Below are 55664 nucleotides of genomic sequence, written 5' to 3' on the forward strand. Positions count from 1 at the left end.
CCACCGGTCACCATCTCCGGACCACCCGCCGCCGACCGCCGCGCGGTTCCGGCATCGGGGGTTGCTAGTTTCGGGACATGGAACTCGCCACCGTCCTCGCCGAGGTGGGCCCCCGGCTGCGCCGCCTGCGCGCCGAGCGCGACCTGTCCCTGGGCGCGCTCGCCGAGGCGACCGGCATCTCCAAGAGCACCCTGTCCCGCCTGGAGTCCGGCCACCGCCGCCCCAGCCTCGACCTGCTCCTGCCCATCGCCCAGGCCTACCGGGTGCCGCTGGACGAGCTGGTCGGCCACCCCGAGACCGGCGACCCCCGCGTGCACCTGGCCCCTCGGAGCATGAACGGCCAGACGGTCGTCCCGCTCACCCGCGCCCCCGGCCCGCTGCAGGCGTTCAAGATGATCGTCCCGCCCGCCACCGGCGAGCCCCCCGAGCCCAAGACCCACGAGGGCTACGAGTGGATCTACGTGCTCTCCGGCCGGCTCCGGCTCATCATCGGCGAGCACGACCTCGTCCTGGCCGCCGGCGAGGTCGCCGAGTTCGACACCCGCCTGCCCCACTGGTTCGGCAGCGCCGGCCCCGAACCCGCCGAACTGCTCAGCCTCTTCGGCCGCCAGGGCGAGCGCATGCACATCCGCGCCCGACCGAGGAAGCCGAAGGCCTCCTGACATGCGGACGGCTCCGCCGTACCGGAGAACCGGTACGGCGGAGCCGTCGCGCGACCAGCGTCAGGGGACGATGTTGACCAGCTTCGGAGCCCGCACGATGACCTTCTTCGGCGTGCCGTTCAGCAGCGGGACGACCTTGTCCGAGGCCAGGGCCAGGGCCTCCAGGTCGGCGTCGGAGATGTCGGGCGAGACCTCCAGCCGGTCACGGACCTTGCCGGCGACCTGGACGACGCAGGTGACCGACTCCTGGACCAGCAGGGCGGGGTCGGCCACGGGCCAGCCGGCCTGGGCGACGCTGCCGGTGCGGCCCAGCCGCTCCCAGCCCTCCTCGGTGGTGTAGGGCGCCACCAGGGACAGCATGATCGCCAGCGCCTCGGCGGCCTCGCGGACGGCGGGGTCGGCCGGGCCGGGACCGGCGTCGATGGCCTTGCGGGCCGCGGAGGTCAGCTCCATCAGCCGCGCGACGGCGACGTTGAAGCGCCGCGAGTCGATCAGGCGGGTGACCTCGTCGACCGTGCGGTGGGTGACGCGGCGCAGCTCCAGGTCACCGGTGTCGAACGAGACGCCGGGGGCGCTGGTCACGTCGTTGAAGACGCGGAAGGCGCGGGCCAGGAACTTCTGCGAGGCGGCCGGGGAGACGTCGGCCCAGTCGATGTCCTCCTCGGGCGGCCCGGCGAAGGCCATGGTCAGCCGGACCGCGTCGACGCCGTAGGCCTCCAGTTGCTGGCCCAGGTCCACACCGTTGCCCAGGGACTTCGACATGGCCTTGCCGCCGTTGATCACCTGCCCCTGGTTCAGCAGGCGCAGGAACGGCTCGGTGAAGTCCAGCATGCCCATGTCGTGCAGGACCTTGGTGAAGAAGCGCGAGTACAGCAGGTGCAGGACCGCGTGCTCGACGCCGCCGACGTACTGGTCGACGGGGCTCCACCGGCGGACCGCCTCGACGTCGAACGGGCCGTCCTCGTACCGCGGCGAGCAGTACCGCAGGAAGTACCAGGAGGAGTCGACGAAGGTGTCCATCGTGTCGGTGTCACGCCGGGCGGCCCCGCCGCACTTGGGGCACTCGACCTCGACCCAGTCGGTCGCGGCGGCCAGCGGGGAGACGCCCTTGGGCGCCAGGGCCTCGCCCCGCAGGTCGGGCAGCTCGACCGGCAGTTGCTCGTCGGGGACGGGCACCTCGCCGCAGTCGGCGCAGTGGATGATCGGGATCGGCGTGCCCCAGAAGCGCTGGCGCGACAGCAGCCAGTCGCGCAGCCGGAAGTTGACCGTGCCCCGGCCCAGACCGTCGGCGCTCAGCACCTCGATGATCTTGCGGATCGCCTCGGTCTTGGTCAGGCCGTCCAGCGGCCCGGAGTTGACCAGCTGGCCCTCGCCCGGAGTGGCGATGCCGGTCTCGCCGGGGTCGGCCAGGCCGGTGTGCACGACGACCTTGACCGGCAGCCCGAACCGGCGCGCGAAGTCGAGGTCGCGCTGGTCGTGGGCGGGCACGGCCATGATCGCGCCGTGGCCGTAGTCGGACAGCACGTAGTCGGCCGCCCAGACCGGCATGCGCTCGCCGTTGACCGGGTTGATCGCGTAGCGGCCCAGGAAGACGCCGGTCTTCTCCTTCTCGGTGGACAGCCGCTCGATGTCGCTCAGCTTGGCGACCTCGGCGCGGTAGTCCTCGAAGGCCTGGCGCTGCTCGGGCGAGACGATCTCGTCGGCCAGCGCGGCGTCGGGCGCGACGACGAAGAAGGTCGCGCCGAACAGGGTGTCGGGCCGGGTGGTGTAGACCGTCACCGGCTCCTCGCGGCCCTCGATGACGAAGCGCACGTCGGCGCCCTCGGAGCGGCCGATCCAGTTGCGCTGCATGGCCAGGACGCGGTCGGGCCAGCCGTCCTCCAGCTGGTCCATGTCGTCCAGCAGGCGCTGCGCGTAGTCAGTGATCTTGAAGTACCACTGGGTCAGCTCGCGGCGCACGACCTCGGCGCCGCAGCGCTCGCAGCGGCCCTGGACGACCTGCTCGTTGGCCAGCACGGTCTGGTCGTTGGGGCACCAGTTGACCAGGCCGCCCTTGCGGTAGGCCAGCCCGCGCTCGAAGAAGCGCAGGAACAGCCACTGGGTCCACTTGTAGTACTCGGGGTCGCTGGTGTGCAGCCGGCGCGACCAGTCGAAGGAGATGGCGTACCGCTTGAACGAGTTGACCTGCGTCTCGATGTTGGCGTAGGTCCATTCCGCCGGGTGCGCGTTGCGCTTGATCGCGGCGTTCTCGGCCGGCAGGCCGAAGGAGTCCCAGCCGGCCGGGTGCAGCACGTTGTAGCCGCGCTGCTGCCAGTAGCGGGCGATGATGTCGCCGAAGGCCCACGCCTCGGCGTGACCCATGTGGAGGTCGCCCGACGGGTAGGGGAACATGTCCAGCAGGTAGCGCCGCTCACGCGGATCGGCGGGGTCGTCGCTGGCCCGGAACGGGTCCATCTCCTCCCAGCGCGGCTGCCACTTGGCCTGCAGCGCCTGCGGGTCGTACTCACTCACGGCTGTTGTCCTTCGGCTTGTCGACTGACCCCACAAGAAAACCCCCCGTTCTGACAACGAGGGGCAGCCGCGACGGCGGAGGACTTCCTAAGGCCGTCGCGGCCCACTAAGAAGCAGGGTCGCGGTACGCATACACCAAGCCTACCGCACCTCTTCAAGAGATTTCCGGTCGTCGATCGAGGGGGACCGGCACAATGGGCGCTTCAGGTTCGCGACATCGGATGGTGATACATCCGTTGTGACCACTTATGTCCCTTTAGTTTACTCTCGTCGCTATGACTGAACCACGCACGCCCGAGGAGTCGGAGGCCGGCCTGCCCTGGCAGGATCCCCCCACCGACCCCACTGGGCTGCGGATTCACTCAAGCTTCCCCAGTTTTGCTGCGAACCCCCCAGCCCCGCGTGAGATCATGCGCAATGCGGCATTGCCGGACATAACATCGGGAGGTACGGCAGCCATGGCGACGGAGAAGTCCGAGGCATCACACCTGCCACCGGCGTGGCCGGAACTGCCGCCCCAGGACGTCCCCACGTCCTGGCCGGAAGTCTCCAGGCAGGAGCCGGTGCCCGCGTGGGCCGAGCCCCCGCGCCCCGCCGACCCGGGACCGCCTCCGGCGGCGCCCGCGCGAGACAGCGGCTGGGGGAACCTGTCGACGCCGGCGCCCTGGCCGCCCCGCGACAACGCCACCCAGCAACCGGCCACGTGGCCGCCGGCCCAGCAGGAGCCGGTCGGCTGGCCCCAGTCGCCGGACGCCTCCTCCGCGCCCCAGAGCGGCTGGCCGCAGCAGACCGGGCACGACCCGCTGAACCAGCAGAACGCGCTGAACCAGCAGAACCCATTGACCCAGCAGAGCCCGGCGGGCCAGCAAGGGCAGCAGGGGCAGTCCAGCCAGCAGGGTCAGGGTCAGCAGGGCCAGCAGGGTCAGTGGCAGGGGCACCCGCTGGACACCTCGCAGCCGCTGCAGGACACCCAGGTGCACCCGGCCTGGTCCCCCGACACCCGCCCGCCGGCGTGGAACCCCGAGCCGCAGGGCCGGGCCGCGCAGGAGCCCCCGGTCGCCCCCGCGTGGGCGCCGCAGGAGGGTCCGGCGACGGTGGCGCAGTGGCCGGACGAGGTCGGCCCGCCGGTGGTCCCGCCGAAGCCGCCGGGCGACCCGATGGAGCGCACGGTCAACTACGCGATGCTCACCCCCGACCAGCTCGCCGCCGCCCAGGACCAGCTCCCGCCGGGCCAGCCCGGGCAGCCGGGCCAGCCGGGGCACCCCGGTCAGCCGGGCCAGCCGGGTCAGCCGGGCCAGCCGGGTGGGGACCAGTTCGGCCAGCGGCCCGGCGGTGACCTGGGCCGTGACCCGTCCGACCCCGACCGTCCCTTCGTGACCGCGGGCCAGATCAGCGGCTCGCGCACCCCGCCCCCCGAGCGCCAGCAGGAGCTGTGGAACGCCGTCTTCTCCGAGGGCGACGACGACGGCCGCGACCCGCTGGACGACGAGGAGCGCGCCAAGCCGGTGTGGATGTACGCGCTGGGCGCCTCGGTCGCGGTCGCGCTGGTGATCGCGCTGGTGTGGGCGTTCGTCGCGGGCCCGCTGGCCGGCGAGAGCGACCCGGTGGCGGCCAAGCCGACGCCGAAGTCCTCCGCGAAGCCGTCGGCGAGCGCCAAGCCGGCCAACCGCTTCCCGCGCCTGCCGCGCTACCCCGGCCAGGCCTCGCCGGTGCTCGGCCCGCTGGCCGACACCGCGGCGGGGCTGAGCGTGTCGCGGCTGGGCGGGCGCTGGCTGCTCGACCAGCGCGCGGTGGTGCAGTCCACGTATGGCTACACCACCCGCCAGTACGTGCAGACCGGCACCGACGCGCTGGGCAAGCCGGTCTTCGCGCAGGTCCTGATCGGCCCGCTGCCCGCGAAGCTGGCCGCCGCCTACACCTCCCCGGACGATCTCCAGCCGGTGATCCGCCAGGTGGTGCTGAACGCCCGCAACCGCTTCTTCGCCAAGCCGAACACGGTCCGCACGACCGCGCGGCAGACGCTGAAGAACGGCGCGCAGATCAACGCCTACGAGCTGACCGCGGGCGAGTCGAAGGCGACCGTCGTGGTCGCCGCCGTCCCGACCGGCGGTGAGGTGCCGGCGATCGTGTACATGCAGGTGCCGGGTGACAGCAAGTCGCTGCTGCCGGACGTCAACACCATCATGCGCTCGATCAAGGTGACCGCCGGCCAGTAACCCGGCGCTAGAAGGCGCACTCCATGTGCTTGATCCCATTGATGAAGCTGGAGTGCAGCCGGTCGGGCCGGCCGCTCTCGATGCCGGGCAGGCGGGTGAGCAGTTCGCGGAACATCACCGTGATCTCCCGCCTGGCCAGGTGGGCGCCCAGGCAGAAGTGCGGTCCCGGTCCCCCGAACCCGACGTGCGGGTTCGGGCTGCGGGTGATGTCGAAGCGGTGGGGGTCGGCGAAGACCGCCTCGTCGCGGTTGGCCGCCCAGTAGAAGAGCACGACCTTCTCGCCGGCGCGGTAGGGGTTGCCGTTCATCTCGCAGTCGCGGGTGACCTTGCGGCGCATGAAGTTGACCGGGGCGGCCAGCCGGACGATCTCCTCCACCGCGCCGGGCAGCCGGCCCCCGAGGTCGTCGAGCAGCAGGGCGCGCTGGCCGGGGTTGCGGGTGAGCAGCAGCAGGCCGTGGGAGATGGCGTTGCGGGTGGTCTCGTTGCCCGCGACGACCAGGAGGATGAAGAAGGAGCCGAGCTCCTGCAGGGTGAGCTGCTCGCCGTCGAGGTTGGCGGTGGTCAGCGCGGTGATCAGGTCGTCGCCCGGGTGCTCGGCCCGGTGCGCGGCCAGGTCCTGGACGAGTTGCTGCAGTTCGAGGCCGGCGTTGAGCAGGTTGGCGGCGACGTTGTCCAGGTCGGTGTACTCGGGGTCGAAGCCGCCCAGGATGATGTTCGAGCGGTCGAAGACGTAGCGGTAGTGCTCCTCCGGGATGCCCATCATGTCGCAGATGATCTTCAGGGGCAGCCGGGCGGCGACCTCGGTGACGAAGTCGCAGCCGGGGCCCTTGGCGACCAGCTCGTCCACGATCCGGGCGGCCGCGGCGTCCACGTCGGCCTCGAAGCGTTTGATCATCCGCGGGGTGAAGGCGCGGGAGACGATGCGGCGCAGCCGGGCGTGCCGGGGGTCGTCCATGTTGATCATCGAGCCGAAGTACTCGGTGAACTCGGCGGGCATGTCGGGGATGTTGGTCGCGCCGCCGTCGCCCGAGCAGAACAGGTCGGGGCGGCGGCTGGCCTCCAGGATGTCCGCGTGCCGGACCAGGGCGTGGTAGCCCGGTCCGCGCGGGGCGAAGGAGATCTCCATCTCCTCGAAGAAGGCGGGGCGGTCGAGCGCGCGCAGCTTGCGGAAGGCCTCTTCGCGCTCGGCCATGGGCAGGGCCCAGAACTCCGCCGCGGAGAGGTCGAAGTCGATCACGTCCATAAGAACAGGATTCGGGAAGTAAGGACTTACGTCCAGACCCCGCCCGATATCCTGGCTCCATGACGTTCTTCTTCCGACGCTGACGACCCGCCGGTGGGACGAGGCCGACGGGCCCGCCATCGGCGATGCGGGACGGCCGGCCGCCGTCCCGGGTCGCGACGTGGAAGAGAACCCATGCTGTTGCTCGCCCGGACTGTCCGGGGACTGGAGAATTTCGCCTGCCAGGAGATCGCCGGACCGGTGCGCCGCGTGCGCCACCGCGAGGTCTGGTTCGAGGCCGGCGCGCCACCCGAGCTGCACACCGCCGACGACGTGCTGGTGGTGGGCGCGATCGTCACCGGGATCGGCGCCGCCCGGGCCGACCTCGGCCGGTTGCGCGGCCTCCGGCCCGATCTGCCGCCCGCCGGCCGCGGGCTCGACGTGAGCGCCTCCTTCGTGGGGCGCCGCGCCTACACCCGCCACGACCTGGAGGACGCGGCGGGCGCCGCGCTCTCCCGGGTGTACGGCCTGCCGTACCACAGCCGCCGCGGCGGGCAGGCGCCGCCGGAGGGCACGATGGCGTGGCGCGTGACGGTGGAGGGCGACGAGGCGGTGCTCGCCTGGCGGCCGGGCGGCCGGCCGGCGCACCGCCGGCCGTACAAGCTGGCCTCGGTGCCCGGGACGCTGCACCCGCCGGTCGCGGCGGCGATGGCCCGGCTGGTGCGCCCGGAGGGCACCGTGCTCGACCCGTGCTGCGGGGCGGGCACGACGTTGATCGAGGCCGCCCGGCAGGGCCCGGCCGCCTACGTCGGGTTCGACCTGGACCCCGCCGCCGCGCGGGTCAACGACCCGGCGGGCCGGTGGGCGCGCGCCGACGCGGGCGCGTTGCCGCTGACGACGGGGAGCGTCGACGGGGTGCTGGTCAACCCGCCGTGGAACCGTCAGGTGCCGGCCCGTGGCCGGCTGGCCGAGCGGCCCGAGCTGCTCTGGCGCGAGCTGGCCCGGGTGGTACGGCCCGGCGGCCGGATCGTGGCGTTGCTGCACGAGCCGTTCGAGGAGCGCTTCGGGCTGCGCGTGCGGGCCCGGCACGGCCTGCGGCTGTCCGGCCGGCTGGTGACGATCTACGAGATCCAGTCGAGGACGAGCCGGTTGACCTCGGCGGGTCGTTCCAGGTGGAGGAAGTGACCGGCCTGCGCGACCAGCTCGATCCGTGAACCGGCCGGGAGCGCCTGGTCCAGGCCCTCGACCAGTTCGGCGCCCATGCAGCCGTCCTGGGCGCCGTGCAAGTAGAGGATCTCCCCGGCCGGTCCGGCCTGGACCGCGGCCTGCTCGGCGGCGTAGCGCCCGGAGGGCGGCGCGGTGCCGAGCAGCGCCCGGTAGTAGCCGAGCGCGGCGCTCAGGTTGGCCGGCTCGCCCAGGCTGCGCCGGACGAACTCCAGGTCGGCCCGGGCGTCGTAGCCGGGCGACCAGTCGGCCCACAGCGACTCCCAGAAGCCGGGCTGGGTGGCGGCGAGCTCGCCGAGGCCGGTGGCGAAGACGAAGCTGTAGAAGGAGCGCTTGAGCTGCTCGTAGCGGAGGAAGACCCGGGCCTGGTGCGCCATCGGCATGACGCTCATCGCCACCGCGCGCCGGAAGCGGCCGGCGGTGCCGTACACGCCGAAGGCGCCCCAGTCGTGGCCGATGACCACCGCGTCGGCGTCGCCGCCGAGCTCCTCGTGCAGCGCGGCGACGTCGGCGGCCAGCGCGCCGAGCTCGAAGCAGTCGGGCACCTCGGTGGGCGCGTAGCCGCGCATGAAGGGCGCGACCGCGCGGTAGCCGCGCCCGGCCAGTTCCGGCATGAGGTGGCGCCAGGTGTGCGCGGTGTCGGGGAAGCCGTGCAGGCACAACGCCAGAGGGCCGTCGCCCAGGGACAGGTAGGCGAACTCCACCCCGTTGGCGTGGACGGTCCTGATCTCCATAGCGGGGAAACCTAGCATTCGTCCCGGTTCGGGCGTACCAAAGAGGCCTATGCGACGGGGATGGGTCCTTGCGCTCGCGTGCCCCACCATCGTGCTGGTGGTCTTCACCCTGGCCCCGACGCCCTCGTGCTCACCCTCCTCCGCGGGGTGCAGGGCGTGGGCGCCTCGGCGTTGTACGGCACGGCCACACCTCGAGGGCCCCGAGCGCGGCCGGGCGCTGGGTGGGCGCCCTGTTGCCGCCGGGGTTGCTCAGGTCCCGATCAGGTCTGCGGCCTTCTCCCCGATCATGATCACCGGGGCGTGGGTGTGGCCGCGGTTGAGCGTCGGCATGATCGAGGCGTCGGCCACCCGCAGCCGGTCGACGCCGCGCACGCGCAGCTCCGGGTCGACGACCGAGGCCGCGTCGGCGCCCATCCGGCAGGTGCCGACCGGGTGGTAGAGGGTCTCCCCCTTCTCCCGCACCCACTGCGCGAGCTCCTCGTCGGTGCGCGGGTTGGTGTAGGGCGGGTACGGCCCGCCCGCGTAGGGCCGCATGGCGTCGGTGGCCAGGATCTTCTTGGCCGTCTTGAGCCCGGCGACCAGCCGTTCGACGTCGGCCGGGGCGGTCAGGTAGCCGGGGTCGACCACCGCCTTGCCGTCGCTCAGCGTCACCCGCCCCCGGCTCTCCGGCTGCAGGAGTACGGCGGCGACGGTCAGGCCGTGGCCGGTGGGCTTGTCCAGGCCGTGGTTGACGAACGGCCCGGGCGCGAAGATCAGCTCGATGTCGGGGGCGGGCTCGTCCGGCGTGGTCCTGATGAAGGCCACTGCCTCCCCCACGTTGGTGGTGAACGGCCCCGACCGGAGCACCACGAAGCGCAGCAGGTTGGGCAGCGAGTCGGCGGTGGCGATGGAGACCGGCTGCCGGGTGGTCAGCATGACGCCGCTGGCCAGGTGGTCCTGGAGGTTGCGGCCCACCTCGGGCAGGTCGTGCACCACCTCCACGCCTTCGGCGGCCAGGTCCTCGGCCGGTCCCACCCCGCTCTTCAGCAGCAGCAGGGGCGAGCCGATCGCGCCGGCGGCGAGGATGACCTCCCGCCGCGCGCCCAGCGTGGTCCCGCCGTGCCGGACGCCCACCGCGCGGCCGCCCTCGAAGAGCACGCGCTCCACCTCGGCGCCGGTGATCACCTTGAGGTTGGGGCGCTTGGCGACCGGCTTGAGGTAGGCGTCGGCGGCGCTCCAGCGGCGGCCCCGGTTCTGGGTGACCGGCGTCTGGCAGCAGCCCTCGTTGGAGCGGCCGTTCAGCTCGTCGAGCCGGCGCATGCCCAGTTCCTCGCAGGCACGCAGGAAGGCGCCGGTCATCACGTTGGGGCTGCGCTGCTCGGAGATGTAGAGCGGGCCGGCCTCGCCGTACACGCCGCCGTGGTTGCTGCCGACGCGGCGCTCGGCCTTCCGGAAGTACGGCAGGACGTCCTCGTAGGTCCAGCCGGGCAGGCCCCACTGGTCGTAGTCGAGCGCGCAGCCGCGCACCCACATCTGGGCGTTGAGGCTGGAGGACCCGCCGAGCATCCGCCCGCGCGGCCAGTAGAGTTCGCGGCCGAGCATCTCGGGCTGCTTGGCGGTGGTGTAGTCCCAGTCGTAGGCGGTCTTGAAGAGCTTGGGGAAGCCCGCGGGGATGCGGATCTCCAGCTTGTCGTCGGGCCCGCCGGCCTCGACGAGCGCGACGCTGACGGCGGGGTCGGCCGACAGCCGGTTGGCCAGGACGCAGCCCGCCGATCCCGCTCCGACGATCACGTAGTCGTACTCCATGGGGCCTCCCGGCGCAGGTAACTAGCTACTTGCATACGCCGGGATGCCGACCTCGTCCATACGGTTTCGTAACCATTGTTACCTACCGGTCAGTATGAGGGTCCTGCAAAGATGTGGCTCGTACCACGCACCGAGGAAAGGGCCGCGATGCTCAACCTGTCGATCATCCTGGAAGACAGCGCACGGAACGCTCCGGACCGCGCCGCGGTGGTCTTCGGGGACATGCGCCTGCCGTACTCCATGGTCAACTCCGTGGCGAACCAGGTGGCCAACCTCCTGGTCGCGCGCGGGATCGGCAAGGGTGACAAGGTCGCGCTGCTCTGCCCGAACCTGCCGTACTTCCCCTTCGTGTACTACGGCATCCTCAAGGCCGGCGCCACCGTCGTGCCGCTCAACGTGCTGCTGCAGCCGCGCGAGATCGCCTACCACCTGGCCGACAGCGACGCGAAGGCGCTGTTCTGCTTCGAGGGCTCCCCCGAGCTGCCGATGGGCGCGCGCGGGCGCGAGGGCTTCGACGCGGCCGAGGGCTGCGAGCAGTTCTTCGTGCTGCCCGCCACGCCGCTGGCCACCGAGTCGGTGCACGGCGAGTCGATCTGGGCGGCGCTGGGCGGCATGTCGGCGGAGTTCGAGACCGTGCAGACCGCGCCGGACGACACCGCGGTGATCCTGTACACCTCGGGCACCACCGGCCAGCCCAAGGGCGCCGAGCTGACCCACATGAACATGCTGACCAACGCCATCGTCAGCGACGAGATGTTCCCCGGCAACCCGGACGGCGACGTCACCCTGTGCGTGCTGCCGCTCTTCCACTCCTTCGGCCAGACCTGCGTGATGAACATGGGCCTGCGCCGCCGCGCCACCCTGGTGCTGCAGCCGCGCTTCGAGCCCGGCGAGGCGCTGGAGATCATGCGCAAGGAGGGCGTGACCATCTTCGCCGGCGTGCCGACGATGTACTGGGCGCTGCTGTCGAAGATCCACGCCGACGGCGTCGAGGTGCCCGACACGCTCCGGGTCGCGGTGGCCGGCGGCGCCTCCTCGCCGGTCGAGGTGCTCAAGGACTTCGAGAAGACCTTCGGCATCCCGATCCTGGAGGGCTACGGCCTGTCGGAGACCTCGCCGGTGGCCAGCTTCAACCAGCTCGGCCGGCCCACCAAGCCCGGCACCATCGGCTTCCCGATCTGGGGCGTGGAGATGCGCCTGATCGACGGCGACTGGAACACCATCGAGGGCGAGGGCCCCGGCGAGATCGCCATCCGCGGCCACAACATCATGAAGGGCTACTACGGGCGGCCCGAGGCCACCGCCGAGGTGATGAAGGACGGCTGGTTCCGCACCGGCGACATCGCCACCCGCGACGCCGACGGTTACTACGCCATCGTCGACCGCGCCAAGGACATGATCATCCGAGGCGGCTTCAACGTCTACCCGCGCGAGCTGGAGGAGGTGCTGATGACGCACCCGGCGGTGTCGCTGGTGGCGGTCGTCGGCGTCCCGCACGACTCGCACGGCGAGGAGGTCAAGGCGTACGTCATCCCGGCCCCCGGCGTGAGCGTGACCGAGGACGAGCTGATCGCCTGGTCGAAGGAGAACATGGCGGCCTACAAGTACCCGCGGATCATCGAGTTCCGCGAGGCGCTGCCGATGACCGCGACCGGCAAGATCCTCAAGCGCGAGCTGCGCTAGCCGCCCCCGGGCCCACGCCCGCCTCGTCCCGGGGGTAGAACGGGAGGAGGACTGGAGGGGCCCCGGATGAGCGAGCAGTTCCAGCACCCGCGCTTCGCCGAGATGTACGTGCAGGCCGCCGAGACCGCCGACCGGCGCGGCGGCCGCAAGCACCGCGCCCGGCTCCTGGCCGGGCTCGCCGGGCGGGTGGTCGAGGTGGGCGCCGGGGACGGGCGCAACTTCGCGCACTATCCCCCGGCGGTCACCGAGGTGGTCGCGGTCGAGCCCGAGGACACGCTCCGGCGCTTCGCCCAGCGGGCCGCGGCGCGCGCGCCCGTGCCGGTCACCGTGGTCGACGGGCACGCCGAGGCGCTGCCGGACGGCCCGTTCGACGCCGCCGTCGCCTCGCTGGTGCTGTGCAGCGTGCCGTCGGTGCCGCGGGCGCTGGCCGAACTCGCCCGGGTGCTGCGGCCGGGCGGCGAACTGCGCTTCTACGAGCACGTACGCTCGGCCAACCCGCTGCTCGGGCTCTTCGAGGACCTGATCACCCCGCTCTGGAGCAAGGCGGCGGCCGGCTGCCACCCCAACCGGGCCACCCAGGCCGAGATCGAGCGGGCCGGCTTCCGCGTCGAGACGGCCGAGCGGTTCGGCTTCGCGCCGCAGCCGATGATCCCGCGCACCGCGCACGTCCTGGGCAGCGCCCGGCTCAGCTCCTGAGCCCGGTGTCGAGGGCGCGCATGCGCGCGGCGGCGAGCTCCACCACCACGCGGGTGGCCGGGGAGATCTCGCCCAGCGGCCGGTGCGCGATGGCGAAGCGCTCGAACATCGGCGGGCTCAGCGGCACCCAGCGGAGGTTGGCCGGGAGCCGGCTGCCCAGCCGCTGCAGCACCAGCCGCCAGCAGACCGTGTCGGCCAGGCCGCGGGCGGCGATGTCGAGCGCCATCTCCACGCTGTCCACCTCGACCCGGGTGCGTAACACCCGGCCCGCCCCCTCGGCCAGCCGGGCGAGCTGGCGGCGGGTGGAGTCCTCCTCGCGCCAGCTCACGTCCGGCAGCACCAGCGTCGCCTCCGCCAGGGCCGCGGCGGTGACCGGCTCGCGCAGCCGGCCGGGGTCGGTGCCGACGTAGACCAGCTCGTCGCGCAGCACCTGGCTCACCGTCAGCGCCTCGTCGTCCAGCGGCAACGCGATCAACGCCGCCTCCAGCCGGCCCTTGCGCAGGTCGTCGATGGTCGCCGCGGAGTTCTGGCAGGTGATCTCGATCCGCACGCCCGGATGCCGCTCCAGCACGTCGGCCACCAGGTCGGCGCCCAGGTAGTAGTGCGCGATGTTGAACACCCCGAACCGCACGGTCCCGGTGAGCACCTCGCGGACCGAGGTCACCGCCCGCACGCCCGCCTCGACCGAGGCCAGGGCCGCCGCGGCGTGCGGGCGCAGGGCCGCCGCCGCCTCCGTCGGCACCACGCCCCGGCCGGCCCGCCGGAACAGCGCGGTGCCCAGGTGCTGCTCCAGCAGCCTGACCTGCTCCGAGACCGAGGGCTGGGCGTAGCCGAGCGCCGTCGCGGCGGCGGTGAACGAGCCGTGCTCCAGGGTGGCCAGGAAGCAGCGGAACTTGTGGAGGGAGACCAAGGCGACTCCTATGGCTGGTGAAGAAAAGCGAGGCTACCTCGATGGCTCGCCGCTCTCTAGCGTCGTCGCATGACCCGCACGTCGTCCGTCCAGCGCCGGTCCGTGGTGTCCGCCGGCGCGTTGTTGTGCCTGGTCTCGGCGACCGGGTTCGGGCTGTCGCCCCTGTTCGCCAAGGAGGCCTACGCGGCCGGGGTCGGCGTGCCGACCCTGCTGGCCGTGCGTTTCGCCGTCGCCGCGGCGCTGTTCTGGGTGATCGTCGCCTGGCGGCGGCCGACGGTGCCGCCTCGCCGTACGCTGGCGGTCGCGGCGGCTCTCGGCGCGGTGGGGTACGCCTGCCAGGCCGCCTTCTTCTTCGGCGCGCTCACCCTGGCCGACGCCTCGCTGGTCTCGCTGCTGCTGTACGCCTACCCGGCGCTGGTGACCGTCCTGGCGGTGCTGCTGCGCCGCGAGTCCCTCGACGTACGGCGGGCGGCGGCGCTGGCCTGCTCGGCGGCCGGGCTGGTGCTGCTGCTCGGCGCGGGCGGCTCGGCGCACTCGGCCGGGGTGCTGCTCGCCCTGGGCGCCGCGGTCGCCTACTCCCTCTACCTGACCGTCGCCGCCGGGCTGCCCGCCGGGCTCGACCTGTACCTGCTGTCGGCGATCGTCTGCACCGGCGCCGCGGCGAGCATCGGCCTCACCGCGTCGGCCACCGGGACGCTGGTGCTGCCGGTCCGGCTCGACGCCTGGGTGTGGACCGTCGTGCTCGCCGTCGTCTCGACGGTCGTCCCGGTGATCACCATGTTCGCCGGCGTCCGCGCGGTCGGCGCGCCCACCGCGGCGATCCTGTCCTGCGTGGAGCCGGCGATCACCGTGGCGTCCACCGCCCTGGTGTACGGCGAGCGGCTCAGCGCGCCGCAACTCGCCGGTGGCCTGGCCGTGCTGGCGTCTGTGGCTGTCCTTCAGATCCCGGGCCGGCGGGCTTTGCCGCGCGGCGGCTCTGGTGCAGAGCCAGGCCGGTGACGCCCAGCCCGACCAGGCCGAGGACGGCGGCGGTCCAGGCGGGCGCGGTGTAGCCGAAGCCGGCGTCGATGGTCAGGCCCGCGGCGAAGGAGCCGATGGCGTTGCCGACGTTGAACGCGCCGATGTTGGCCGCCGAGGCCAGAGTCGGCGCTCCGGCGGCGGCGTCCAGGACCCGGGTCTGCAGGGGCGGCACGGCCATGAAGCCGGCCAGCCCGAACAGGGTGATCGCGACGATGAAGGCGATCTGGCTGCTCGCGACGAAGCCCACCACGGCCGACAGGACGGTCAGCAGGCCGACCGAGGCCAGGATGCTGCGCAGGACCGCCCGGTCGGCCAGCTTGCCGCCGATCAGGTTGCCCACGACCAGGCCGACGCCGAACACCGCCATGACGATCGGCACCGCGCCCGGCGAGAAGCCGCCGACGTCGGTCATCATCGGCGCGATGAAGGTGATCACCGCGAAGACCGGCGCGAAGCCGAACACGGTCATCGCCAGCGCCAGCCAGACCGCCCCGGAGCGGAAGGTGGCCAGCTCCTGCCGGATGCTGACCTGCGGGCGCGGCTGGCGAGGGACGAGGGCGAGCACTCCGGCGAGCGCGACGACGCCGATGCCGACCACGACCCAGAAGGTGGCACGCCAGCCGTACGCCTGGCCGATCCAGGTGCCGAGCGGGACGCCGAGCACGTTGGCCAGGGTCAGCCCGGTGAACATCAGCGCGATGGCGCTGGCCCGGCGGCCGGGGGCGACCAGTTCGGCCGCGACGACCGAGCCGACGCCGAAGTACGCGCCGTGCGCGAAGGCGCCGAGGAAGCGACCGGTCATGAGCACGCCGTAGGAGGGCGCGAGGGCCGACAGCAGGTTGCCGGCGATGAACAGGACCATCAGCGCGACCAGCATGTGCTTGCGCGACAGCCGGCCTCCGAGCATGGTCAGCGGCGGCCCGCCGATCGCCACGCCCAGGGCGTAGCCGGAGACGAGCAGGCCCGCGACCGGGATCGAGACGCCGAAGTCCGCCGCCAGATCGGGCAGGAGCCCGTTGATGATGAACTCGGTGGTGCCGATGCCGAAGGCGCTGATCGCGAGGGCGAACAGGGCGAGAGGCATACACTATCCCCCAGACGACGTTAGTAAGCGTGTGCATTAGTTGCACGCGCCGACTACATAAGCACACAAGTAGCTGGAGGGGCAAACGTGGCCATCGCCGACGACGCCGTCGAGGCGCGCGCGCAGGGCTGGCGCACCCTCGCCGCCCTGCACGCCCGCATCGAGGACCGGCTGGAGAAGGAACTGCAGCGCGCCCACGAGCTGAGCGTCAGCGAGTACACCGTGCTCGACGTGCTCGGCCGCCAGGACGGCTGGCACATGCGCATGCAACAGCTCGCCCGGGCGGTGGTGCTCAGCCAGAGCGCGACCACGCGGCTGGTGACCCGGCTGGAGAACCGCGGGCTGCTGCGCCGTTACCTGTGCGAGGACGACCGCCGGGGGATCTACTCCGAGGTCACCCCGGCCGGGTGCGAGCTGCTCGCCGCCGCCCGCCCGGTGCACGACGCGGTGCTGAAGCAGGTGCTGGACGAGGCCGCTCAGGAACCCGAGCTGGGGCCGTTGGCCGGGGCGCTGTTGAGCGGAGGCTGATCCGGGCGGTCGAATGGGCAGCTCGCCGTCTCCTCGCGCCCGCCCAGCAGGACGACCCGGACGACGCCCCGGCCCCTCGGGCCCTTCGCCGCCGTGCAGGCGACCTGGCTGACCGCCAGCGGGGACAGCTGCTTCGCGCCGCCGAGGTAGACGGTCACGGCCGAGCCGAGGATGAGCGTCTCCAGGGTCAGCCCGCGAGGCAGGTCGGTGGTCAGGCCCAGCTCGCGCTCCAGCTCGCTGGGCCCGGCCAGCAGCAGGCGCAGCCGCGTCTCGGGCCGGTGGAAGCCCTCGGCCCGGCGGACGGTCGAGTGCAGCGCGCCCTTCTTGACGAAGAACAGCCGCGGGCCCGAGCCGAGACCGGAGGGCGCCGGGCCGGCGTCGATCGCGTCCGACGGCTGGATCCCGCAGCCGGTCGCCACCAGCAGCGCCAGCGCGGCCAGCCACCGCAGGCTGCTACGCATGCCGGCCGTCCAGCGGCAGGCGCAGGGTGAACTCGGCGCCGCCGTCCCGGGCGCGGCCGGCGATCAGCGTGCCACCGTGCAGGTGGGCGTTCTCCCAGGCCAGCGCCAGGCCGAGGCCGCTGCCGCCGTCGTTGCCCGAGTCGCGGGTGCGGGCGGCGTCACCCTTGACGAAGCGCTCGAAGATCCGCTCGCCGAGCCCGTCGGGCAGGCCCGGCCCGTGGTCGGTCACCGCGATCACCGCCTCCTCCGCCTCGCGCCGCAGCGCGAGCTCCACCGGGGGCGCCCCGTGCCGCAGGGCGTTGCCGACCAGGTTCGCCACGATCACCTCGAACCGGCGGGGGTCCACCGAGGCGACGACCCCCGCCGACAGGTCGGTGCGCACCGCGTCCGTCCAGCCCCGCGTCCGCAGGCACGCCTCGACCGCCGTGGCCAGGTCGAGCTCGCCGAGCGAGAGCGTGGCCGCCCCGGCGTCGAAGCGGGAGATCTCCATCAGGTCCTCCACCAGCCTGGCCAGGTTGCGGGTCTCCGCCCCGACCGTCCGGCTGGCCTCGGCCAGGTCGTCGTCGAGGCGGGCGCTCTCCTCCTCCAGCACCTCCGCGACCGCCATCATGGTGGCCAGCGGGGTGCGCAGCTCGTGCGAGACGTCCGCGGCGAAGCGCCGGGCCGAGCGCAGGGTGCGGTCGAGGGTGGCCGCGGTGGTGTTGAAGGTCGCGGCCAGCTCGGCCAGCTCGTCGTTGCCCCGGGGGCGGAGCCGTACCTGAAGGTCGCCGCCGGCCATCCGCCGTGCCGCGCGGCCGAGCTCGCGCACCGGCCGCAGCACCTGCCCGGCCGACAGGACGGCCAGCAGGACGGCCAGCAGCAGCGCGCCGCCGACGATCAGCACCACCATCCGGGCCATGGAGTCCAGCTCGGCCTGCTCCTCGCGCAGGGAGCTGACCACGTACACCTCGGGCTCCGGCCCGCCGCCGCCGGTCAGCACGGTGCCCACCGCGAGGTACGGCGTGCCGTCCAGGATGTAGCGCTGCCAGGCCAGGCGCCGGTCGCCGGCGACGGCACGGCGCAGCTCGGCCGGGATCGCGGTCGCCAGCCGCTCGTCGTTGTGCACGACCTTGCCGCCCAGGAACACCGCGACCGCGTCGGTGCTGGAGGGCGGGTCGAGCGCCTCCATGATCTCGGTCATCCCTTGCTCGTCGAGCGGGTGGTCGAGCATGGGCGCGAGCTGGGTGAGCGTCTCGCGCACCTGGAGGCCGAGGGTGACCTGCACCTTGTCGAGGATGAGGTTGCGGGCGTGGACGTAGGTGGCGGTGGCCGTGGCGGCGGCGGTGACCAGGGTCAGCGCGGTGAACGCGAGGATCAGCCGCGGCCGGAGCCCGCGCAGCCACCGCCCGCCGCTCACCGCGGGTCCGGCTGGAAGCGGTAGCCGAAGGTGCGCACGGTCTTGACGTGCACCGGGCGGGCCGGGTTCGGCTCGATCTTGGCGCGCAGCCGCTGCACGCAGGCGTCCACGATGCGGGAGTCGCCCAGGAAGTCGTGCTCCCACACCGCCTGGAGCAGGTGCTGCCTGGACATCACCACGCCCGGCGAGCGGGACAGCTCCAGCAGCATGCGCAGCTCGGTCGGGGTCAGCGCGACCTCCTGCCCGGCGCGGGTCACGGTCAGCGAGTCGCGGTCGATCTCCAGCTCGCCGTACCGTTCGGCGCCCGAGGGCACGCGCTCGCCCCGGCGCAGGATCGCCCGGATCCGGGCGTCCAGGACGCGGGGGCGGATGGGCTTGACCACGTAGTCGTCCGCGCCGGCCTCCAGGCCGCTGACGATGTCGAGGTCGTCGTCGCGCGCGGTCAGCATGATGATCGGGGTGGTGCCCGCGGACCTGATCCGCCGGGCGACCTCGAAACCGTCGATGCCGGGGAGCATCAGGTCGAGGACCACGATCTCGGGGACCGCCGCGCGGAGCAGTTCGAGCGCCTCCTCGCCGGTTCCGGCCTCGTGGAGCTGGTGGCCCTGACGGCGCAGGCCCATGCTGAGCCCTCGCCGGAGCGAGGGGTCGTCTTCGACCAGGAGTACGCGCGCCATGCCGTCAATTATCGGCGGCGGTGGCGTATGCCCAGGTTGATCGCCGGCTTCTGTAGCACGGCCATGACATTTCCCGGCGCGGCCCGGCTTGTGGCACGGCTTGTGGCACGGCCGTGACATTTCGGCGACGAACCCAGGTCACCCCGAAACGACGGTGACAGGCATGAACCTGCACCGGAACCCGCTCCCGGCCGTTCTCGCGCTCGGCCTCGTCCTGCTCCTGACCGCCTGCGAGGCCATCAGCCACGCCTCGGCCGACCCCACCACCGGGCTCACCGCCGGCACCCGCGCCGCCTACCTCAAGGCCGCGAAGGCCGCCAAGGCCGCCGGTTTCGAGCTGCGCATCACCTCCGGGTACCGCACCCCCGACCAGCAGCGGGCCGAGTTCCGCGAGGCGGTCGGCCGGTACGGCTCGGCGGAGGAGGCGGCCAAGTACGTGCTCCCTCCGGAGAAGTCGGCGCACGTCAAGGGCACCGCCCTCGACCTCGGCCCGGAACCGGCCGCCCGCTGGCTGGAGCAGACCGCCGGGCGCTACCGGCTCTGCCGGATCTACGCCAACGAGTGGTGGCACTTCGAGTACCGGCCCTCCAAGCGCTGTCCCCGCCTGCTCCCCGACGGCACCCATGCCCGCTGACCTGACGATCTTCGTAAGGAAACGGTCGAGCGCCGGTCCCGATGCGGTCGTCACCGCGCCCGCGCTCCACCCCCCACGGCCACGATGAACCACGATGAACCCCGGTCCCCAACCGGAAGGCGTCCTACCGTGGCCCCCACCACCCTCCGCCCGCCGCTCGCACCTCCGGCCGCCGGCACCCGCGTGGCCTCCCTCGACGCCCTGCGCGTGCTCGCCGTCTGCGGGGTGGTCGCCATCCACCTGTTCGGCCTCATCGTCGTCGCCCCCGATCTCCGCGGCACCCCCACCTGGTGGGCCGGAGCCGCCCTGGACCTCGGGTTCGTCTGGGTGGTCCCGGTCTTCGTGATGATCAGCGGCGTCCTGACGCTGGACCCGCGCGCGCACTCCCGCGGCGTCGCCGCCTTCTACGCCCGCCGCGCCAAGAAGATCATCCCGGCGCTGGTCGCCTGGCACCTGATCTACCTGTTCGTCGTCCGTGCCCTCCTGCGCGGCGAGGAGCTCACCGCCGCCGGCGTGACCCGGATGCTGCTCGACGCCAAGGTCTTCACCGCCCTGTACTTCCTCTGGCTCGTCCTCGGGCTCTACGCCGTCGCCCCCGTGCTGGCCGCCTTCCTGTCCGGCGGCGGCCCCCGCCGCGCCCGCGTCCTTGCCGCGACGCTCCTCGGGTGGACCGCGGTCGCCTTCCTGCTGCCCGGCCTGGCCGAGTCGCTCGGCCTCGCCCGCCCGCTCTCCCTCGGCGCCTGGACGATGTGGTGGCCCTACGTCGGCTACTTCGTGCTGGGCTGGGCCGTCCGCGACGTGCTGCTGACCCGCCGTGCCACCCTCTGGACCGGGCTCGCCGCCCTGGTCCTGGCCGCCGAGATCGTGTGGCAGTACGGCACCGCCGCCCCGGGCAGCCTGCTGGCCCTGGTCAGCCCGGTGAGCTACCTCGGTCCCGCCGTCATGGCCCTGTCCCTGGCCGTGTTCCTGGTCGGCCGCTCCGCCCTGCGCCACCTCCGCCCCAGCCCGTGGCTCACCCGGCTGTCCGACGCCTCCTTCGGCGTCTTCCTCATGCACCTGCTCGTCTTCGAGGCCATCAAGCGGCTGGCCCCCTGGCTGGCCGACGCCCACGCCCCGCTCCTGCTGGGCTGCACCTACCTGATGGTGCTCGCGCTCTCCTTCGGCGCCTCGATCGCGCTGTCCCGCGTCCCCTACCTGCGCGCGCTCGTCTGACCCGCGCCCACGGCCACGCTCACGGCCGTGGTGCGCCGCCGCCAGTAGGCCAGCACGGCCGCCCCGAGCAGCGGCCCCCAGACCGGACACGGGAACAGCAGCACGAACAGCACGCCGTCCAGCCACGAGCCCAGTTGCACGGCGGTGGCCAGCACGCCGGGCGCCGAGACGCACAACGCGAGGGCGGCGAAGGCGCCGGGCACCACGGCCAGCAGCACCGGCACCGGCCGCCCGCCCACCCGGGGCACCCAGCGCGGGAAGACCTCGCCCCACCGGCTGATCAGGCCCAGCGTCAGCACGACGGCCAGGACCGCGCTCATCCCGATCATGAACCCCTGCAGCCGGGTGGCCGGATCGCCGCCCGGCTGCGCGAGCAGCTCGACGTGCCCGGTCCGCGGGTCGAAGCCGCCGAGCGGCCACGGCGTCGCCCAGGACAGCCGGGCCACCGCGTACGGCACGCCGCCCAGGGCGGCCAGGATCGTCACGGTCCGGCCCCAGCGCGGGTTCGCCGCCTCCTCCGGCTGCGCGAGCCCGCGGTAGGCCAGCCACGCCCACGTCACCGCGGCGATCGCCATCGCCCACGACCACGCGATCCGCTCCGCGAAACTCCCGAAGCCGGTGGCCAGGCCGGCCACGTAGTGCGGCAGCGCGTCCGTCAGGGTCAGCGCCAGCACCACCCCGCCGACCAGGACGAGCGCCGCGCCGTACGCGACCGGGCGGCGCCGCAGGACCCCGATCGCCACCAGCGCCACGACCCCGGCCACGACGGCCGGGATCATCGCGTACCCGAGCGAGGCCAGCACCGACGCGTCGCACATCACCAGCAGGAAGAACGCCCCCTGGACCGCCGCCCCCACCGCCGCGAGCCGAGGCCGCGACCGCTGCGCCGGCGCCACCAGCAACCCCAGCACTCCCGAGGCGGCCAGCAGGGCCGTCCCGGCCTCGCGCTCCACCCAGTGGTTGAACCCCACCGACACCTCGCTCGCCGCCCCGTACGGGTAGCTCTCCGGGACGAACCACCACAGGACCGCCACGGCCAGCGTTGCCAGCGAGACGATCGACGACACCGACATCCGGCGCATGCCCACTCCTCTTCGATCTCCGCGGACGAGCCTGCCGGGCGGCCGGGCGGCGAACCTCCCCCGGCGAGGGGAGGCCCTTCCCTCCGCCGAGGGAACCCGGGCCGGGCCGGCGTTTCGGAGCCGATCGGGGCAGGAGGCCGAGGCGGCCCGTTTTCCGCCCTCGGCTACTCTCTGCCTCACTGATGTCGATCAGCGGTCCCAGCCGGGCCGCCCCCTCCGGGAGATGCCGAACCACATGACCACGCCCCCCACCAGTTCCCCCGTCCGGATCGGTGTGCTCGCCCCTTTGTCCCGGCCCGGGTGGGTCCAGGCCGGTGAACATCTGCTCGCCGGTCTGGAGCTGGCCGCCGCCGAGGTGAACGCCGCCGGCGGTGTTCAGCTCGACCTGGTGGTCCGTGACACCGCGGCCGACGCTCAGAAGGCCGAGGCGGCGGTCGACGAGCTGGCCGGGCTGGGTGTGACCGCCCTGGTGGGCGAATACCACAGCGTGGTGGCCCGAGCGGTCGCCGCCCGAGCCGATGCCCTGAGCGTGCCGTACCTCTGCTCGTCAGCCGTCCTGGACGCCCTCATCGACCAGCCGTCAGAGTGGGTGGCCCGCATCGCCCCGGCGCAGTCGCGCGGCTGGCGGCTGTACGCCGACTTCCTCCTCGGCGCCGGACACCGGCAGGTCGCCGTAGCCACGCAGCCGAGCGTCTACTGGGCTTCGGGAACCCGCATCCTGCGCGAGCACCTCGCCGCCGGCGGCGGCACCCTGGTCGAGCTCGACCTGAACACCCTGGACGCCGCAGCCGTCTGCGACACCCTCGCCGGGTCCCAGGCCACCGCGCTCCTCATGCTGTCCGGCATCCCGGACCCGGCGGTGCCGGTGGTGAAGGCCGTCCGCGCCGACCCCCGCCTCACCGGCCTCCTGATCGGCGCCCCGGCCGGGCAGCCGGAGTTCGCCGAATGGCTGGCCGCCCTGGGGGTCGACGGCGCCGGGATCCCGTTCCTGCGCTACCTTCCCGAGCAGCTCACCCCCCTCGGGACCCGCGTCGACCCCGCCCTGCGCTCCCGCCTGGGCGGCGCGCCGTCGTTCGTGGCCTTCGAGGGCTACGACACCATCACCGTCCTGGCCGACGTGCTCCGCACCCATGGCGCGGACCGAGCCCGCATAGCCGCCGCCTGGCCGCACGTCTCCGTCGAGGGCACCCGCGGGGTCATCAGCTTCACCCGCGTGCCGGGCATCAACGTCTGGCAGTGGGCCTGGCCGCCCATCCAGGTCGTGGAGCGCGATCCGCAGACCCTCGACCACTTCCGGGTCCTGCACTCGGGCTGAACCCGCCCCGGGCGGCTCTGGGCGGAGGTCCTCCCGCTGTGGGAGCCGGAGGTCTCCCGGTTGTTCCAGCCGATGGAGGGTGAGGCCCGGCGCTGCCGGGCCTCCCGCCGATCGATCCACCGCACCGGGCGAACCTCGAAGGGCTCGCCCGGTTCCGGAGGGCACCCTCACCGCTTTCCCGGCGCGGAATGCCTCCGCGCCGGGGGGGGTCAGAGGCGGTCGAGGGCCTGGCGGAGGGTGCCCAGGCCGATGGGGCCGAGGTCCAGGGCAGCCGTGTGCCACGCCTTGAGGTCGAAGCCGGGCTTGGCCTGAGCGGCAGCCCGGGCCTCCAGCCAGGCCCGCTCGCCGAGCTTGTAGCTGATCGCCTGGGCGGGCCAGCCGAAGTACCTGATGACCTCGGGCACCACGGTGTGCGGTTCGGCCCGGCCGCGGTCGCGCAGGAAGTCGACCGCCTTCTCGAAGGTCCAGGCCGTCCCGTCGGCCATCGGCAGTTCGAGGTGGACGCCGAGGTCGATGACGACGCGGGCGGCGCGGAGCGCCTGGGCGGTGAGCATGCCGAGCCGGGTGCCGGGCGCGGAGAACCAGCCGAGCTCGTCGGCCAGCCGCTCGGCGTACAGCGCCCAGCCCTCGCCGTGCCCGCTGACCCAGGAGAAGCGGGCGAAGCGGGAGAGCTTGTCCCCGGCGACGGCGACGGCGCCGAGCTGGAGGTGGTGGCCGGGCACGCCCTCATGGAAGACGGTGCTGAGGTCGCTCCAGGTGGCGAACTTGGTGCGCCCGCCGAGCGGCCACCAGGTGCGTCCGGGCCGGGAGAGGTCCTCGCTGGGCCCGGTGTAGTACGGCGCGCCGGAGGTGGAGCCCGGGTTGAGCACGACGTCCACGGTCTTGAGCGCCTCGGGGATGTCGAACAGCACCCCGTCGAGCTCGGCGATCGCGCTGGCGTGCTGCTCCTTGAGCCAGGCGAGGTAGGCCTCGGGCCCGTCGACGTACTGCGTGGCGTCGAGGTGGGCGATGGCTTCGGAGACGGTCGAGCCGGGCAGGATGGCGTGCGCCTCGCGGGCCATCTCCTCCTCGATGCGCTCGAGTTCGGCCCAGCCCCAGGCGTAGGCGTCGTGCAGGTCGATGTCGTCGCCGAGGGAGTCGCGGGCGGCGATGCGGTAGCGGTCGAGGCCGACGGCGTCGCGCTCGGTGGCATTGGGGGCGTACCGCTCGCGCAGGTAGCGGGCGAAGTCGGCGTAGCCTTCGTGCGCCTGCCGTACCGCGTCGGCGAGGTCGCGGGCGACGGGGCCGTCGCCGTAGTCGGCGAGCAGGCCGTCGTGGGTGCCTGCGTAGCGCTCGGCCTGCTCGGCGGCGCCGAGGGCCTGGCGGCGGGCGGCGGTGAGGCCGCGGGCGAGTCCTTCGTCGAGGGTGACGCGGTAGGTGGCGAGCATGCCGGGGATGGCGGCCAGGTGGGTGGCGATCTTGTGCCACTGCTCGTCGTCGCCCTGGGGCAGCATGTCGATGCTGTCGCGCACGCCGGCGACCAGGCCGAAGGGCGCGCTGAGGTCACGGTACGGCTCGCCGCTGTCGTGCCAGGCCAGGCGGCTCTCCAGGCGTTCGCGCAGTTGCGCGGCGGCCTGGACGTCGGCGTCGCCGGTGGGCTCGAGGGTGTCGAGCTTGGCGAGGGTGGCCCGGATGTGCTCCGCCCTGGCGGCGTGGCCGTCCGGGCTGTAGTCGGTGGCCGGGCCGAAGTCGCCGTTGATGCCCATGTAGACGGCGTCGAGCGGGTCGAGCTCGGCCGCGCGGAGGATGTGCTCATCGCACAGACGGAAAATCGGAGTCACTGTCGCACGATATCCGGACATCTTGCGGTGGCATGCACCGGCGGCCTGCGGAAAGCGTCCCGCAAGGAATCCCGGTTACGCTGCCTCCATGAGCCAGCAGACGGTGACCGACGCCCGATTCGGCGAGATCTTCCTGACCGCCGATCGCGAGCAGGGCCGGTTCGGCGTGTCCGGGGCGGAGATCCCCGAGACGTTCATCCGCCGCGATCTCGACCTGCTCGCCGCCAAGGCCGCGGCCCCCATCGGCACCCGCACCCCGGAGGTGCTCTCGGTGACGGTGGACGGCCTGCCTGCCGTACTGGAGCTGGGGCCGGGCGGGCTGACCCGCCGCTCCTACCGGGTCAGGGTGACGGCCGGCGAGACCGGGTACGAGCTGACGCCGAACACCCCCGAGACGAGCCTGCTGGTCCGCCACCCGGACCGGACGCCGATGGGCGAGATCACGGTGCTGGAGGAGGGCCCGCGCGCGGAGTGGACCGAGGAGGCCGACGCCACGGGCGCGGCGATCGGGTACACGCTGGCGCTGGCCTTCGGGGTGGGGGCCAACCACCCGCTGCACGTGATCATCGACAGCGCCATCCTGGGCGGGTACTAGCGGGAGACCACCGGAGCCGTCGCCGGGAAAATCGGGTGGACGGGGGCGTCGCCGAGCTGGGATAGTCCCCGCCGTGAGCAGCACCCTCGATTCCACCCTCGTCCTCCGTGAGGCGCGGCCCGGCGATCTCGACCAGATCAGCGCCCTGATCACCGCCCGGATGGAGCCGGCCGACGCGGTCGACCTCCGGCTGGTGGTCACCGATCCCGAGGCCGGCTGGGCCTCGTGCGCGGTGGTGGTCGACGGCGAGCGCGTCGTGTCCACCGCGACCCTCCTGGACGAGGAGGTGCGGGTGGGCGGGGTACGGTTGCCCGCCGGTCAGGTCGAGCTGGTGGCCACGGACAGCGAGTACGAGGGCCGCGGGCTGGTGCGGGCGCTCATGGCCTGGGCGCACGAACGGTCGGCGGCGCGCGGCCACGTGATCCAGACGATGATCGGGATCCCGTACTTCTACCGGCTGTTCGGCTACGAGTACGCCATCGACATCCCGCCCGTCCTGCCCGTGCACACCGTGCCGGGCGGCGAGGGGACGCCGGTGCTGCGCGAGGCCACGGCGGAGGACCTGCCGGCGATCACCAGGCTCCAGGAGGCGGCGCAGAGCGGGTTCGACGTGGCCATGCCGCACTCGGCGCCCTGCCGGCGCTGGCTGCTGGAGCACAAGGCGAGCACCACGTGGGTGCTCGACCGGGACGGCGTGGTCGTGGCCACCGGGCGCACGATGCCGCCCGGTGACGAGGTGCTCCTGGCCGAGGCCGCCGCGCTCGACGAGGCCGCGGCGCTCGATCTGCTGCGCGCGGTGCACGCGCGCTTCCCCGGCAGCCAGGTGCAGGTCGTGCACCGGGCCGGGACGGTCACCGACGCGGCCTGGCGGGAGTTCGCCGAGTACCGGCCGCGCACCGGCGCCGAGCAGTACTACGTGCGCATCCCGGAGGTCGCGACGCTTCTCGACCGGCTGCGGCCGGTGTTCCAGGAGCGGCTGGCGGCGGCCGGGATCGACCACACGGGCAAAAACCTGGTCATCTCCACCTACGGGGCGCACTACCGCATCCCGGTCACCGAGGACGGGCTGGGCGAGGTGGTCACCGGCGGGACGATGCAGGGACCGGGCTCGGTGGGCGGGGTGGGCGTGGCTCCCGACCAGTTGCCTGCGCTGCTCTTCGGGCCGCACGGGCTGGAGGGGCTCGGCCGGATCCGGCCCGACGTCTACGGTGGTGAGCTGTACCGGGCGTTGTTCCCGCCGCTCACCGCGGACGTGCTCAGCTTCTACCTCCCGTACTGAAATCCTCCGAACCGACAATGGGTCTATGAGTCTCACCGCGCGGCAGCTCAACCGGGCCACCCTCCAGCGCCAGCTCCTCCTGAGCCGTGCCGAGCTGTCCGTCCCCGACGCCGTCCGGCATCTGGTCGGTCTCCAGGCCCAGGAGGCAGCCTCGCCGTACCTGGCGTTGTGGAACAGGCTGGCCGGCTTCGAGGCGGCCGACCTGGACACGCTGTTCGCCGACCGCGGCGTGGTCAAGGCGTCGCTGATGCGGCTCACCCTGCACGCCGTGCACATCGAGGACTACCCGGCGCTGCACGCGGTGATGACGCCGAACCTGCGCGCCTCCCGGCTGCACGACGCCCGGTTCGCCGAGAGCGGGCTGACCGTCGCCGAGGCCGACGCGCTGCTGCCGGGGCTGGACGAGTTCGCGCTGACCCCGCGCACGGCCGGGGAGATCGAGAAGTACCTGGAGACGGCGCTCGGCGAGCCGCGCGAACGGGTCTGGTGGGCGCTGCGGACCTTCGCCCGGCTGCACCACGCGCCCACCGGCGGCCCGTGGTCGTTCAAGACGGGCCGGGCCTCGTTCGTGGCCGCGGGCGGTGAGCCGAGCTCGGCCGAGGAAGGGCTGCGGGAGCTCGTGCTGCGCTACCTCGGCGCGTTCGGGCCGGCGTCGGTGGCCGATGTCGCGCAGTTCACCCTGCTCGGGCGGCCGCTGATCCGGCAGGAACTGGCCCGGCTCGGCGAGCGGGTGCGCCGGGTCGAGGGGCCCGGCGGGACGGAGCTGTTCGACCTGGCCGGCGGCGAGGTGCCGGACGAGGCGACGCCCGCGCCGGCCCGGCTGCTGGGGATGTGGGACAACGTGCTGCTGGCCTACGCCGACCGGGCGCGGATCATTCCGGCCGAGTTCCGTCCCGCGGTCATCCAGCGCAACGGGGACGTGCTGCCGACCCTGCTGGTGGACGGGTACGTCGCCGGGGTGTGGCGGGTGGTCGAGGGCGGGATCGAGGCGACCGCCTTCCGGCCGCTCTCCGAGGCGGAGTGGGCCGGGCTGGCCGTGGAGGCGGCGGCGCTCACCGCCTTCTTCTCCGGCCGCGACCCGGCCCTGTACCGGCGGTTCGGGCACTGGTGGGTCAAGGGCCTGCCCGGCGTCGACGTGCGAGTCCTGCCCGGTTAGCGGCGGCCCACCCAGACGTGGCGCTCGGCCCGCAGGTGCAGGTCATCGCGGCGCAGCAGTCCGCCGGGCGAGTGCTCGTCGAGCAGGACGTCGAGCGTCTTCTGGTCGTCGGCCGCCACCTGGCCGCCCAGGCCCTCGCGGAAGCGCTGCAGGGTGACCTGCGCGTACCGGCGGGTGAGGCCGGGCACCGGCGAGCGCTGCTCCAGCGAGACGACACGCTCGGTGACCTCGGTGAACCCGGCCGCCGTCAGCCGGGGACCCCAGTCGTCGCCCAGGTGCGGCATCTCCTCGGCGTGCCGCTCGGCACGGGCGGCGTGCAGCCGCTCCTCCAGGCCGGGACGGCCGAAGCCGAGGTCGTGGGGCAGGAAGCGCGGGAAGCCGTCCATCTCGACCAGCGCGACCAGCCCGCCGGGCCGCAGCGCGGCGAGGATCTCGCGCAGCACCCGGTCGGGGTCGGCCAGGTGGTGCACCGAGCCGGCCGCCCAGACCAGGTCCAGTTCCCGGGCCTCCGCCGGCCAGCCCGCGTCGAGGTCGGCCTGGAGGGTCCGGACCCGCTCGGCCAGGCCGAGCTCGCCGGCCTTGTGCCGCAGGCCGTGCAGGTAGCGCGGGGACAGGTCCACCGCCAGCACCTCGGCGCCGGGGAAGCGGCGCAGCAGGGTGAGCGTGCCGGTGCCGGTGCCGGCCCCCAGGTCGAGCAGGCGGGCCGGGGCGGGCTCGCCCGCCAGCTCCGCCAGCCAGTCGGCAACCTCGGCCAGGGGCTCGCGGAGCACCTCGGCGTCGAGATCGAGCATTTCGGCCATGAGGGCTTCGCTGTCGTGATCATGGCCGTGCTGGTGGTGCGCGTGCTTCGTCATGCTTCGACAGTAGGCGGTACTTGCCCTAGAGACATACCATCTTGCGTATGAAGCAAGACAACGACGTGGACGCCCTCGTCCGGAAGCGGATCCGGGGGCTTCGCGTGGCGATGGGCTGGTCGCTCGACGACCTGGCGGGGCGGTGCTACCTCAGCCCGTCCACGCTGAGCCGCATCGAGACCGGCCACCGGCGCATCAGCCTCGACCAGCTCAGCGCGATCGCGCACGCCCTGGGCAGCACGATCGACCAGCTCGTCGAGCCCGCCGACGACACCGACGTGATCATCCGGCCGCACCACGACCCCGAGCGGGGCGTCACCACCTGGATGCTGACCCGCGAGCCGGGCGCCTCGGTGGCCAAGATCCGGCTGACCAGGCCCGCGCCCACCGACCCGGCCGCGCTCAAGGTGCACCCCGGCCGGGACTGGTTCACCGTGCTGTCCGGCACGCTGGAGCTCGCCCTGGGCGAGCGGCGCATCCTGGTCGAGGCCGGCCAGGCGGCGGAGTTCTCCACCATGATCCCGCACGCCTTCGGGGCGCACGGCGGGCCGGTGGAGATCCTCGGCATCCTCGACCACGAAGGCCAGCGCACCCACCTACGGACCTTGGAGTGAGCATGAGCGCGGACGCACGGATCGACCAGGCCTTGGAGCTCTACGAGCGCGCGGTGTACGCCGGTGACACCGGCGCCTTGGCCGCGGCCGAACGCGCCCTGTCGGCGGTCGAGGCCGATCTGCTGGTGGGGCGGGGGCGGGTGCTGCACGCCCGGTTTCTGGCCGATCGGCAGGCTGATCCGGGCGAGCTCGGGTTGTTCGAGCAGGCGCTGGGGATCTACCGGGCGCTCGGGGATCCGGTGGGTGAGGCCGAGGCACTGTTCTGGGTGGGGTGCTTCCACCAGGTGGTGCTCGGCGATCACGACACCGCAGTCCCGTTGCTGGAGCAGGCGGCCGGGCTGGCGGGCGAGCACGGGGCGCGGAGGACGCAGGCCGAGGCGCTGCGGCATCTGGGCATCGCGGCGCATGCCGCCGGGAAGCTCGATCGTGCTCGGGAGCGGCTCGAAGAGTCGGTACGGCTCCGCCGCGAGCTCGGGCTCTGGGCGGGTGTGGCGGCCAACCAGGTGGGGCTGATCCACCTCGCCGCGGCGCAGGGGCGGCACGCCGAGGCCCGGGAGCTGGCGGAGGAGGCGGCCGGGCTGGCCGCCGAGGCGGGGGCGGCGCGCATCCTGGGTCAGGTCGAGGAGGCGCGCGCCCACGCTAGGTCCGTGGAACGCCCGGAGCCCTGAGGCCCCGGGCGGCCCGAAAACGGCCCTGCGAAAGACTCAGGGCCAGTCGAGGGCGGGGCGCAGCGGGACGCCCGACCGGGCCTGGTCGTCGAGCTTGACGGCCAGCACCTGGTGCAGCTGCACCTTGTTGCGCTCGAAGCCGACGATGCAGCCGGCCATGTACAACCGCCAGACGCGGGCCGTGCCGAGGCCGACCTCCTGGACCGCGTCCTCCCAGTTCTCGTCGAGGTTGTCGCACCAGAACTTGAGCGTCTTGGCGTAGTGCTCGCGCAGGTTCTCCTCGTGGCGGATCTCGAAGCCGAGGTCCTCCATCTGCCGGATCAGGTAGCCCACCGACTCCAGCTCGCCGTCGGGGAAGACGTAGCGGTTGATGAAGCCGCCCTTGTTGAAGGTCTTCTCCGAGCCGGTGGGCCGGGTGATGCAGTGGTTGAGCAGCCGGCCGCCCTGCTTGAGCTTGCCGTACAGGAAGGAGAAGTAGGCGGGCAGGTTGTCCTTGCCGATGTGCTCGGTCAGGCCGATGGAGCTGACCGCGTCGAAGCCGGTCTCGGTGACGTCGCGGTAGTCCATGTGCCGGACCTCGGCCAGGTGCTCCAGCCCGGCCTCCTTGATCGCCTGCTGCGCCCACTCGGCCTGCTGCTTGGACAGGGTGACGCCGAGCGCCTTGACGCCGTACTCGCGGGCGGCGTGGATGACCATGCCGCCCCAGCCGCAGCCGACGTCCAGCAGCCGCATGCCGGGCTTGAGGCCGAGCTTCTTGGCGACCAGGTCGAACTTGGCGTACTGCGCCTCTTCCAGCGAGGCGTCCTCGTCGGGGAAACACGCGCAGGTGTAGGCCATCGAGGGGCCGAGCACCCAGCGGTAGAACCGGTTGGACACGTCGTAGTGGTGGTGGATCGCCTCGGCGTCACGCTGCTTGGCGTGCCGCGAGCCGAGCCTGGCCAGGGCGCTCTGCCGTACCTCCTGCGGGGGCGGCGGCACCCGCATCAGCAGCGGCTTCATCCCGAGCGCGCGGACGGCGTCCACCTTCTCGCTCAGGGACAGGTCGTTGGTGGTGATGGTCCACATGCGGTCGAGCAGGGTGTACATGTCGCCGTGCACGTCGAGGTGCCCGGAGACGTAGGCTCGCGCCAGCCCGAGCTCGCCCGGTGCCTGGGCGAGGTAGGCGACCGCGATGGGGGACTTCACTTCGAGACGGATGTCCGCGCTGTCCGGCCCGGCCTTGCTGCCGTCGTAGGCCATGAACGCGACACCCGACCCGGGGCCGACGATTCTTTCGAAGATGGACGCCAGTGCCATCTGCTCACCTTCCCCGCACACACTTGTCATACAGGTCCAGCAGGCGACCCCCGGGGTCGTACGCCCGCTTGACCTTCCAATACGCATCGCCGTTGTAGAGCTCCCAGAATTGCTCTCGACGGTAGAAAGAGGTCGAGTACAGCGATTTATGCCCGTCCAGGGCATGAACCTCGTTCTCGATGAGCCGGTTGTAGTAGCCGTCGAACTGGCCGCGCGGCAGCGGGACCATGCCCCAGAAGCCGAAGTTGACGTAGAGCTTGCCGGTCTCCAGCGGGTAGAGCGGCCACTCCGAGCCGGAGCGCAGCGGGCACATCCAGACCGGGGTCATGCCCACCTTGTCGTGGAAGAACGACAGGAACTCCGCGCCCCGCTCGATCGGCACCTCGATGTCCTGGATGACCGACTCGCTCACCGGCTGGTTGCGCCAGCGGTCGATGCGGGCGGTGACGCCGTGCTTGCGGTCCAGCGCCACCAGCTTGCGGTAGACGTCGGAGCGCAGGTAGCGGCGCGGCACCAGCGAGCGCACGACCGGCTGCTGCACGCCGAAGGCGCGCGAGCACCAGAACCAGTCGGTGTCCCAGCGCCACAGGTAGTCGCGCACGGTCAGCCAGTCGCGGTTGCGCGAGCGGATCGACTGGTAGTAGATGCGCATCCCGGTGTAGTCCGAGACGTACGGCGCGCGGTCGGCGAAACGTCCGACGGTGATGTACAGCTCCGACGGCGAGAAGAAGACCCCGTCCACGAAGTCGACCGGCTCCCCGTCGTGCCGCATCGTCTCGCAGATCTCCTGCATGGCCAGCATGCACTTGTCGGCGTCGGTGAACCGCAGGTGCGTGAGCTGCACGTACGGCTGGACCGGCTTGAGCTTGATGCGCAGCCGCAGCGCGTAGCCCAGGGTGCCGTAGGAGTTGGCGAAGGCCCGGAACAGGTCGCGGTGCTCGTTGTCGTCGGTGGCGACCAGGATGCGCCCGTCGCCGGTGAGGATCTCCATCTCCTCGACCGACTCGTGCGGCAGGCCGTCGCGGAAGCTGGTGGACTCGATGCCGAGCCCGGTCACCGCCCCGCCCAGGGTGATGGTCTTGAGCTGCGGCACCACCGTAGGCATGAGCCCGTAGGGCAGGGTGGCGTCGACCAGGTGCTCGTAGGTGGTCATCCCCTGCACCTCGGCGGTCATCGTCGCCGGGTCCACCGAGATGACCTCGTCCAGGTCACGGGCCGAGAGCTTGGCGGCCTTGCCCCCGTCCCGGAACCTGAACAGGTTCGAGGTGGCCTTGGCCAGCCGTGGCGCCGAGTCCTCCGGGATCTCCGCGTAGGACTGCCTGATCTGCTCAACGGCCCTCTGGTGTGTCGACATGTTCGTCATAGGCCTCCACCCCCAAGAGATCGTCCGTCTGACCGTATCTCTCTGAATCACCATGGAACAGACCGGGGTCGTTAATGCCGTGAAAACTTGCGGTCAGCGCCTGTCCACCTGCGGCGACGCACCATTGAGCACATGCGCCACAGGCTCCCCGGAGACCGCGGCGCGCAGGTTGTCGAGCACCACCCCGAACAGTCTCATGGTCGACTGCGGTGTCACCCCCGCGACATGCGGGGACAGCAGAGTGTTGGGCAGTTCAAGGACCGGGTCGGCGGCCGGGAGCGGCTCGCGCTCGAAGACGTCGAGGGCGACGCCGCCCAGGTGCTCCAGGCCGCTCTCCCGGACGATGCCGCCGCGGGCGGCGTTGACCAGCACCGCGCCGGGCTTCATCAGGGCCGGGTCGACCAGGCCGCGCGTGCCGTCGGCCAGCGCGATCACCACCACGACCACGTCGCTGGTGGCCAGGAGGGTCTCCAGCGGCTCCCGCTGCGAGCTGCGGCTCCAGTGGGTGACCTCGCAGCCGAAGGCGGCGAACAGCCGCTCGCACTCGCGGCCGATCGGCCCGTAGCCGACCAGGCCCACCTTCGAGCCGGACAGCTCGCGCGGCTGGAGGGTGAGCTGCGGCCACTCCCCCGCCCGCACCGCGGCGTCGGCCGCCACCAGCTTGCGCAGCAGCGCCAGCGTCGCGGCCAGGCACCATTCGGCCACCGCGACCGCGCTGACGCCCGCGGTGTTGGCCAGGGGGATCCCGGCGGCGGCCAGCGCGTCCAGGTCGTGACCGTCCACGCCGACGCTCGGCTGCTGCACGAAGGCCAGGCGCGGGGCGGCCTTGACCGCCTCGGCGTCCAGGGCCAGTTCTGCGGTGTAGTCGCCGAGCACGATCTCGGCGTCGGCGAGCGCGGCCAGCAGTCCGGCGCGGTCACGGGTGGCCGGCACGCTCAGCTCGATCAGGCCGGCGAGCGGCGCGGTGACGTTGCGGAGCAGATCCAGCGGGAGGGGCGGGAGGGCGAGCACGTGCCACGGCGTCATGGGGCGATCCTGGCACGCCCCACCGGCCCCCGTCATGAGCCGGGCTCAGCCTCGCCGCCCCCCAAAGAGGCTCAGCCTTGGCTGGAGACGGGCGGGACGAAGCTGGCCAGGACCTTGCGCCCCAGCGCCAGGCTCTTGCGCCACTGCTCCTCCGGCGCGGTCCACGACAGCACGTAGACCGTGTCTCCGGCGACCACCGCCCGGCTGAGCTGCCGGTAGACCTGCCCCTCGGCGGCCCAGGTCGCCGACTCGGTCGGCCCGGTCCAGCGCGCCTCCCACTCGACCATGCCGTCGCCCAGCTTGCGCGAGTTCAGCACCCCGTCCGGCAGCAACGTGGTCGCGTCCTGGAGCACCTGGTTCACGTCCAGCGTGGCGTACTGCTGCTGCACGCTGAAATGGCCCGACCTGTCCGCCTTCAGCCACTCGGTGTAGGAGTCGCGCCGCCGCCCGTCCCACCCGACCGGCCGCGCGATCGACCACCCGTCCGGCGAGGTCCAGGTCCGGACCAAGGCTCTCGTACGGCTCGGCGTGGGCGTCGGGGTCGGCGTGGCCGAGACGGTCGGCGTCGGCGTCTCCTCGGCCAGGTGCGGCAACGGCGCCGTGCTGACCCGTTGCGCGACCGCCGGACCGCCCTCGGCCTGCGGCCGGAGTAACACGAAGGCGAGCGTGCCCAGCGCCACCGCCAGCACGGCCGCGGCGAGCGCCAGGACCGTGCGCCCGGCCGGCCGCCCCTCGGGCCGCGGCGGCGCGCCCACGCTGCCGATCGCGGCGAGCAGCCGGTCGGCCTCGGCCGCGCCGATCCGCGCCGCCGGGTCCTTGATCATCAGCCCCTGGAGCACCGGGTGCAGCGCGGGCGGGATGCGCCGGTAGTCGGGCTCCTCCTTGAGCATCGCGGTGAGCGTGGCCATCGGCTCGCCCCGCTCGAACGGCGAGCGGCCGAGCAGCGCGGCGTACAGGGTGGCGCCCAGCGACCACAGGTCGGAGGGCGGCCCGGCCTCGGCGGCGAAGACCCGCTCGGGCGCGAGGAAGGCCGGCGAGCCGGTCACCATCCCGGTGGAGGTGAGCGAGGCGTCGCCCTCGGCGGTGGCGATGCCGAAGTCGGTCAGGACGGCCCGGCCGTCCGGGGTGAGCAGGATGTTGCTCGGCTTCACGTCCCGGTGGATGATCCCGGCCTCGTGCGCGGCGGTCAGCGCCGCGAGCAGTTGCCGGCCGACGTCGGCCGCCTGCCGGACCGGCAGCGCGCCGGCCGTGGCCACGATCTCCTCCACCGAGCGGCCCTGGACCAGCTCCATGATGATCCACGGCCGGCCGTCCTCCTCGACCACGTCGTAGATCGCCACGACCGAGGGGTGGTTCAGCTTGGCGGCGTTGCGGGCCTCCCGGGCCGTGCGCAGCAACTGCCGCTCGCGGTCGAGGTCGGGCAGCCCGGCGGAGAGCAGCACCTCCTTGACCGCGATCGGCCGGTCGAGGAGGGTGTCATGGCCCTCCCACACCACACCCATGCCACCCCGCCCCAGCTCGCTCCGCAACTGGTAGCGCCCGGCGACAATCCGTCCAACCATTCCGAAACCTCCGCGACAAGGGGAAAAGTTTCCCACACGCGTGGCGCGCGTGCTGTGCGCACCGGGCGGATCTTCCCGCTCTCGGGTAACGGGGAGAAATCCCGCCTTGTCAGTGTCGCTGCGGGGTAGGCGCGGCATCGGGGATAAGAATATTGTTCTGGCATTTGCGGCAGCCGTACCAGATTGAAGGGGAGTGCCCGATGGAGCGTCAGGGACCGCTGGCCGGGGTGCGCGTGCTGGAGCTGGCCGGGCTGGCGCCGGGGCCGTTCGCCGGGATGATGCTGGCCGACCACGGGGCCGAGGTGCTGCGCGTGGACCGGGTGGCGGCCGTGAACGACCGGCCGCGCCGCGACGTCATGGACCGCGGCAAGCGCACGATCGGCCTCGACCTCAAGTCGCCCGACGGCGCCGCGGCCTTCCGCAGGCTCGCCGAGCGGGCCGACGTGGTGATCGAGGTGTTCCGGCCGGGCGTCGCCGAGCGGCTCGGCATCGGTCCCGAGGACCTGCACGCGGTCAACCCGCGCCTGGTCTACGGGCGGATGACCGGCTGGGGCCAGGACGGGCCGCTGGCGCCGACCGCCGGGCACGACATCGACTACATCGCCGTCTCCGGCGTGCTGTCCCTGCTCGGCCGGGCCGGGGAGAAGCCGACGCCGCCGATCAACATCCTGGGCGACTTCGCCGGGGGCGGGCTGATGCTGGCCTACGGGGTGCTGCTGGCGTTGCTGGAGCGAGAGCGCACCGGTCGGGGGCGGGTGATCGACGCGGCCATGGTGGACGGCGCGTCGGTGTTGTTCGCCATGTTCCACCAGGCCGCGCGGAGCGGGCACTGGGGGCCGCGCGGCACCAACCTGCTCGACACCGGGGCTCCGCAGTACGACACCTACGAGACCGCCGACGGCGGCTTCCTGGCCGTCGGCTCGCTGGAGCCGCAGTTCTGGGCGGCGATGACCGGCCTGATGGGCGTGGACGACCTGCCCGACCGCGACGACCCCGCGCAGTGGCCGGCCCTGCGCGAGCGGCTGGCCGAGGAGTTCGGGAAGCGCACCCGCGCCGAGTGGGAGAAGATCTTCGACGGCACGGACGCCTGCGTCTCGCCGGTGCTGTCCATGGCCGAGGCGGCCGAGCACCCGCACAACGTCGCCCGCGAGTCCTTCGTCGAGGTCGGCGGGACCAGCCAGCCGCGCCCGGCGCCCCGGCTGCTCGGCACGCCCCTGCCCGACCTGTCGCCGGCCACCCGGCTGACCGACCTGAGCGCCTGGGGCCTGGACGAGCAGGAGGCCGCCCGGCTGCGCGACGGCGGCGTGCTGGCCTGAGCTCAGCCCGCCGCGTAGTCCCTGACCGGCATCGAGTCGTGCAGCCGCAGGCCCTTGGAGTTCAGTTTCGCGAGGGTACGGCTGACGCCGGCGGGCAGCGCGGCGGCGACTCGGGCCCCGTTGACCAGGCCCCAGACGGCGGCGCGGGAGCCCGGGATGAGCGTCTTGGCCGCGCCGAGCGCGAACTTGCGGCTGGCCTGCACGAGCGGCAGGACCTGCCGCTCGTAGGCCTGGAAGGCCGCCTCGTGGTCGCCGCCCGCCTCGGCGAGCTCGCCGGCCAGCACGTAGGCGCCCACCACCGCCAGGCTGGTGCTGCCGCCGACGGCCGGTCCCGGGCAGTAGCCCGCGTCGCCGGCCAGCGTCACCCGGCCGCGTGACCAGGAGTCGAGCCGGAGCTGGGTGATGGAGTCGAAGTAGAAGGCCCCGCCGCCGTCGAGGCGGGCCAGCCAGCCGTCCACCTCGGGGTTCAGGCCGGCGAACACCTGGCGCAGCAGTTCCTTCTGCCGGGGCACGTCGCGGTGGTGGTAGTCGAGCGGCTCGGGGCGGTTGAACAGGAAGACCGCGCGGGCGTCGGGCAGGGTGCGCGCGGTGTAGAGGGCGGCCGCGCGGTTGACGCCCACGTGCAGGCGGGAGTGCGCCTCGCCGGCCGCGGCGAGGTCCTTGGGCAGCGACAGGACGGCGAGGTAGCCGCCGACGTGGTGCTCGGGCACCTCGCCGAAGACCAGCCGCCGCACGGTGGAGTGCAGCCCGTCGGCTCCGATGATCACGTCGTAGCGGCCGGGGGCCGAGCGCTCGAACTCGGCCTCGCCGTCCGGGCCGATGCGGGTGATCGAGTCGCCGAAGAGGTAGCGGGCGTGGTCCTTGCCCGCGTCGTAGTAGATCTCGGCGAGGTCGTCGCGCATGATCTCGACGTGCCGGTCGGAGGTGGCCTGGAAGATCTTGCCCAGGTCGACGTCGACCGCCTTGCGCCGGCCTTCGCGGACCACGCTCATCCGGGTGGCGCCGGTCCCAGCCGCCTCGATCCGGGGCAGCACGCCCATGCGTTCGGAGATCTCCATGGCCGGGCGGAACAGGTCGACGGCGTGGCCGCCGGTCTTGCGGAGCGCCGGCGCGCGCTCGACGACGGTGACGTCGAAGCCGTACCGGGCCAGCCAGTAGGCCAGGACGGGGCCGGCGACGCTCGCGCCGGAGATCAGGATGCTCTTCATAGCGCTCCTTACTTAACGTTAAGTAAGACGGTAGCACGCCCACTTACCTTCCGTTAAGTCAGCTATCCTGAGCCGGTGTCGAGCACCAAGCAGCGCATCCAGCAGGCGGCCCGCGAGCTGTTCGCCCGGCAGGGCGTGCAGAAGACCAGCCTCCAGGAGATCGCCGACGCGCTCGGGATCACCAAGCCGGCGCTCTACTACCACTTCACCTCGCGCGAGGACCTGGTACGCAGCATCGTGCTGCCGATCGTGGAGAACGGCGCCTCGCTGCTGACCCGGCTGGAGGCCGGCGGGCCGGTGCCGCCCGAGGAGCTGCTGGGCGCCTTCTTCGACTTCAACTACGCCCACCGCGAGGACACGGCCATGCTGCTGGGCGAGCTCAGCACGCTGACCGAACTCGGGCTGATCGACCTGGTCATCCAGTGGCGGGAGCGGCTGGGCGCGTTGCTGCTCGGCCCCGAGCCGACGCTCGCCCAGCAGGCGCGCGCGGTGATGGCCCTGGGCGGCATCCAGGACATCACCGTGCAGTTCGCGCACATCCCGGCCGAGGAGCTACGGCCGCTCGCGGTCGAGGCCGCCCTCGCCGCTCTCGGCCTCTGACCGGCTCCGCAGGGGCGGACCCTCGGCCGCCGGGAGGCGGCGGAGCGGCGGGCGTTCGGCCCAGGTGGCCCAGCGCCAGAGCCACTCCACCGGACCCTGGCGGAAGCGGCTCAGCCAGAGCGTGGCGAACAGCCATTCGACCACCAGGATGCCCGCGGCCAGCGCCCAGAACGGCACGTCCACTCCGATCACCCGGTCGACGGCCAGCACGAGTACGGTGGCGGCCAGGTAGCCGGTGAGCGCGGTCCGGCCCAGCGGCTCGAAGAGCGCCCGCAGGAAGCCCCGCGCGGGCGTCTTGAGCAGGAGCAGCAGCCCGCACACGTACACCCCGCCTACCAACAGCCCCGCGACCGCGAGGCGGCGGCCGAAGCCGGGGTCGCCGCCGCCGGAGAACTGGATCTCCACCGCGACGGCCGCGCCCGCGGCGAGGATGAGCCCGGTCATGGCGATGCCGCGCGCCGACTCCCCCAGCCGGGCGATCACCCCGTAGCGGGTCAGCGCCGAGCCGCACAGGAACAGCCCGGAGATCATCAGCAGGCGCTCGCCGCCCGCGACGACCGACGCGATCACCAGGGCCGTGCCCAGCGCCGCCACGGCGGGGCGGGGTAGCCAGGTGGAGGGCAGCAGCACGAGCAGCCCGAGGGCGGCGTAGAAGGTCAGGATGTCGCCCGGCCACAACCCGAACAGGTGGACCAGGCCCAGCGCCAGCAGCGCACCGAGCCGGCGCACCAGCACCAGCCGGGGACTCGCGGTACGGCGGGCCGCCGACTCCAGGAGCAGCGAGAAGCCGACGCCGAAGAGCAGGGAGAAGATCGGGAAGAAGCGCTGGTGCACGAGCAGGCCCATCCACGCCGGTTCGGGCTCGGGCGGGCCGCCGGCGATGGGGTGGATGTTGGCGAGCACGATGCCGCAGAGCGCGAAGCCGCGCAGGACGTCCAGTTCGGCGATCCGGCGCCGCGACGGGGAGGGGGGTCGAGACATGCCATGGATCGTGCGCCGCCGCCCCGGAGCGCCGGATCGGCCGAAAAGCCGATCACGGCGCTTGCGGACCGGTCGTTAGGACGGGGTGGTCACCGTGATCGCCCGATATTGGCCGATATTTCCGGAAACGTCACGGGCTCTGACCTTGAAGCGATACGTCGTCCCGGCGGCCAGCCCGGTCACCCGGAACCGGTTCGGGTAGCAGGTGCCGAGCGAGACCGACCCGTTGACCACCTCGTAGTCGGCGACGGCCACGTTGTCGTAGGGGTTGCGCCAGCTCAGCTCCACCACCCCCGGCTGGACCGAGGCGGTGAACCCGTGCGGCGGATCCGGCGGCACGGTGTCGGCCACCCCGGCCAGCGCCGCCAGCTCGGCGTGCCAGTAGGCCGGGAAGGAGTCCCACGGGAAGCCGCCGGCGTGCAGGGTGTCGTCGGTGACGTAGACGTAGCCCGCGTTGTTGGCCTTGCTCCGGGCCACCGCCGCCGCCATCGCCGCGGCGTCGGGGGCGTCGTGCACGAGGTGCCAGAACTTGCGCGGGTCCGGGTGGGCCGTCTCCCAGGCCGGCGGCACGTGCGCCTGGTAGGCCGCCCAGGTGTTCTCGAAGGAGACGATGACGTCGGCGATCGGCTCGTAGCACTGGCCGACGCCGACGCCGGGGTTGATCACCACCATGTCGCGCGGGTGCCCGGCGCTGAGGTGGTCGCTGAGCTCGGCGTAGGCGTCGGCCTGGTCGCAGCTCGCCACGGTCTGGTCGAGGAAGACGCCGTCGAGCCCGGCCGGGCCGTAGAGCTGGTACCACTCGTCGATGTCGGCCTTGGCCTGGGCGATCCAGTCGGCGGCTGCCGTGCTGCCGGTGCGGGTGAGGTGGCCGGTGGTGCCCAGGTAGCCGGTGTCCACGTAGGCCAGGACGTTGATCCCGGCGTCGTGCAGCGTGGAGACGGCCGAGGCCCAGGCCGGGTCGAAGGGCGACTCGGCGCGGCTGGCCGAGCCGTTGACCACGACGAGCTCCACGGCCGGCACGTTCTGCGCCAGCCGTACGAACTCCTCGGGGTGCGCGTCGGGCGCCCAGTAGGCGGGCACGCCGGCGAGCTGGTGCGGCGCGGCCGCCCGGGCGGGCGCGGCGGGCGCGAGCAGCGCGAGCGCGGCCAGCACGGCGAGCAGGGGTCTGTGTCTCATGGGGAGTCCGGCCTCCACGCGGGGTGATCACCGAAAGAGAACACGACGTTACCCTCTGCGGCGATCTCGCGCCCGGTGAACAAACACCGAGAAAGTACGGCAAAGCCTCAAGTCAGGCCGGAGCCGCCGGCAGCTCGACCGTGACGGTGAGCCCGCCCTCCTCGCGCGCCGTGGCGTGGACGACGCCGCCGTGCGCCTCGGCGATGGTCTTGACGATGGACATGCCCAGCCCGGTCCCCCGGTCGGAGTTGACCCGGTCGCCGTGCAGCCGCCGGAACGGCTGGAAGATCGACTCCAGCTCGTACGGCTGGACCGGCAGCCCGGTGTTGGCGACGACGAGCTCCACCCGGTCCTGGCGCTGCCGGGTGGTCACCCAGACCTCGCCGCCCGGCTGGTTGTGCCGGACGCCGTTCTCCACGAGGTTCTGGACCAGCCGCTCCACCAGCACGGGGTCGCCCTCGACCGGGCCGGCGTCGAGCAGGCGGTGCAGCCGGACCTCCCGCCCGGCCGCCTCCCCCGCCGCCAGGTCGAGGGCGTGCTCGACCACGTCGGACAGGTCGAAGGCGCGCCGGTCGAGCACCTCCTGCTCGCCCTCGGCCAGGGCCAGCAGACCGCCGATGAGCCGTTCGTGCCGCTCGTTGACCACCAGCAGCGACTCGCCGAGCCGCCGCACCTCCTCGGGGGCACCGGGCCGGCGCACGGCGACGTCGACCAGCGTGCGGTTGATCGCCAGCGGGGTGCGCAGCTCGTGCGAGGCGTTGGCGACGAAGCGGCGCTGCGCGTCGAAGGCCCGCGACAGCCGGGCGAGCATGGTGTCGAAGGTGTCGGCCAGCTCCTTGATCTCGTCCTGGGGCCCGCGGTGGTCGATCCGGTCGGTCAGGTCGTGCGACTGGGCGACCTGGCGGGCGGTGCGGGTGATCTGCCGCAGCGGGCGCATCACCACGGCCGACAGCCGCCAGCCGAGGAAGGTGGCCAGCCCGCTGCCGCCGGCCAGCGCGACCAGGCCGACGTTGCGCACGGCCTCCAGGGTGTGCGCCTGGTAGAGGCGGCGGATCTGGACGCCGCGCAGGTTGGCGACCTCCCAGCCGCGCGAGTTCCGCGGATAGATCCGGTCGCCGGCCAGGACGTACTCGGGGTTGCGCCAGCCGGGCACGGGTTCGAGCTGGGACCGCACCAGGAAGTAGAGCCCGCCGAGCAGCAGTCCCCCCAGCACCAGGAACAGCCCTCCGCAGGCGAGGGCGAAACGCAGCCGGACGCTCATCCGAGCCGGTACCCCACGCCGGTGACGGTCTCGATCACCTGCGGCTCGCCCAGCTTGCGGCGCAGCTTCACCATGGTCGTGCGGACGGTGTTGGTGAACGGGTCGATGTGCTCGTCCCAGACCTTCTCCAGCAGCTCCTCGGCCGAGACGACCGCGCCGCGCGCCCGCATCAGCTCGGCCAGCACCCCGAACTCCTTGCGCGCCAGCGGCACGTAGCGGCCGTCGCGGAAGACCTGCCGCAACCCCCGGTCGAGGGTCAGCCCGGCCCACTCCAGCACCGGCGGATCGGCCGGGCGCGCCCGCCGGCCCAGCGCGTGCACCCGCGCCAGCAGCTCCTCGAAGGCGAACGGCTTGGGCAGGTAGTCGTCGGCGCCGAGCGACAACCCGGTCACCCGCGCCTGGACCTCCCCCGAGGCGGTCAGCATCAGGATGCGCACCAGGCCGCCGGCCACCCGGCGGCAGACCTCGTCGCCGTGCACCTCCGGCAGGTCCCGGTCGAGGATGAGCACGTCGTAGTCGTGCACCGCCAGCCGCTCGAGCGCCGCGGCGCCGTCGTTGGCGACGTCCACCGCCAGCGCCTCGGCCCGCAAGCCCTCGGCCAGCGAGTCGGCGAGCATCCGCTCATCCTCCGCGATCAGAATCCGCACCACGTCCCCCGTGATCATGGCCTGTCCGACGTAACGCGAGCGTAACCAGTTTTGGTAACGGCCGGGTTATGGGCATATGGGTGGACTTGCTGGTCATGTTGCTGACCAGAAGTGTGCCAACCGGCGTCGCCACCCTGCCCCGCCGATCCGGCCACCCGGCCTTCGCCGTGCTGCTGGCGGCCGGGGCATTGCTGCGGATCGTGGTGATGCTCGGCTACGAGAGCGCCGAGCTGTTCTGGTACGACTCCTTCAGCTACCTGGACACGGCGCTGCATCTCAAGCCGTCTGGAGCGTTCCACCCGGCCGGGTACCCGGCTTTCCTGGCGGTGCTGTCCCCCTTCGGGTCGGTACGGCTGATCGCCGGGGTCCAGCACGGGCTCGGGCTCGGGGTCGCGGTGCTCACGTACGCGCTGATGCGGCGGCGGGGGCTGCCCGCGTGGGGCGCCTGCCTGGCGGCGGTCCCGGTGCTGTTCGACCCGGCCTTCCTGCGGATCGAGCACGCGATCCTGTCGGAGTCACTGCTGATCGTGCTGCTCGTGGGCGCGGTGACCGTGCTGCTGTGGCGGCTGAGCGTGGTCAACGCCGCGCTGGCCGGCGTGCTGATCGCCTGCGCCGGGCTGGTGCGCTCGGCGGCGGTGCCGCTGCTCGGCCTGTTCGGGCTGTACCTGCTGGTCAAGCGGACCGGGTGGCGGCCCCTGGTGGCGTTGCTGATCGCCGGTGGGCTGCCGCTGCTCGGCTACGCCGCCTGGTTCCAGCAGCACCACGGCCGCTTCGCGCTGAGCGGCGCGGACGGGGTCTCGCTCTGGGCCCGGTCGATGACCTTCGCCGACTGCGCCCGCATCCGGCCGCCGGCCGACCTGGCCCGGCTCTGCCCGAACGGGACCGTGGTCGACGCCGCGTCCGAGTACGTGTGGGCGCCCGGCGCCTCGCTCAACCGGCTGGGCGGCGACCGGTTCCGGCACAACGCGCTCGCCCGCCGCTTCGCGCTCGCGGCCATCACCGCCCAGCCGTTCGACTACGTGGCCGACATCGCTCGGGACGCGACGCTGCCCTGGTCGCTCACCCCGGTCGCCCACCCCAAGCGGGTGCCGAGCCTCACCGACCTGCCGGTCGGGTCGTGGGGGCTGCCCGAGCAGTTCGGGCTGGTCGCCAAGGTGCGGGCCGAGTACGACCCGTCGATCAGGGGGGTGAGCTCGGTCGAGCCGTGGTCGAAGCTCCTGGGGGCCTGGCCGTGGCCGTACGTGCTGCACGGGCCGATCTTCCTGGTGATGCTGGCCGCCGGGCTGCGCCGGCCGTCGCTGCCCTGGGCGGTGGGGCTCTTCCTCTACCTGGGGCCGATCGCGGCCATGGACTTCGACCACCGGTACATGCTCCCTTCGGTACCGCTGGCCTGCCTGGGGGCGGCGCTGGCCTTCGCACCAGTGAGATCCAAGTGACCCGCAATCCCTCCTGAGCAGCATGGGACCCCTTCGTGTCATGAGAAAGGGACCCCCAAGTGAAGAGGACAGCACTGCTGCTGAGCGCCTTCCTGCTCGGCAGCCTGCTGGCCGTTCCCCCCGCAGCAGCCTCCGCCGCCGCACCGGCGAAGGTCGCGGTCACCAAGGTGAAGGCCGGCCCTCGGTCGTACTCAGGCACCTGCCCCACCACCGTCGGCTTCTCGGCGGTCCTCGTGGGCAAGGGCTCGGTACGGTACCGCTGGGTCAGGGGAGACGGCAGCAAGGGCAAGACCAAAACCATCCGCCTCAACGGCAAGGCCACGATCCGCGACCGGCAGACCTTCGACCGCTCCATCCGCGGCTGGCAGGCCGTCCAGATCGCCGGCCAGAAGGGCCTGTCCAAGAAGGCCCACTTCACCGTCGACTGCGAGACCACCTACGACACCGCCGCCCCGCTGCCCCAGGGCACCGCCGGCCAGCCCACCGTCGCCGCCGCGCACGTCACCGCCTCGACCAGCGGCACCACCTGCCCGGTCACCGTGACCTTCACCGGCACCATCCAGGTCTCGCACACCCCGGCCCGCATCGCCTACCGCTGGATCGACAGCGCCGCCGGCCAGAGCCGCGTCGAGTACGCCGACTTCCCCGCCGGCGCACCCCGCAGCAAGACCGTCACCTCCACGCTCGGCCTCTCGGCGACCGGCACCGGCTGGCGGCCATCGACCTGCTCGGCAACGGCCACGACTCCGGCCGCGCCACCTACACGGTCACCTGCGCCACCCCGCCGCCCGCCGGCCAGGAGTACGGCGTGGCCATCACCGAACTCACCCCCGGCGACCACACCGGCTCCTGCGCCAAGCCGGTCGCCTACCAAGCCACCGGCGTCATCACCCGCAAAGCCGGCACCGCCGCCACGATCAAATACCACTGGGTCCGCGACGGCCAGGCCGGCGACGAGCAGACCGCCACCTTCGCCAACGGCACCGCCACCGCCACCCTCGCCTGGCACCACGCCGGCCGCGAGGAGAAGGCCGGCACCCGGCACACCGTCGAACTGCGCCTGACCGGCGGCAAGGGCACCGCGACCAAGACCTACACCTTCACCTGCAAGGACGCCCCCGAGGCCGACGTCAGGATCGCCGACCTCGAGGTCGGCGCCTACAACGGCTCCTGCACCCCGCCCCCGCAGCTCACCGCGCGGGCCGCGCTCCAGGCCTCGCAGGCCGGGACCGTCGAGTACCACTGGGTCGTGGACGGCAAGGCGAGCGCCGGGGAGAAGCACACCTTCACCGCCCCCGGCCAGACGCGGGTGGACCACGTCTTCACCGCCACCCGGCCCGGCAAGGTCGAGCTGGTCGTCGACAACTACAACAAGCCGCGCGCGGCCTACGACTTCCACGTCACCTGCAACACCAACGACCCCCAGCCGGTCGTGACCGTCGACCGGCTGGCGTCCACCGCCCAGGGGACCGGCGGGCTGTGCCCGTGGAACGCGCAGATCACCACGAAGCTCAAGGCCGACCGGGCCGCCACCGTGCGCTACCGCTGGGTGCACAACGGCGTCCGGCAGCCGGAGCAGTCGGTGGCCCTGGCCGCCGGGCAGAGCGTGGAGATCAGCCGCCCCGTCACGCTCGGCAAGAACGGGCCGCTGAAGATGGCCGTGGAGGTCCTGTCGCAGAACGAGCCGTCCGCCGAGGCCGACTTCCCCTGGTCCTGCCACGTCGCGGCGGCCGACCGGCTGGAGGTCACCCCGGCGAACTACGAGGGCCCGTGCACCAGGGACGGCGAGCCCCTGACCATCCGGGTCGGCGGAAACCTGCGCACCACCCAGGCGCGGACCATCCGCTACCAGGTCATCGACCAGAACGGCGTCGCGCTGCACCCCGAGCCGTTCACCTACACCTTCAAGTCCGGAGGCACGGCCGGCTTCGGCGTGGACATCCCGCGGCGCACCAGCTTGGAGGGGACCGTCCGCATCCGGTTCCTGGAGCCGGACGACGGCTTCGTGAGCATGGCGGTGCCGATCAAGCGCATCTGCCGCGCGAACTGAGCTAGCCCAGATCGGCGGGGATCGTCAGGTTCGCGCCGACCCGGATCTTCGCCCCGTCGCACGTCACCCGCGCCCGTCCCGGGACGATGACGGTGAGCAGGGAACGCGCGGGGGGCGAGGTCAAGGTGGTGGACTCGGCCGTCTTCAGATAGCCGGTCGAGATCCGCCCCACCTTGCGCGCGGGCGGGGCCGCGGGCACGCAGCCGGGCATCTCGAACTGCACGAGGGTGAGCTGAGCCCCGGGCGCGAGATGCCAGACGGTGCGGATCCTGCGGCCGCCGCCGGCGCTGTCCAGCACGGCCATGGCGTCCGGTCCGTGGTGGACCAGCACCTTCCTGGTACGGCTGACGCCGAAGGCGTCGTCGGTGAGCTCGTACGCCTGCCGTACCGGCTGGATGCGGGAGCGGACCAGGCGGGTGGCGGTGCCGGGCCGGAAGCGCTCGCCCTCGACCAGCGGCACGTTGTGCGCTTCGGGGGTCGCGGTCCAGGCCACGTAGGGGCTCTTCTCGTAGGAGTGGAAGCCGGCCTCGACCAGGAGGTCCTGGCCGCCGGCCCGGTAGGTGAGCCCGAGGTGGTCCTCGTGACCGTGCAGGCGGCGGCCGGGGCCGAAGCGGATGGAGTAGTAGGCGGCCTTCGGCCCCCAGCCGCCGCGGCCGAAGACGTAGCCGCCGGTGAAGACGCCGACCGGCGAGGATGGCCGCGGGAACCCGGTGGGCCGCAGGTCGGCGGGGCTGTCGCCGAGCGGCACGAGCCGGCCGTCGGGCCGGGTGGCGTGCGCGATGTACGTCTCCAGCGCGGTCCGCCTGGCCCGCAGCCCGGCCGGCAGGGCGAGGCCGCAGCGGCGGGCGGCGGTGAAGGCGACGCCGAGGCGCTGGTGGACGTAGACGCCGTAGCGCGGGGCCTGTTCCGCGAGCGCCCCCTGCCCGTCGATGGCGAGCTCGGCCGAGCTGGTCATCCGGCGCAGCGCCAGGTCGCGCCAGCCGGCGACGTCGAGCCGGCAGCCCAGGCTGAGCAGGGCGATGTCCTGGTCGAGGCCGTGGTTGTGACCGGCGCGGTAGAGGGACGGATCGCTCAGGACCCGGGCGTGCTCGGCCATGCTCTCGGCCAGCCAGCCGTCCCGCACGTGCTCGCTGAGGCAGACGAGGGTGGGAGCGCGCAGGGCGACGGCGTGCTCGGCCCAGGCCCACTCGCTGGTGCCGGAACCGCCGCGCGGGTTGTCCTCCACCCAGTCCCTGGTGATGCGCTTGGCACGTTCCAGGTAGGCGCCGTCGCCGGTCCGCTCGTACTCGACGATCAGGCGGCCCATCCAGCGCAGGGCGTGCAGGCTCAGCATCCACGAGCGGTTGCGGTGCGGGTCCATGCGCCAGTCGAGATCCGCGCCGAGCTCGACCGGCGGCAGGCCGTGGAAGGAGACCGGGCCCTTCAGCGCGTCGGCCTGGGCGAACTGGGCGCGGTCGCAGACCGGCCGGCCCGCGGTCCCGGCGAGGCTGGGCACCGCCGGGCGGTCCCACAGCGTCAGGGAGATCAGGACGAGCAGGCCGGCGAGCACGATCCGGCGCGTCCTCATCTGCTCACCGGGCCCTGGTCGGTCCAGCCGGCATGGGCGATCAGTTCCGGACGCCCGTCGGTCACCGAGGCCAGCACCTGGCCGTCGGCCGGATCGATGATCAGCTCCCGGTGGGCCGGGCGCGGCCAGGCCAGGTCGTAGGCGAAGGCCATGCCGGACCGGCCGCGCTCGTCGGTGGCCGGGCCGAGCAGGCGCACCGCGGGCAGCCCGGCCAGCGCCCGGTAGGCCGCCGCCCGGACCGCGGGCGGGGCGGGTTTGCTCCACAGCAGCCCGCTGAGCGCGTCGGCGAGCACGCCCTCGCGGGTCCTCCCGGCCAGGTCGGCGGGCAACAGCGCGCTCATCGCGGCGGTCAGCCGGTCGGGGTCGGCGGGCAACTCCTGGATCTGCGCCAGGCTGAGGCCGCGCCCGGCGACGGTGAACGGCCGCGCGAGCGGCGTGGCCTCGCCCCGGCCGCCGGTGCGCTGCCACGCGCCGCCGGTCCTGGCCGCCCACAGCTCGCTCACCCGGCCGCCGGCGATCCGCTGGACGTGCCAGAACCGGCCCTGCCCGGCCACCGGGGCGCTCTCGACGTGGCTCGCCGCGGCCAGCAGGATGGACCGCCCGCTGAGCCGCACCGGCTCGCCGGTCGCCGCGGGTCCGGCCGGGGGGTTCGCGTCGAGCCGGGGCACCACCACGATCAGGGCCGCGGCGGCGACCAGGGCCGCCGACCACGCGCCCAGGACCCGCGTCCCCGGGCGGCGCGACGAACGCACCCGGCCGCGCGGTCCGGTCTGCCGGGTCCGTTCTTGCTCCACGCGCGCCCACACCCGGGAGCGTGCGCCGGGGTCGGCGGGCGGCTCGCCGTACAGGTCGATCACCTCGCGCAGCTCATCCATGACCGGCCTCCATGGGGTTGGCGCCGCCCAGCGCGTCGCGCAGCTTCCTCCTGGCCCTGCTGAGCCGGGAGCCGACCGTGCCGTACGGGATGCCGAGCGCCTCGGCGATCTCCTCGTGCGAGAGCCCGGCCAGGGCGACGAGCAGGAGCACGTCGCGGTCGCCGGAGTTGAGCCGGGCGATGGCCGCGGCCAGGCTGGGGCGCAGGCTCTGCGCGCTGACGCGGGCGGCCACCCGCTCCTCGTGCCCGGCGCCCGCGGGGTCGGGCACGCCGTGCCGGGCGATGGCCCGCAGCGCCCTGACCTCGGCCCGGCGGTGCTTGCCGACCAGGTTGGTGGCGATGCCGTACAGCCAGGTGCGGACCGAGGCCCGCGCCGGGTCGTAGTGCTCACGCTTGCGGTAGGCGGCCAGGAAGGTCTCCGCGACCACGTCCTCGGCGTCGTCCACCCCGAGGCGTTGGGCCACGTAGCGGTGGATCTCCCCGAAGTACGCGTCGAACACCTCGCTGAAGGAGTCGGCGAGGTTCGGCACCTCGGTCACGGTCATCTGAAGCCTTCCGGAAACGAAAGCGGTCGAGGGGTATCACCCGTTCGACCGCTTCGCTTTCACGCAGGTTCAGGAAATTTCATACAGAAAGGTAAATGTCCGCCCCGCCATCGTGGTGGACCTCGAGGTCGGTCCGGAAGGACCGGGCCGGCTGGGCGCCGGACTCGGTGAGCTTCCAGATGTGCTGCCACGCCTCGATCAACGCGCCCGGCATCTGGCCGCGCACCTCGATCCGCACCGTCGGCGCCGCCGGCACCCGCACGGCCACCATGCCCTCGGGCAGCTTGGGCACCGCGCGCACAGCCACGCCCACGACCTGCGTGTAGGCGCCGTGGTGATCGCTCTCGTAGTCGGTCAGCACCGCGTAGAGATTCTCGTCCATCCGCCCCGGCACGTGCGCGAAAGCCCCCGGCGCTCCGGCCCGCTGCCACAACCGCGGCAGCCGGGCGCGCTCCGGATCCGCCTCATCGGCGTTCGACGTCCGTACGGCGAGGCCGACCACTAGGAGTTCACTCCGGTCGATCACGTCCATGCATCCGATCATAAGGGCTGATGAACAGGGGAAAGCTCTTTCATGCCCCATCGCCGAATAAGGTAGACGAACGTGAAGTTTCTTAACGGGATCGAGCCCGCGCACGACCTGACCTACAGCGACGTCTTCATGGTGCCCTCGCGCTCCTCGATCGGCTCCCGGCTGGCCGTGGACCTGTCGACCACCGACGGCACCGGCACCACCATCCCGATCGTGGTGGCCAACATGACCGCTGTCGCGGGGCGGCGCATGGCCGAGACGGTCGCCCGCCGGGGCGGCATCGCGGTCATCCCGCAGGACATCCCGATCGACGTCGTCGCCGAGGTGGTCGACTGGGTCAAGCACCGCGACCTGGTCCACGACACCCCGCTCACGCTGACCGCGCACGCCACCGTCGGCGAGGCGCTCAACCTGCTGCCCAAGCGCGCGCACGGCGCGGTGATCGTGGTCGACGGCGAGCACCGCCCGATCGGCGTGGTCACCGAGGCCGACTGCTCGGGCGTGGACATGTTCACCCAGATCGAGCAGGTCATGTCCACCGAGCTCCTCACACTGCCGGCCGGGCTCGACCCTCGGGCCGCCTTCGACCGGCTGCACGAGGGCCGCCACCGGCTGGCCCCGATCGTGGACGGGCAGGGCCGGCTGATCGGCATCCTCACCCGTACCGGCGCGCTGCGCGCCACCCTCTACCAGCCCGCGCTCGACGCGCAGGGCCGGCTGCGCATCGCCGCGGCGGTCGGCGTCAACGGCGACGTCGCGGCCAAGGCCAAGGAGCTGCTCGAAGCCGGCGTCGACTGCCTGGTCGTCGACACCGCGCACGGGCACCAGGAGAAGATGATCTCCGCGCTGCGGGCCGTACGGGCGCTGGAGCCCGGGGTGCCGGTCGCGGCGGGCAACGTGGTGACCGCCGAGGGCGTCAAGGATCTGGTGGACGCGGGCGCGGACATCATCAAGGTCGGCGTCGGCCCCGGCGCGATGTGCACCACGCGGATGATGACCGGCGTGGGCCGGCCGCAGTTCTCCGCGGTGCTGGAGTGCTCGCTGGAGGCGCGCCGCCTGGGCCGGCACGTGTGGGCCGACGGCGGCGTGCGCCACCCGCGCGACGTGGCCCTCGCGCTGGCCGCCGGCGCGGCCAACGTGATGATCGGCTCGTGGTTCGCCGGGACCTACGAGTCCCCCGGCGACGCGCGCACCGACGCCAAGGGCAGGGTCTACAAGGAGAACTACGGCATGGCCTCGGCGCGGGCCGTCCGGCTGCGCACCGCCGAGGACTCGCCGTTCGACCGGGCGCGCAAGGCGCTGTTCGAGGAGGGCATCTCCACCTCGCGGATGTACCTCGACCCGGCGCGCCCGAGCGTCGAGGACCAGATCGACGCCATCGTCGCCGGCCTCCGCTCCTCGTGCACCTACGCCGGCGCGGCCAGCCTGGAGGAGTTCCACGAGCGCGCGATCGTCGGCATCCAGAGCTCCTCCGGCTACAGCGAGGGCATGCCGCTGCACCAGAGTTGGTAGCTTGGGACGTTCGCTCGAAATCAAGGAGAAACACGTGGCACTCGAGAAGCCGGAAATCGACTTCCCGGAGGGCAACCCGCCCGCCGACCTCGAGATCGTCGACATCTGGGAAGGTGACGGCGAAGAGGCCAAGCCCGGACACAACGTCAACGTCCACTACGTGGGCGTGGCGTTCTCCTCCGGCGAGGAGTTCGACGCGTCCTGGAACCGCCGGGACAGCTTCGAGTTCCCGCTCGGCGCGGGGCGCGTCATCGCGGGCTGGGACCAGGGCGTCGCCGGCATGAAGGTGGGCGGCCGCCGCAAGCTGGTCATCCCGCCGCACCTCGGCTACGGCAACCGCGGCGCCGGCGCCGCGATCAAGCCGGGCGAGACCCTGATCTTCGTGGTCGACCTGCTCGGCGTGCGCTGACCCTGGCGCGCGTGAAGGGCGGGCCCCTGCCGGGGTCCGCCCTTCACGTTTTCCTCCCGGTCTCCGGTGGTTTCCGGTTCCCGGTTTTTCCTGGTGTACGGCGGGCGTGGGCTCCTCTTCCTCTTGCTCTGCCGTACACCTGGCTTCTAGTGGCTGACCAGCTCCTTGTCCTCCGCGGCAGCCGGGGCGGCCTCGGTCGGCGGGACGCGGCGCAGCAGCCCGATCGACAGCAGCGCCCCGATGATCACCAGCCCCGCCGCGACGCCGGCCGCGACGTTGAGCCCGCCGGTGAAGGCGTCACGGGCCTGGGCGGCCAGGTCGGCCCCGCCGAGCGAGAGCGCGGTGGTCAGGTTCTCGGCGGCCTGCGCCGGGACCCCGGCGGGCAGCAGCGCGGCGTAGACGGCGGTGCCGACGCTGCCCAGCAGCGCGACGCCGAGCGAGGTGCCGAGGTCGCTGGCGGTGGTGGTCACCGCGGAGGCGGCTCCGGCCTTCTCCGGCGGCGCCGCGCCGATCACCAGGCCCGGGGTGAGCGCCATGGTCGGCGCGATGCCCGGGTAGAGCACGAAGAACCCGGCGACCAGCAGCGGCAGCCCGTCGACGCCGACCTGGGTGAGCATGATGTAGCCGACCGCCTCGACCAGCAGGCCCGCGGCGATCACGTAGGCCGGGCGGATGCGCCGGGCGATGGCCGGGGTGTAGGTCGAGACCGCGACCAGGGCCAGCGCGGCGGGCAGGATCCACAGGCCCGACTCCAGCGGCGACAGCTCGGCGACGAGCTGCAGGTACTGGGTGAAGAGCAGGTAGACGCCGCCCAGGGCGACCGCGGCGAGCATGAAGACCGCCAGCGCGCCGCTGAACAGCCGGTTGGTGAACAGCCGCACGTCCAGCAGCGGCGTCTCCAGGCGGAGCTGACGGCGGACGAAGGCGGTGCCGAGCACGAGCCCCGCGGCGATGGTGAGCAGGGCGGCGGCGGTGGGACCGGCCTTGGCCAGCTCCTTGATCCCGTAGACCAGCGGCAGCAGCGTCGCCATCGACAGCACCACGCTGAGCGCGTCCAGGCGGCCTGTACCGCCCGGCGCCTTGTACTCCGGCACCAGCAGCGGCGCGCCGACCAGCACCAGGGCCATCACCGGGACGCCGGCCAGCAGCGCCGCGCCCCACCAGAACGACTCCAGCAGCACGCCGCCGACCAGCGGCCCGAGCGCGACGCCCGCCGAGATGGAGGCGGCCCACAAGCCGATCGCGGTGGCCCGCTGCCTGGCGTCGTGGAACATGTTGCTGATCAGCGACAACGTCGAGGGCATCACCGCCGCCGCGCCCACGCCCATCACCGCACGGGCGGCGACCAGCAGTTCGGCGGTCGGCGCGAAGGCGGCCACCGCCGAGGCGACGCCGAAGGCCGCCGCACCGAACAGCAGCACCTTGCGGCGGCCGATCCGATCGCCCACGGTGCCCATGGCCACCAGCAAGCCGGCCATCATGAAGCCGTAGATGTCATTGATCCACAGCAGTTGCGCCCCGCTGGGCCGCAGGTCCGCGGCGATCTGGGGCGTGGCCAGGAACAACACGGTCATGGCCAGGAAGAGCAGGACGGTGGGAAGCAGCAGCACAGAGAGGCCGAGCCACTCCCGAGCACCCGCGCGGTTCATTCGATCTCCTTAAGCATCTGTTCAAGCAGGTCCGCGGGATACACCGCCGGCCGGTCCGCAGGGACCTCGCAGGGGGTGACCACCACGTAGGCGTCGGCGTCGGCCAGCCACGGCCCCAGGTCCGCCGCCGGGGCCACCGACAGGTCGATCAGATCGACCTCCAGCCCTTGCAGGCAGGCCTGTTCCGCCAGCCAGTCGGCCAGCTTCCGGCCGGGGCCGGAGCGGTCGACGAGAATCGCCACTCGCATGTCCCACACAGTGCCGGGCGGCCCTACGGATCGGCTCCAGATCCGCTTTGGGTACGGTGACCCCATGCGTTTCGGGGTGCTTGGTCCGCTGGAGGTCCACGACCCGGACGGCCGGCCGGTCAGGATCCCCGAGGTGAAGGTCCGCACCCTGCTCGCCGCCCTGGTCGTCGAGGCCGGCCGCGTCGTTCCCGCCGACCGGCTGATCGACCATCTGTGGCCCGGCCGGCTGCCGGCCAGCCCTACGGGTGCGCTCCAGACGCGCGTCTCGCAGCTTCGCCGCGCGCTCGGCCGCGACCTGGTCGTGTGGCGCGCGCCGGGCTACGTGCTCGACGTGCCGGCCGACGCGGTCGACTCGCTGCGCTTCCAGTCACTGGTGGTCCAGGCGCGGGCCCTGGCCGATCCCGCCGAGCGGGCGCGGCTGCTGGCCGAGGCGCTCGGGCTGTGGCGGGGCGAGGCGCTGCCCGACTTCGCCGACGAGGAGTTCGCCGCGGCGGAGATCGCCCGGCTGACCGAGGTACGGCTGACCGCGCTGGAGGAGTGGGCCGAGGCGCGGCTCGACCTCGGCGAGCACCAGGCGCTGGCCGACGAGCTCGGCGACCTGGTCGCCCGGCACCCGCTGCGCGAGCGGCTGCGGGCCGTCCACCTGCGGGCGCTGTACCGCGCCGGACGGCAGAACGAGGCCCTCGACGGCTACCGCGAGGTGCGCGAGCGGCTGGCCGACGAGCTCGGCGTCGATCCCGGACCCCAGCTCACCGCCCTCTACCAGGCGATCCTCGCCCAGGACCCCGACCTGGAGGCGCCCGCCGCGCCCGCGGGCAACCTGCCCGTGCCGCTGACCCCGCTGGTCGGCCGGGCCGAGACGGTGAGCGAGCTCGGCCGGGCCCTGGCCGAGGCGCGGCTCGTCACGCTCACCGGGCCCGGCGGGGTCGGCAAGACCCGGCTGGCCCTGGAGGTGGGCGGTTCCGTCTCCGGGTTCACCGACGGGGTGTGGCTGGCCGAGCTCAGCCCGGTCCATCCGGCCGACGGCAGCGCCACCCCCGATCTGGAGGTACTGCTCGCCGAGACGGTCTCGGCCGCGCTCCGGCTCCGGGACGAGAGCGCCGCCGCCCCCGGCGCGTGCGCCGCCGAACGCCTGGCCGAGAGCCTGCGCGGCAAGCGCATGCTCCTCATCCTCGATAACTGCGAGCACGTGATCGAGGCCGCCGCGCACCTGGCCGCCCGCCTGCTCGGCACCGCCCCTGACCTGCGCATCCTGGCCACCAGCCAGCGCCCGCTCGGCCTGGCCGGCGAGCTGCTGCGGCAGGTCCAGCCCCTGGCCGAGCCCGCCGCCGCCGAACTGTTCGCCCAGCGCGCCCAGCTCACCCTCGACGCCGGCACCGCCGCCGCGGTGGCCACCATCTGCCGCCACCTCGACGGCCTGCCGCTGGCCCTCGAACTGGCCGCCACCCGGGTCCGGGCCCTCGGCGTGCAGGAGCTGGCCGCCCGGCTGGAGGACCGCTTCCAGCTCCTCACCACCGGCCACACCGGCGCGCCCGCCCGCCAGCGCACCCTCCGCGCGATGATCGACTGGAGCTGGAGCCTGCTCGGCGACGACGAGCGGACGCTGCTGCGCCGCCTGGCGGTCCAGGCCGACGGCTCCACTCTGCGAGCGGTCGAGCAGATCGCCGGGGAGACCGGGCTGGACGTGCTCACCGTGCTGCCCGCGCTGGTCGACCGCTCGCTGGTCGCCCTCTCCACCGTCACCGAGCCGCCGCGCTACCGCCTCCTGGAGTCGGTCGCCGCGTACGCCTCGGAGCGGTTGCGGGAGGCGGGCGAGGACGAGCTGATCTCCTCGCGGCACCGCGCCTACTACGCCGGCCTGGCGGTGACGGCCGAGCCGTACCTGCGGGGGCCGGAGCAGCGGCACTGGCTGGCCGTGCTGGACGCCGAGACCGGCAACCTGCGCCTGGCACTCGACTCCGCCCTGCGGCACGGCGAGCACGCCCGGGTGCTGGCCATGGTCAACGCGCTGGCCTGGTACTGGGTGCTGCGCGGGCGGCTGGGCGAGGGGCGGCGCTGGCTCACCATCGCCGCCGGCTTCGAGTCGGCCGGGCTGGAGCCGGCGCGGCGGGTCGCCCGGCTGTGGCTGGCCGCCTTCTCGCTCCGCGTCGGCGAACTGCCCAGCGACCTCGCCCCGGGCGGCGACTCTCTTGAGCCGGCCGAGGCTTCCTTGGAAGTGGCCAGGGCTTCACTGGAGCCGGCCAGAGCCTCGACGGAGGTGGCCAGAGCCTCGACGGAGGTCGCCAGGGCCTCGACGGAGGTGGCCAGGGCTGAGTGGTTCCTGATCCACTCCAGGCTCGGCGTCGGCGACCAGCCCGAGCTGGAGGAG

At 73.0% G+C, this 55664-nt stretch carries 50 protein-coding genes (1 of these 50 running past the window's edge); 22 read left to right on the forward strand and 28 right to left on the reverse strand.

Features of this window, described 5'->3' with window-relative positions:
* The first annotated feature begins 77 nt into the window (after positions 1 to 77).
* Positions 78 to 662 (forward strand): XRE family transcriptional regulator, encoded by a 585-nt coding sequence (locus tag ACIBG7_RS29105; RefSeq protein WP_357922036.1) that lies wholly within the window; start codon positions 78 to 80, stop codon positions 660 to 662.
* A gap of 60 nt (positions 663 to 722) precedes the next feature.
* On the opposite strand, the gene leuS is transcribed toward ACIBG7_RS29105, so the two are convergent.
* Complete coding sequence (leuS, locus tag ACIBG7_RS29110) at positions 723 to 3173, reverse strand: leucine--tRNA ligase (RefSeq protein ID WP_397338292.1); 2451 nt, start codon at positions 3171 to 3173, stop codon at positions 723 to 725.
* Between the two features lie 458 nt (positions 3174 to 3631).
* Here leuS and ACIBG7_RS29115 point away from each other — a divergent pair, with 458 nt between their 5' ends.
* Positions 3632 to 5389, forward strand: a complete 1758-nt coding sequence (locus ACIBG7_RS29115; RefSeq protein ID WP_397338293.1) for a hypothetical protein — start codon at positions 3632 to 3634, stop codon at positions 5387 to 5389.
* A 7-nt stretch (positions 5390 to 5396) separates the two neighbouring features.
* On the opposite strand, the gene ACIBG7_RS29120 is transcribed toward ACIBG7_RS29115, so the two are convergent.
* Positions 5397 to 6632, reverse strand: a complete 1236-nt coding sequence (locus ACIBG7_RS29120) for a cytochrome P450 (RefSeq protein ID WP_397338294.1) — start codon at positions 6630 to 6632, stop codon at positions 5397 to 5399.
* A gap of 174 nt (positions 6633 to 6806) precedes the next feature.
* Between ACIBG7_RS29120 and ACIBG7_RS29125 the strand changes: the two genes are divergently transcribed.
* Entirely contained in the window at positions 6807 to 7796 is a 990-nt protein-coding gene (locus ACIBG7_RS29125; RefSeq protein WP_397338295.1) for a TRM11 family SAM-dependent methyltransferase, read from the forward strand.
* Here the strand turns inward: ACIBG7_RS29125 and ACIBG7_RS29130 are convergent.
* Together ACIBG7_RS29130 and ACIBG7_RS29135 are read right to left on the reverse strand one after the other, a co-directional pair.
* Complete coding sequence (locus ACIBG7_RS29130) at positions 7733 to 8569, reverse strand: alpha/beta fold hydrolase (RefSeq protein WP_397338296.1); 837 nt, start codon at positions 8567 to 8569, stop codon at positions 7733 to 7735. The genes ACIBG7_RS29125 and ACIBG7_RS29130 overlap by 64 nt on opposite strands.
* 249 nt (positions 8570 to 8818) lie before the next feature.
* Positions 8819 to 10354, reverse strand: a complete 1536-nt coding sequence (locus tag ACIBG7_RS29135; RefSeq protein ID WP_397338297.1) for a GMC family oxidoreductase — start codon at positions 10352 to 10354, stop codon at positions 8819 to 8821.
* 147 nt (positions 10355 to 10501) lie between these two features.
* On the opposite strand from ACIBG7_RS29135, the gene ACIBG7_RS29140 reads away from it, so the two are divergent.
* A complete protein-coding gene (locus ACIBG7_RS29140) occupies positions 10502 to 12037 on the forward strand; it encodes a long-chain fatty acid--CoA ligase (protein ID WP_397338363.1) in 1536 nt (511 codons plus the stop codon).
* Positions 12038 to 12103: 66 nt separating this feature from the next.
* Positions 12104 to 12733: a class I SAM-dependent methyltransferase gene (locus tag ACIBG7_RS29145; RefSeq protein ID WP_357922056.1), complete on the forward strand. Its 630-nt coding sequence runs from the start codon at positions 12104 to 12106 to the stop codon at positions 12731 to 12733.
* Here the strand turns inward: ACIBG7_RS29145 and ACIBG7_RS29150 are convergent.
* Positions 12723 to 13643 carry a LysR family transcriptional regulator gene (locus tag ACIBG7_RS29150; protein ID WP_397338298.1) on the reverse strand — a complete coding sequence of 307 codons (921 nt, stop codon included), beginning with the start codon at positions 13641 to 13643 and terminating at the stop codon, positions 12723 to 12725. The genes ACIBG7_RS29145 and ACIBG7_RS29150 overlap by 11 nt on opposite strands.
* A gap of 69 nt (positions 13644 to 13712) precedes the next feature.
* Here ACIBG7_RS29150 and ACIBG7_RS29155 point away from each other — a divergent pair, with 69 nt between their 5' ends.
* The gene (locus ACIBG7_RS29155) at positions 13713 to 14642 is read left to right on the forward strand and encodes a DMT family transporter (protein ID WP_397338299.1); all 930 of its coding nucleotides are present in this window, start codon (positions 13713 to 13715) and stop codon (positions 14640 to 14642) included.
* Here the strand turns inward: ACIBG7_RS29155 and ACIBG7_RS29160 are convergent.
* A complete protein-coding gene (locus tag ACIBG7_RS29160) occupies positions 14527 to 15747 on the reverse strand; it encodes an MFS transporter (RefSeq protein ID WP_397338300.1) in 1221 nt (406 codons plus the stop codon). The genes ACIBG7_RS29155 and ACIBG7_RS29160 overlap by 116 nt on opposite strands.
* 87 nt (positions 15748 to 15834) lie before the next feature.
* Here ACIBG7_RS29160 and ACIBG7_RS29165 point away from each other — a divergent pair, with 87 nt between their 5' ends.
* Entirely contained in the window at positions 15835 to 16275 is a 441-nt protein-coding gene (locus ACIBG7_RS29165; protein WP_357922067.1) for a MarR family transcriptional regulator, read from the forward strand.
* Here the strand turns inward: ACIBG7_RS29165 and ACIBG7_RS29170 are convergent.
* The 3 genes from ACIBG7_RS29170 to ACIBG7_RS29180 are packed head-to-tail and all read right to left on the reverse strand — an operon-like array spanning position 16224 to position 18809.
* Entirely contained in the window at positions 16224 to 16736 is a 513-nt protein-coding gene (locus ACIBG7_RS29170; RefSeq protein WP_397338301.1) for a hypothetical protein, read from the reverse strand. The two genes, ACIBG7_RS29165 and ACIBG7_RS29170, sit on opposite strands and share 52 nt — an antisense overlap.
* Positions 16729 to 18132 carry an ATP-binding protein gene (locus tag ACIBG7_RS29175; RefSeq protein WP_397338302.1) on the reverse strand — a complete coding sequence of 468 codons (1404 nt, stop codon included), beginning with the start codon at positions 18130 to 18132 and terminating at the stop codon, positions 16729 to 16731. Before ACIBG7_RS29175 ends, ACIBG7_RS29170 begins: the two co-directional genes overlap by 8 nt.
* Positions 18129 to 18809: a response regulator transcription factor gene (locus tag ACIBG7_RS29180; protein ID WP_357922076.1), complete on the reverse strand. Its 681-nt coding sequence runs from the start codon at positions 18807 to 18809 to the stop codon at positions 18129 to 18131. The genes ACIBG7_RS29175 and ACIBG7_RS29180 overlap by 4 nt, the downstream gene beginning before the upstream one ends.
* Before the next feature lie 163 nt (positions 18810 to 18972).
* Between ACIBG7_RS29180 and ACIBG7_RS29185 the strand changes: the two genes are divergently transcribed.
* Positions 18973 to 19443 carry a D-alanyl-D-alanine carboxypeptidase family protein gene (locus ACIBG7_RS29185; RefSeq protein WP_357922079.1) on the forward strand — a complete coding sequence of 157 codons (471 nt, stop codon included), beginning with the start codon at positions 18973 to 18975 and terminating at the stop codon, positions 19441 to 19443.
* A 129-nt stretch (positions 19444 to 19572) separates the two neighbouring features.
* Entirely contained in the window at positions 19573 to 20655 is a 1083-nt protein-coding gene (locus ACIBG7_RS29190) for an acyltransferase (RefSeq protein ID WP_397338303.1), read from the forward strand.
* Here the strand turns inward: ACIBG7_RS29190 and ACIBG7_RS29195 are convergent.
* Positions 20634 to 21737 (reverse strand): hypothetical protein, encoded by a 1104-nt coding sequence (locus tag ACIBG7_RS29195; protein WP_397338304.1) that lies wholly within the window; start codon positions 21735 to 21737, stop codon positions 20634 to 20636. The genes ACIBG7_RS29190 and ACIBG7_RS29195 overlap by 22 nt on opposite strands.
* Before the next feature lie 235 nt (positions 21738 to 21972).
* On the opposite strand from ACIBG7_RS29195, the gene ACIBG7_RS29200 reads away from it, so the two are divergent.
* Positions 21973 to 23052 (forward strand): ABC transporter substrate-binding protein, encoded by a 1080-nt coding sequence (locus tag ACIBG7_RS29200; RefSeq protein WP_397338305.1) that lies wholly within the window; start codon positions 21973 to 21975, stop codon positions 23050 to 23052.
* 209 nt (positions 23053 to 23261) lie between these two features.
* Here ACIBG7_RS29200 and ACIBG7_RS29205 read toward each other — a convergent pair whose 3' ends face one another.
* Positions 23262 to 24872 carry a DUF885 domain-containing protein gene (locus ACIBG7_RS29205; RefSeq protein ID WP_357922091.1) on the reverse strand — a complete coding sequence of 537 codons (1611 nt, stop codon included), beginning with the start codon at positions 24870 to 24872 and terminating at the stop codon, positions 23262 to 23264.
* An 88-nt stretch (positions 24873 to 24960) separates the two neighbouring features.
* Here ACIBG7_RS29205 and ACIBG7_RS29210 point away from each other — a divergent pair, with 88 nt between their 5' ends.
* The 3 genes from ACIBG7_RS29210 to ACIBG7_RS29220 all read left to right on the forward strand — a co-directional run bounded on the left by ACIBG7_RS29210 (position 24961) and on the right by ACIBG7_RS29220 (position 27902).
* A complete protein-coding gene (locus tag ACIBG7_RS29210; protein WP_357922094.1) occupies positions 24961 to 25467 on the forward strand; it encodes a hypothetical protein in 507 nt (168 codons plus the stop codon).
* Positions 25468 to 25540: 73 nt separating this feature from the next.
* Positions 25541 to 26746, forward strand: a complete 1206-nt coding sequence (locus ACIBG7_RS29215; protein ID WP_357922097.1) for a GNAT family N-acetyltransferase — start codon at positions 25541 to 25543, stop codon at positions 26744 to 26746.
* Between the two features lie 25 nt (positions 26747 to 26771).
* Positions 26772 to 27902 (forward strand): winged helix DNA-binding domain-containing protein, encoded by a 1131-nt coding sequence (locus ACIBG7_RS29220; RefSeq protein WP_357922100.1) that lies wholly within the window; start codon positions 26772 to 26774, stop codon positions 27900 to 27902.
* On the opposite strand, the gene ACIBG7_RS29225 is transcribed toward ACIBG7_RS29220, so the two are convergent.
* On the reverse strand, positions 27899 to 28756 hold the full coding sequence (locus ACIBG7_RS29225) for a class I SAM-dependent methyltransferase (RefSeq protein ID WP_357922103.1): 858 nt from the start codon (positions 28754 to 28756) through the stop codon (positions 27899 to 27901). The genes ACIBG7_RS29220 and ACIBG7_RS29225 overlap by 4 nt on opposite strands.
* 47 nt (positions 28757 to 28803) lie before the next feature.
* Here ACIBG7_RS29225 and ACIBG7_RS29230 point away from each other — a divergent pair, with 47 nt between their 5' ends.
* Entirely contained in the window at positions 28804 to 29370 is a 567-nt protein-coding gene (locus ACIBG7_RS29230; protein ID WP_397338306.1) for a helix-turn-helix domain-containing protein, read from the forward strand.
* A gap of 2 nt (positions 29371 to 29372) precedes the next feature.
* Positions 29373 to 30038: a tetratricopeptide repeat protein gene (locus ACIBG7_RS29235; protein ID WP_397338307.1), complete on the forward strand. Its 666-nt coding sequence runs from the start codon at positions 29373 to 29375 to the stop codon at positions 30036 to 30038.
* 36 nt (positions 30039 to 30074) lie between these two features.
* Here the strand turns inward: ACIBG7_RS29235 and ACIBG7_RS29240 are convergent, their stop codons facing one another.
* The 4 genes from ACIBG7_RS29240 to ACIBG7_RS29255 form a co-directional block, all read right to left on the reverse strand.
* Complete coding sequence (locus tag ACIBG7_RS29240; protein WP_357922112.1) at positions 30075 to 31334, reverse strand: class I SAM-dependent methyltransferase; 1260 nt, start codon at positions 31332 to 31334, stop codon at positions 30075 to 30077.
* A gap of 4 nt (positions 31335 to 31338) precedes the next feature.
* Positions 31339 to 32697, reverse strand: a complete 1359-nt coding sequence (locus ACIBG7_RS29245) for an FAD-binding oxidoreductase (RefSeq protein ID WP_397338308.1) — start codon at positions 32695 to 32697, stop codon at positions 31339 to 31341.
* Between the two features lie 93 nt (positions 32698 to 32790).
* Positions 32791 to 33723 (reverse strand): NAD(P)-dependent oxidoreductase, encoded by a 933-nt coding sequence (locus ACIBG7_RS29250; RefSeq protein WP_397338309.1) that lies wholly within the window; start codon positions 33721 to 33723, stop codon positions 32791 to 32793.
* 71 nt (positions 33724 to 33794) lie between these two features.
* On the reverse strand, positions 33795 to 35285 hold the full coding sequence (locus ACIBG7_RS29255) for a serine/threonine-protein kinase (protein WP_397338310.1): 1491 nt from the start codon (positions 35283 to 35285) through the stop codon (positions 33795 to 33797).
* 200 nt (positions 35286 to 35485) lie between these two features.
* Between ACIBG7_RS29255 and ACIBG7_RS29260 the strand changes: the two genes are divergently transcribed.
* Positions 35486 to 36601, forward strand: coding sequence for a CaiB/BaiF CoA-transferase family protein (locus ACIBG7_RS29260; protein WP_357922124.1), 1116 nt, complete (start codon positions 35486 to 35488; stop codon positions 36599 to 36601).
* 2 nt (positions 36602 to 36603) lie between these two features.
* Here ACIBG7_RS29260 and ACIBG7_RS29265 read toward each other — a convergent pair whose 3' ends face one another.
* Positions 36604 to 37809, reverse strand: a complete 1206-nt coding sequence (locus ACIBG7_RS29265; RefSeq protein WP_397338311.1) for an FAD-dependent monooxygenase — start codon at positions 37807 to 37809, stop codon at positions 36604 to 36606.
* Between the two features lie 75 nt (positions 37810 to 37884).
* Between ACIBG7_RS29265 and ACIBG7_RS29270 the strand changes: the two genes are divergently transcribed.
* A complete protein-coding gene (locus ACIBG7_RS29270) occupies positions 37885 to 38409 on the forward strand; it encodes a TetR/AcrR family transcriptional regulator (RefSeq protein WP_357922129.1) in 525 nt (174 codons plus the stop codon).
* Here ACIBG7_RS29270 and ACIBG7_RS29275 read toward each other — a convergent pair.
* The 4 genes from ACIBG7_RS29275 to ACIBG7_RS29290 all read right to left on the reverse strand — a co-directional run bounded on the left by ACIBG7_RS29275 (position 38362) and on the right by ACIBG7_RS29290 (position 42474).
* On the reverse strand, positions 38362 to 39390 hold the full coding sequence (locus ACIBG7_RS29275) for a DUF418 domain-containing protein (RefSeq protein WP_397338312.1): 1029 nt from the start codon (positions 39388 to 39390) through the stop codon (positions 38362 to 38364). The genes ACIBG7_RS29270 and ACIBG7_RS29275 overlap by 48 nt on opposite strands.
* Before the next feature lie 75 nt (positions 39391 to 39465).
* Positions 39466 to 40566 carry a spherulation-specific family 4 protein gene (locus ACIBG7_RS29280; protein WP_397338313.1) on the reverse strand — a complete coding sequence of 367 codons (1101 nt, stop codon included), beginning with the start codon at positions 40564 to 40566 and terminating at the stop codon, positions 39466 to 39468.
* Positions 40567 to 40678: 112 nt separating this feature from the next.
* The gene (locus tag ACIBG7_RS29285) at positions 40679 to 41827 is read right to left on the reverse strand and encodes a HAMP domain-containing sensor histidine kinase (RefSeq protein ID WP_357922136.1); all 1149 of its coding nucleotides are present in this window, start codon (positions 41825 to 41827) and stop codon (positions 40679 to 40681) included.
* Positions 41824 to 42474: a response regulator transcription factor gene (locus ACIBG7_RS29290; protein WP_357922196.1), complete on the reverse strand. Its 651-nt coding sequence runs from the start codon at positions 42472 to 42474 to the stop codon at positions 41824 to 41826. The genes ACIBG7_RS29285 and ACIBG7_RS29290 overlap by 4 nt, the downstream gene beginning before the upstream one ends.
* An 80-nt stretch (positions 42475 to 42554) precedes the next feature.
* Here ACIBG7_RS29290 and ACIBG7_RS29295 point away from each other — a divergent pair, with 80 nt between their 5' ends.
* Complete coding sequence (locus ACIBG7_RS29295) at positions 42555 to 43910, forward strand: hypothetical protein (RefSeq protein ID WP_397338314.1); 1356 nt, start codon at positions 42555 to 42557, stop codon at positions 43908 to 43910.
* 436 nt (positions 43911 to 44346) lie between these two features.
* Here ACIBG7_RS29295 and ACIBG7_RS29300 read toward each other — a convergent pair whose 3' ends face one another.
* Positions 44347 to 44496: a hypothetical protein gene (locus ACIBG7_RS29300; RefSeq protein ID WP_397338315.1), complete on the reverse strand. Its 150-nt coding sequence runs from the start codon at positions 44494 to 44496 to the stop codon at positions 44347 to 44349.
* Positions 44497 to 44718: 222 nt separating this feature from the next.
* Between ACIBG7_RS29300 and ACIBG7_RS29305 the strand changes: the two genes are divergently transcribed.
* Positions 44719 to 45960 carry a hypothetical protein gene (locus ACIBG7_RS29305; RefSeq protein ID WP_397338316.1) on the forward strand — a complete coding sequence of 414 codons (1242 nt, stop codon included), beginning with the start codon at positions 44719 to 44721 and terminating at the stop codon, positions 45958 to 45960.
* Position 45961: 1 nt separating this feature from the next.
* Here ACIBG7_RS29305 and ACIBG7_RS29310 read toward each other — a convergent pair whose 3' ends face one another.
* From ACIBG7_RS29310 to ACIBG7_RS29325, 4 genes are all read right to left on the reverse strand, one after another.
* A complete protein-coding gene (locus tag ACIBG7_RS29310) occupies positions 45962 to 47527 on the reverse strand; it encodes a heparinase II/III family protein (RefSeq protein ID WP_397338317.1) in 1566 nt (521 codons plus the stop codon).
* Positions 47524 to 48402, reverse strand: a complete 879-nt coding sequence (locus ACIBG7_RS29315; protein WP_397338318.1) for a CU044_5270 family protein — start codon at positions 48400 to 48402, stop codon at positions 47524 to 47526. Before ACIBG7_RS29315 ends, ACIBG7_RS29310 begins: the two co-directional genes overlap by 4 nt.
* Positions 48395 to 48946, reverse strand: coding sequence for an RNA polymerase sigma factor (locus ACIBG7_RS29320; protein WP_397338319.1), 552 nt, complete (start codon positions 48944 to 48946; stop codon positions 48395 to 48397). Before ACIBG7_RS29320 ends, ACIBG7_RS29315 begins: the two co-directional genes overlap by 8 nt.
* Before the next feature lie 79 nt (positions 48947 to 49025).
* Positions 49026 to 49478, reverse strand: coding sequence for an effector binding domain-containing protein (locus ACIBG7_RS29325; protein ID WP_357934269.1), 453 nt, complete (start codon positions 49476 to 49478; stop codon positions 49026 to 49028).
* 72 nt (positions 49479 to 49550) lie between these two features.
* Here ACIBG7_RS29325 and ACIBG7_RS29330 point away from each other — a divergent pair, with 72 nt between their 5' ends.
* Both ACIBG7_RS29330 and ACIBG7_RS29335 read left to right on the forward strand, forming a co-directional pair.
* The gene (locus ACIBG7_RS29330) at positions 49551 to 50990 is read left to right on the forward strand and encodes a GuaB1 family IMP dehydrogenase-related protein (protein ID WP_357934266.1); all 1440 of its coding nucleotides are present in this window, start codon (positions 49551 to 49553) and stop codon (positions 50988 to 50990) included.
* 34 nt (positions 50991 to 51024) lie between these two features.
* Positions 51025 to 51399 (forward strand): FKBP-type peptidyl-prolyl cis-trans isomerase, encoded by a 375-nt coding sequence (locus tag ACIBG7_RS29335; protein ID WP_357934263.1) that lies wholly within the window; start codon positions 51025 to 51027, stop codon positions 51397 to 51399.
* A gap of 146 nt (positions 51400 to 51545) precedes the next feature.
* Here ACIBG7_RS29335 and ACIBG7_RS29340 read toward each other — a convergent pair whose 3' ends face one another.
* Together ACIBG7_RS29340 and ACIBG7_RS29345 are read right to left on the reverse strand one after the other, a co-directional pair.
* Positions 51546 to 53048, reverse strand: a complete 1503-nt coding sequence (locus ACIBG7_RS29340) for an MFS transporter (RefSeq protein ID WP_397338320.1) — start codon at positions 53046 to 53048, stop codon at positions 51546 to 51548.
* Entirely contained in the window at positions 53045 to 53290 is a 246-nt protein-coding gene (locus tag ACIBG7_RS29345; RefSeq protein ID WP_357934258.1) for a hypothetical protein, read from the reverse strand. Before ACIBG7_RS29345 ends, ACIBG7_RS29340 begins: the two co-directional genes overlap by 4 nt.
* 70 nt (positions 53291 to 53360) lie before the next feature.
* On the opposite strand from ACIBG7_RS29345, the gene ACIBG7_RS29350 reads away from it, so the two are divergent.
* Positions 53361 to 55664: the 5' portion of a BTAD domain-containing putative transcriptional regulator gene (locus tag ACIBG7_RS29350; protein ID WP_397338321.1), read on the forward strand. Its footprint extends 876 nt past the window's final position; 2304 of the gene's 3180 nt are visible here — the first part of the coding sequence; its start codon is at positions 53361 to 53363; its stop codon lies beyond the right edge, outside the window.

This window comes from Nonomuraea sp. NPDC050328 (assembly GCF_044459405.1).
GTDB lineage: Bacteria > Actinomycetota > Actinomycetes > Streptosporangiales > Streptosporangiaceae > Nonomuraea.

What these genes read in the sequence shown, in the direction of transcription:
- ACIBG7_RS29105 (WP_357922036.1), top strand. Translation starts at nt 78, where the DNA reads ATGGAACTCGCCACCGTCCTCGCCGAGGTGGGCCCCCGGCTGCGCCGC.
- ACIBG7_RS29115 (WP_397338293.1), top strand. Translation starts at nt 3,632, where the DNA reads ATGGCGACGGAGAAGTCCGAGGCATCACACCTGCCACCGGCGTGGCCG.
- ACIBG7_RS29120 (WP_397338294.1), bottom strand. Translation starts at nt 6,632, where the DNA reads ATGGACGTGATCGACTTCGACCTCTCCGCGGCGGAGTTCTGGGCCCTG.
- ACIBG7_RS29125 (WP_397338295.1), top strand. Translation starts at nt 6,807, where the DNA reads ATGCTGTTGCTCGCCCGGACTGTCCGGGGACTGGAGAATTTCGCCTGC.
- ACIBG7_RS29130 (WP_397338296.1), bottom strand. Translation starts at nt 8,569, where the DNA reads ATGGAGATCAGGACCGTCCACGCCAACGGGGTGGAGTTCGCCTACCTG.
- ACIBG7_RS29135 (WP_397338297.1), bottom strand. Translation starts at nt 10,354, where the DNA reads ATGGAGTACGACTACGTGATCGTCGGAGCGGGATCGGCGGGCTGCGTC.
- ACIBG7_RS29140 (WP_397338363.1), top strand. Translation starts at nt 10,502, where the DNA reads ATGCTCAACCTGTCGATCATCCTGGAAGACAGCGCACGGAACGCTCCG.
- ACIBG7_RS29145 (WP_357922056.1), top strand. Translation starts at nt 12,104, where the DNA reads ATGAGCGAGCAGTTCCAGCACCCGCGCTTCGCCGAGATGTACGTGCAG.
- ACIBG7_RS29155 (WP_397338299.1), top strand. Translation starts at nt 13,713, where the DNA reads ATGACCCGCACGTCGTCCGTCCAGCGCCGGTCCGTGGTGTCCGCCGGC.
- ACIBG7_RS29160 (WP_397338300.1), bottom strand. Translation starts at nt 15,747, where the DNA reads ATGCCTCTCGCCCTGTTCGCCCTCGCGATCAGCGCCTTCGGCATCGGC.
- ACIBG7_RS29170 (WP_397338301.1), bottom strand. Translation starts at nt 16,736, where the DNA reads ATGCGTAGCAGCCTGCGGTGGCTGGCCGCGCTGGCGCTGCTGGTGGCG.
- ACIBG7_RS29180 (WP_357922076.1), bottom strand. Translation starts at nt 18,809, where the DNA reads ATGGCGCGCGTACTCCTGGTCGAAGACGACCCCTCGCTCCGGCGAGGG.
- ACIBG7_RS29185 (WP_357922079.1), top strand. Translation starts at nt 18,973, where the DNA reads ATGAACCTGCACCGGAACCCGCTCCCGGCCGTTCTCGCGCTCGGCCTC.
- ACIBG7_RS29195 (WP_397338304.1), bottom strand. Translation starts at nt 21,737, where the DNA reads ATGCGCCGGATGTCGGTGTCGTCGATCGTCTCGCTGGCAACGCTGGCC.
- ACIBG7_RS29200 (WP_397338305.1), top strand. Translation starts at nt 21,973, where the DNA reads ATGACCACGCCCCCCACCAGTTCCCCCGTCCGGATCGGTGTGCTCGCC.
- ACIBG7_RS29210 (WP_357922094.1), top strand. Translation starts at nt 24,961, where the DNA reads ATGAGCCAGCAGACGGTGACCGACGCCCGATTCGGCGAGATCTTCCTG.
- ACIBG7_RS29220 (WP_357922100.1), top strand. Translation starts at nt 26,772, where the DNA reads ATGAGTCTCACCGCGCGGCAGCTCAACCGGGCCACCCTCCAGCGCCAG.
- ACIBG7_RS29225 (WP_357922103.1), bottom strand. Translation starts at nt 28,756, where the DNA reads ATGACGAAGCACGCGCACCACCAGCACGGCCATGATCACGACAGCGAA.
- ACIBG7_RS29230 (WP_397338306.1), top strand. Translation starts at nt 28,804, where the DNA reads ATGAAGCAAGACAACGACGTGGACGCCCTCGTCCGGAAGCGGATCCGG.
- ACIBG7_RS29235 (WP_397338307.1), top strand. Translation starts at nt 29,373, where the DNA reads ATGAGCGCGGACGCACGGATCGACCAGGCCTTGGAGCTCTACGAGCGC.
- ACIBG7_RS29240 (WP_357922112.1), bottom strand. Translation starts at nt 31,334, where the DNA reads ATGGCACTGGCGTCCATCTTCGAAAGAATCGTCGGCCCCGGGTCGGGT.
- ACIBG7_RS29245 (WP_397338308.1), bottom strand. Translation starts at nt 32,697, where the DNA reads ATGACGAACATGTCGACACACCAGAGGGCCGTTGAGCAGATCAGGCAG.
- ACIBG7_RS29250 (WP_397338309.1), bottom strand. Translation starts at nt 33,723, where the DNA reads ATGACGCCGTGGCACGTGCTCGCCCTCCCGCCCCTCCCGCTGGATCTG.
- ACIBG7_RS29255 (WP_397338310.1), bottom strand. Translation starts at nt 35,285, where the DNA reads ATGGTTGGACGGATTGTCGCCGGGCGCTACCAGTTGCGGAGCGAGCTG.
- ACIBG7_RS29260 (WP_357922124.1), top strand. Translation starts at nt 35,486, where the DNA reads ATGGAGCGTCAGGGACCGCTGGCCGGGGTGCGCGTGCTGGAGCTGGCC.
- ACIBG7_RS29265 (WP_397338311.1), bottom strand. Translation starts at nt 37,809, where the DNA reads ATGAAGAGCATCCTGATCTCCGGCGCGAGCGTCGCCGGCCCCGTCCTG.
- ACIBG7_RS29275 (WP_397338312.1), bottom strand. Translation starts at nt 39,390, where the DNA reads ATGTCTCGACCCCCCTCCCCGTCGCGGCGCCGGATCGCCGAACTGGAC.
- ACIBG7_RS29280 (WP_397338313.1), bottom strand. Translation starts at nt 40,566, where the DNA reads ATGAGACACAGACCCCTGCTCGCCGTGCTGGCCGCGCTCGCGCTGCTC.
- ACIBG7_RS29285 (WP_357922136.1), bottom strand. Translation starts at nt 41,827, where the DNA reads ATGAGCGTCCGGCTGCGTTTCGCCCTCGCCTGCGGAGGGCTGTTCCTG.
- ACIBG7_RS29300 (WP_397338315.1), bottom strand. Translation starts at nt 44,496, where the DNA reads ATGCGGGCCGGGGTGTGCGAGACCTGGATGGTGCCGGTGAAGGTCACG.
- ACIBG7_RS29310 (WP_397338317.1), bottom strand. Translation starts at nt 47,527, where the DNA reads ATGAGGACGCGCCGGATCGTGCTCGCCGGCCTGCTCGTCCTGATCTCC.
- ACIBG7_RS29315 (WP_397338318.1), bottom strand. Translation starts at nt 48,402, where the DNA reads ATGGATGAGCTGCGCGAGGTGATCGACCTGTACGGCGAGCCGCCCGCC.
- ACIBG7_RS29320 (WP_397338319.1), bottom strand. Translation starts at nt 48,946, where the DNA reads ATGACCGTGACCGAGGTGCCGAACCTCGCCGACTCCTTCAGCGAGGTG.
- ACIBG7_RS29325 (WP_357934269.1), bottom strand. Translation starts at nt 49,478, where the DNA reads ATGGACGTGATCGACCGGAGTGAACTCCTAGTGGTCGGCCTCGCCGTA.
- ACIBG7_RS29340 (WP_397338320.1), bottom strand. Translation starts at nt 53,048, where the DNA reads ATGAACCGCGCGGGTGCTCGGGAGTGGCTCGGCCTCTCTGTGCTGCTG.